A 57,443-nucleotide genomic window follows, 5' to 3' on the forward strand; every position below is an offset into this window, starting at 1 on the left:
GTGCTCCGCCGCGCCGTCGGCAGCCACGCGCGGGAGGCCCGCCGCAGTCCAGTAGCCTGTCCCCGTTGGTCGGCCCAGCAGGGCCTCGTTACAGCGAGGGTTACAGCGATCCTTGCAGCGAGGTTTCCAGTGAGGGTTTCAGCCATGCCCCGCCCTCGTAGCTCAGGGGATAGAGCACCGCTCTCCTAAAGCGGGTGTCGCAGGTTCGAATCCTGCCGGGGGCACCACAGTCGTTTTGTCCGTTTGACGTGCCGCGCCGCTGTCACGCGCCACACTCGTCCCGTGGCATACGACGCTCCCCGCCCAGACGACCCTTCCCTCCAGCCGCCGTCTCCCCCACCGGGCTGGTACCCCGACCCCTCCGGACAGCTGCGCTGGTGGGACGGCTACTCCTGGACCGCCACCACGATGCCCCAAACGATGCCGCAGCCGCGGTCCGACACGACGTGGGCGGTCCTGTCCCACGTGAGCTTCCTCGTCCTGCCGGTCATCGCGCCCCTCGTCATCAGACTGACCGCCGGCAAGGAGGACCCCTTCGTCAAGCACCACGCGACCGAGGCCCTCAACGTCCAGATCCTCTTCACGGTGGTGTGGAACGTCCTCATCGGGAGCCTCATCGTCGCCACGGCGACCGCCAACCCCGACGACGTCAACCCACCCGCGTTGCTCTTCGTCGCCTTCCCGCTCGCCTTCCTCGCCGGCGCCACGGTGCTCGGGATGTCCATCCGGGGCGCGGTGCAGGCCAGTCGCCGGGTGTGGTGGCGCTACCCGCTGTCGATCCGCTTCGTCCGCGGGGCCCGCAGGAGCGAGGCGTAGCGGCGACAGCTCTCCTCCCGACGAGCCCCGCCGCCTGAGGCCCACCTGACGGTGTCATGAAAGGGCCAGCGGGCTGTGAGCGGGCGGCCAACCTGCCGGGCTAGCGTCCGGCCCATGAGTCTGGCCGTCCGCCACCCTCCCCGGGCCGTCCCCGTCCTCGCGAAGATCTCGGCCCGCGAGCGCCGGGTGGCTGTGGCGTGCTCCCTGGCCGTCGCCGCCACCTACGTGCTGATCGCGGGTCTCGACGGCGCCCTCGGGGTGCCCCGCAACGACGACTGGGGCTACTACCGGACCGCGTTCGACGTCCTCCACCAGGGCTGGTTCGCGCCCGACCCGTTCACCCGGACCATGCTCGTCGGGCAGGTCCTGCTCGCGCAGCCGCTCCTGGCCGTCTTCGGCAGCGCGATCGTCCCGCTCCAGATCTTCGGAGCCCTCTTCGCCGCGGTCGGGCTCTGGGCCTCCTACCTCGTCGTGCGGCACTTCCTCCCCGTCGGGTGGGCCGCCTTCAGCGTCGGCTGCCTCGCGCTCGGGCCGATCTACGGGTCGCTCGCGCCGACGTTCATGTCGGACGCGCCGAGCTTCGCCCTGCAGTCCCTCGCCCTGCTGGCCGGGGTCACCGCGCTGTCCGCGACCCGCCGCCCACTGGCGTGGCTCGCGCTCTCGCTGGCCGTGGCGTTCGCGGCCTTCTCCGTCCGGGAGTATGCCGTCGCCGTTCCCGTCGCCGTGCTCGGCTGCTTCGCGCTGTCGCGGGGTCTGCTCGCCCGACACCCCGGCTGGGGACCGGACGCGGCCAGAGTGCGTCGCGAACGGATCGGCGCCGCAGCCCTCGGCCTCGTCTGGCTCATCGGCGCCGGGACGCTCTACGTCTGGCGCGCCCAGCTGAGTGGCCCGGGCAGCGCGCCTGCCCTGCACTGGACCGCGCCCGCCCACAACACCGTTCGTGTCGTCTTCACCTGTGCCCTGCTCATCGCGCCGGCGGTCATGCTCTTCTGGCGGTGGCCGCACACGCCGTGGACGTGGCGCCGGTGGGTCGCGCTGGGCACGGCCCTCGTGCTCGTGCTCCCCCGTGCCCTCAACAGCCCGAACCCGATCCTGACCGGGAACTACGTCAGCCAGGGCGGCGCCTACCCCCAGACGCTGTACGGCGCCCAGCCGGCCGTCATCTCCACTCCCGTCTGGGACGCGATCCTCTTCCTGACGAGCGCCGCCACCCTCACCCTCCTGGCCGCCGTCCTCGAGGCCGTCCTGACCTGGGTCGTATGCCGTGTCGCGACCTGGCACGCCCGCGCGGCCCTCCCGTCGCCAGCCCACCCCCGGCCGGAGACCGAGCCGAACGCCGAGGTGACCGGCGACACCGGCTCGCGCCACACGGCATACGCCCCGTGGCTTCGGGAGCCCGCGCTCGTCCTCGCCCTCGTCTACAGCCTCGCCATGATCCTCACCGTGCTGGCCGTGAGCCTGCTCGTGCCGTGGGTCGGTGACCGCTACCTCTTCCCCGTCGTGCCGTACCTCGCGGCCGCCCTGGTCTGGTGGGCACGCCGGTCCGCACCCGCGCGCCACCCCCGGTCCTCGCGCGTCGTCGGAGCCGTCGGGCTCGTCGGTCTGGCGGTGCTCGGCGCCTTCCAGGTCGACGCCGCCGCGACGGTGGACGGGGCCAAGTGGCGCATCGGCGAGGCCCTGACCCGGGCCGGGCACCCCGCCCAGACCATCGACGCCGGCCTCGAGTGGTTCGGCTTCCACCAGCCGGGCGCGGTCCTCAACCACTTCGACCCGCACCAGGGACAGCCGTTCTGGGTCGGGCTCTTCGACGACGCCCACGTGTGCGTGCGGGTCACGCGGGTCGATCCGTCGAGACCGCGGCACGTCGACACCCCGCCGCTGGCCTCCCTCGCCGCTGACGGCCTGTTCGGCTCCCGGTTCCTGCTCCAGGTCCGAGCCGACTACGTGCGCTGCTGACCCGCCCCGGCGCCCCTGAGGCCCGGGCCGGCCGGCGACCCCGGACCCGGGTGTGGACGAAAGGCTCGTCAGGGCACACTCCGTGCTCCTACAGTCGGAGTCATGGTGGGGCGCGGGCGGCTGGGCTGCTCCCGACGATGACGGCGAGCGTGGGGGCAGCGGACACCTCGGGCCGAGCCGCCCTGCCCGACGCCGGCTCGGCAGGAGCACCCGAGGCGCCCCCGACCACCACCTCGGACTCCGCCCAGCCGGCGAGCGCCGCGGCGGACCGACGCGCCACCACGGGCACTCCGGGCACTCCGGGCCCCTTCGGTGCGCCCGTCACCCTCCCGCGCCGACTCGGCCGGCTCGTCCTCATCGCCCTCGCCTACTACCTCGGGGCCCGTCTCGGCCTGGGCCTGTCCCTCGTCGGCAACGACGTGACGCCGCTCTGGCCACCCACCGGCATCGCCGTCGCCGCCCTCGTCGTCGTCGGCCGCTCCTACTGGCCGGCCGTCGCGGTCGCCGCCCTCGCGGTCAACCTGCCGCTCAGCGCCACCCCGCTGGCCGCGGGCGTCACGGCGATCGGCAACACGCTCGCCCCGGTCGTGGCCGTCACGCTGCTGCGGCGGGTCGGCTTCCGCCGCGAGCTCGACCGGCAGCGCGACGCCATGGCGATCGTCTTCCTCGGCGCGCTGGCGAGCATGCTCGTGAGCGCCACCATCGGCTCGGCGACCCTGCTCGTCTCCGGGTCGATCACGACGGCCCAGGTGCCGGCCGCGTGGGCGGTGTGGTGGACCGGCGACGCCATGGGCGTGCTGACCGTCGCGCCGTTCCTGTTGTGCCTCCCCCTCTTCTGGGAGCAGCGCCGCTGGCCGTGGCGCCAGTGGCTCGAGGGCAGCACGGTGCTCGTCGCAGCGACCGCCGTCATCGCCGCGGCCTCGCTGACCGAGCTGCCGGTGCTCTTCCTCGCGCTGCCCGTCCTCGGGTGGGCGGCCTGGCGGCTCCAGCTGCGGGGCGCCGCACCGGCCGCCCTCATCGCCGCCGTCCTCGCGACGTGGTCCGCCGCGCACATGATCGGGCCGTTCCGGGGCATGACCCTGCTCGAGCAGATGGTGACGCTCCAGTCCTTCAACGCCTGCGTCGCCCTGACCTCCTTCTTCCTCGCGGCCCTCGTCAGCGAGCGCCTGCAGACCGCTGCCGCCCTCGGCGCCGCCACCTCGGAGCTCGAGCGTCGAGTCGAGCGCCGCACGGCGCAGCTCTCGGCGGCCAACACCCGGCTCGTGCAGGAGATCCAGGAGCGGGCCGAGGCGCAGGAGCTGCTGAGCCACGAGGAGGCCCGCGCCCGCCGTGAGCACCAGATCGCCGAGACGCTCCAGCGCAGCCTGCTGCCCGACCGCCTCCCCGACGTGCCGGGCATCGCCCTCGCCGCCCGTTACGTCCCGGCGACGGCCGACGTCCAGGTCGGGGGCGACTGGTACGACGTCGTCCAGCTGCCGGGCGGCCTGCTCGGCCTCGCGATCGGCGACGTCGCCGGCCACGGCCTTCAGGCCGCAGCGACGATGGTCCAGGTCCGCATGGCCCTGCGCGCCTACGCCCTGCAGGACCCGTCACCGCCAGCGGTGATGCGCGGCGTCCACCAGCTCGTCTCGCAGCTGCCGGTCCCCGAGATGGTGACGCTCACCTACCTCCTCTTCGACCCGGCCGCGCGCCGGCTGCGGTGGAGCAACGCCGGCCACCCTCCCGCCCTCACCGTCGTCGACGGCGTCGGCAGCTACCTCACCGGCGCCCTGTCCCCACCCGTCGGGGTCACCGCCGACGGCTCGTTCACGGAGGGCGGGGCCGAGCTGCCCCCGGGAGCGACGCTCCTGCTCTACACCGACGGCCTCATCGAGCGCCGGGGCGTCTCCCTCACCGACGGGCTCGACCGCCTGCGACGTGAGGTCGCGGCCGCGCCACCCGGCGACGGCCTCGAGGCCCTCTGCGACCGGCTTCTCGACACGTTCCTCGACGAGGAGCACATCGAGGACGACGTCGCGATCCTCGTCATGCGCCCCGCCGTGGCGGTCGACGGCGAGCTCGACCTCCGGCTGCCGGCGGAGGCCCGCAACCTCGTGCAGGTGCGCAGTGCCCTGCGCCGGTGGCTGCGTGAGTCCGGGGTCGTCGACGAGGACACCAACGAGGTCCTCGTCGCCTGCGGCGAGGCGTGCGCCAACGTCGTCCAGCACGCCTACAGCGAGCAGGCGTCCAGCGGTGAGCTCGTCGTCGAGGCCCGGCTCGAGGGGGACCACCTCGAGGTCCGGGTCCGCGACCACGGGCACTGGCGCCCCGCGGCCGAGCGGGGAGGCGGTTGGGGGCTGCAGCTCATGCACGCCCTCGTGGACGACGTGTCGGTCGACCATGCCGTGGGCGGCACCGAGGTCCGCCTGCGGCGACACGTCGGGCTGGAGGTCAGGCCGTGAGCGAGCTCGCGCGCGTCGACACGACCCGCACCGGGACCACCCAGCACGTCTCGCTCACGGGAGAGCTCGACCTCTCCAACGCGCGGGCACTGACCGACGCGCTGGCTCACGCGGTCCCCGACGACGTGACCCTCGTGGTCCTCGACCTGACCGGCACCACCTACGTCGACAGCGCCGCGATCGCGTCGCTCTTCCGCCTCTCCCAGCGCCTGCGCGACCGCCGCCAAGACCTGCGCCTCGTCGTGCCGTCGGGCTCACCGATCCGGGCCGTCGTCGAGCTCACCCGGCTGGGTCAGGTGATCCCCGTCGACGAGAGCGCCCCCGGGCTCACCGACGCCCCGACGACGTATGCCGCCTTCCCGCCCCCGGGCGCGGCAAGCCAGCCACCGCCCACTCCCCCGTCGGTCCCCACCGAGCCGACCTCCACGGTGGTCGACGACGACGGCGGTCAGCGCAGCGGGTAGGTCCCCGAGCCCGGCAGTGGCGCACCCGAGGCGTCGGTGAAGAGCGCCGTCAGCACGCCCGTCAGGTCCGGACGGACCCGCGTCACCTCGATGACGATGTCACCGCCGGCGAGGCGACCGTCGTAGACCGACGTCGGCGAGCTCACGTGCTCCCTCTGCCGGCCCCCGCGCAGGTCCCGCACCGACGTGATGAGCCAACCGGTGGGTGCCTCGAGGTGCGCGAAGCACCCCCGGTCGCTGGGGGCGAGGCGCAGGCTCGTGACCGTGCCCACAGGTCCGGGCACGGCAGACGTGGGCGGCGCGGTCGGTGAGGAGGGCACCGAGGTCGACGCGGAGGGGGTCGGGACCGGCCTCGTGGGGCTCGGGTGGACGTTCGAGGCGCCTGTCGACGATCCGGCACGGGTCGTCGGGAGCGCCTGCCGCACCGCGCTGCCCGCATCTCCGGTCACGCCGGAGCCGGAGCTCCGACCGCCCGGGGGCTGTCGGCGCGAGACGCCCTCGGCCGTCGCGACGCCGATGACCGGCCTCGGGGCGACCGCGTCCGGGGTGCCGTCCGGCGGGTACGTCGGCTCCGCTCCTCCGACCGACCCCGTCGACGCGCCGGACCGCGTCGGCCTCCCGGCCGTGACCCCACCGGTCGGCTCGAGCTGGAAGAGGAAGAGAGCCACGGCCGCGACGACGGCGGCTGCAGCGAGCACCGCGGCCGCCGACCGCCCTGGGACCGACAGCACGCGGCCGGCCGGGCCCCACGCCCCGGACTCGGCCGAGCCCACGACCGGGGCGACGCCCACCGCGAGCGGCACCGACGAGTCCTCGGGCGTCAGGCCTGGGGCGGGGCCCTCACCGACAGCGGCACCCGCGCCGGCACCACTGTCGTCTGCCATGGCCTCGGGCGGTGCGAACGCGCCGGGCAGCAGCGCAGGGGCGACCCGCAGCCGGATCGCGGCGTCGACGTCGACGACGTCGGCCAGCGCAGCGCGGCAGCGAGGACACCCGTCCAGGTGGTCCTCAACGCGATGTCGGTTGGCGGGCGTGAGCGAGTCCCGCACGTAGCCACCGAGGTGACGGCGCACCTCGCGGCACACGGGATCGGTCGCGTGGGCGACGACCTCGGTCAGCAACGCCTGCCGCAGTCGCACGCGCGCCTGCCGGCTCTGGGTCGCCACACCGCTCGAGGTGGTGCCGAGCGCCGGCGCGATCTGACGCGGGTGCTCCTCGTGGACGACGAGCCGCCAGAGCAGCGAGCGGGACTCGTCGGTCAGGGAGCGCCAGGCGGCCCAGACAGCATCGCGCGCCTCGACCTCGGCCGCATCGTCACCCGCACCGTCGGGGCGCTCCACACCCTCGAAGCCCGAGGACTCCGCGGACTCCGCGGCGTCCTCGTGCCCGCCGGCGCGCCCGTCGTCCGACCGCCCCACTGTCTCCCACCCCGGTCTGCCGACCTCGTCGGCTGCTCGACGACCTCTGCCCGGTGCGTGGACGACTCCGGGTGCCCGGACCCGTCATTGCGTCCGCCACGCACCCTGACATCCTTCCCCCCACAGGGGGTTTCGGGGCCGAATCACACCGCGACATGCCCACGAAGCAGCCGCCTCGGGAGCCGCTCGACCGGTTTGCCCCATTTGCGACACCCCACCATCACGGACCCGCGGATCGCACTGTGCGACAGAGTCCCCCGTGCGACGATGAACGAGCACGCTTGACGTCAGAGGGAGTTGCCATGGACCCCGCACCATCGACTCACGGCTTCCTCACCGAGCCCGCGCTCTCGCCCGAGATCCAGGCCCTGTTCGACAGCGACATCGCAGACCACGGCTACGTCATGAACCTCACCCGGGTCTGGGCGCAGGCGCCGTCGGCGAAGGTCGGGCTCTTCGCCCTGCTCGCCGACATGGCGCAGCTGGCCGGCCTGACCTTCCGCCAGCGGGGCGTGCTCGTCGCGGCGACCGCCGGGACCATCGGCGACGCGTACTGCTCGCTGGCCTGGGGCACCCGGCTCGCGAGCGCGGCCGGCGACGAGGTGGCCGACGCCGTCCTGCGCGGCGACGACTCGGCCCTCGACGCTGCCGACCTCGCTCTCGCCCGATGGGCGAGGACGGTGGCCCGCGACCCGAACGCGACGACACCAGCAGACCTCGAGCCGCTGCGCGCCGCCGGCTTCGACGACCGTCAGATCTTCGCGATCACGGTGTTCGTCGCGCTGCGGCGCGCGTTCTCCACCGTCAACGACGCGCTCGGGCCCGCGCCCGACCGCCAGCTGCGCGACGACGCCCCCGCAGCCGTCGACGCCGCCGTCTCCTTCGGTCGCACGGCCGCGGACACGCCCTCCTGACCGAGGCGTCGTATGCCGTCCGCCCCGTCGGGCGCCCCACTCTCCGCAGGCGCGGCTCAGACGGTCTGGGTGGCGACGCCCCGGAGGAGGGCGAGGTAGTCCTCGACGGCCGCCACACCCGACACCGCGGCATACCCGTTCGCGATGACGACGGGCGTCGCCGTCACACCCATCGACCGCGCCTGCTGCTCGTCGGCGCGCACGTCGTCGGCGTAGTCGTCGGAGGCCAGCACGGCGGACACCCGACGCTCGTCGAGACCGCACTCGCCGGAGAGCCGCTGGAGCACCTCGTGGTCGTCGATGGCCAGCCCCTCACCGAAGTGCGCCGAGTGGAAGCGCTCGACCGCGGCCGACCTCAGGGCCGGACCGCCCATCTCGCCGGCCAGGGCGCACAGGCGATGGGCGTCGAAGGTGTTGGCACGCACGGCGCGGTCCCAGTCGAAGAGGAGGTCGTCGGCCTCCGCGATCTCGCTGGCCCTGGCGTTCATGAGCCGTCCCGTGCCCGCGTCCCCGCCGTGCCGCACGGAGAGGTGCTCGCTGACGGGCACCGAGCCGCCGACCGGGACGTCGGGGTCGAGCTCGAACGACCGGAGGCGCACCGTGACGTCGTGCGGCCGCTCGAACGCCGCGACGGCGGCCTCGACGCGGCGCTTGGCCACCCACGAGTAGGGGCAGACCAGGTCGCTCCAGAGGTCGAGCTCGATGAGGGTCGTGGACTCGGCAGCAGACTGGTCGGTCATCGACTCAGTCAATCACGCGCGTCGGGGGCGCCGGCACGGCACTGCGCCCCCACCGGATCCGGTGGGGGCGCAGCGACGGTGCGAGACCTGGGCGGCTCAGAAGCGGCCGTAGCCCGAGGGGGTCGTCCAGATGGAGTGGTTGCCGACCGTCGTGCCGGGGCGCTGCGCGTCGATCATGCGGCCGGGGCTGACGTAGATGCCCACGTGGTAGGCCGGCGAGCCGAAGAAGACGAGGTCTCCCGGGCTCGGGTTGCTGACGGGCGTCGCCGCCGACTGCTGCGCCGAGGCGGTGCGGGGGATCGAGATCCCGGCCTGGCGGTAGACGTAGGAGGTGAAGCCCGAGCAGTCGAAGCCCGAGGGGGACGAGCCACCGTAGACGTACGGCACGCCGAAGAAGGACTGCGCGATGCCCACGATGCCGCTGGCGGTCGGAGCCGGCGCGACGTTGAGCGCGACGCGGGCCGCGGAGATGGAGCGCGAGGCGCGCTGCGAGGCGGCCTGGCGGTCGGCGGCGGCCTTCGCGGCAGCAGCCTCGTCGGCGGCGGCCTTCTCGGCGCGGGCCGTCTTGACCGAGATGTCCTCGATGACGACCGGCTTGGCCGCCGACTGCTTGAGCGTCGGGGCAGCGAAGCCGATGGCCGAGAGGGCGTTGCCGGCCTTGAGGGTGCCGACGGCAGGGCCGACGGCGGCGGGGGCGGCGACAGCGCTGCTCGAGCCGTCGGCAGCGTTCGCCGTGCCGGCGAACGAGGCGACGAGGCCACCTGAGGCAGCCACGATCGCGGCACCCTTCACGGCGGGCTGAGCAGACTCCTTGGCGATCGTCTTGAGCTCGGCGATCGCGTTGAATCGACCGGGGGCGCGGTGGCGCCCGGAAACGTTCTGAGCCACAGGTTTGACCTCTCGACGCCTACGAGGTGAGCTGTCGGGTTCGGGCTGGAGGTACTGCCCGGCCTTCGCTCGGACCGAGTTCGGTCCACGGAGGGCTTCACCCCGAGGGCGTCTCGCGACGTCCGCAGAAAGTGGTTCCCCCGCTCCTGCCATGCGGTTCGTGCTGAGCCTCAGGTCGATGGCAGGACTAGGCGGTTCGACCCGGGGCACTCACTCGACGGGGAGAGCAAGTTCGCCAACCGTACCCAAGTCACACTGCCTTGTCACCTCCGAGTTCCCGGAAGTCCAAGAATTTTCCGGGACCCCGACGAACGCTGTCGAAGCATGCCAAAACAGCCCCGCAGACCGGGGCAGACCCTGACGAATACGGCGTGTTCAGGCGGCCTGGCAGAAGACGTGGACGGCCACGTCGTCGGGCAGGGAGACCCCGGTGGACGGCTCGCTCCCCTCGCGGACCGCCACGACGCGGCCCCCGTCACGCACGACCTCGACGCGCGCGCCCGGCACGACACCGGCGCTCGTGAGCAGGGCCAGTGCCTCGGGGTCGACCTGCACCGGCTCGCCGATGCGGCGGATCGTCACGACCGCCGGGGCGTCGCCCACCGCGGCCGTCAGGGTGCTGAGGCCGGTGAGGAAGTCGGCGTCCTGGCGGACTCCCAGCTCGTCGAGGCCCGGGATCGGGTTGCCGTAGGGCGACTCGAGGCCCTCGCCGATGAGCCCGAGGATCTTGCGCTCGACCTTCTCGGACATCACGTGCTCCCACCGGCACGCCTCGTCGTGGGCGTACTCCCACTCGAGGCCGATGACGTCGACGAGCAGCCGCTCGGCGAGGCGGTGCTTGCGCATGACGCGCGTGGCGAGCAGCCGCCCGTGGTCGGACAGCTCGAGGTGCCGGTCGCCCGACACGGCGACGAGACCGTCGCGCTCCATGCGGGCGACGGTCTGGGACACCGTGGGACCCGAGTGGCCGAGACGCTCGGCGATGCGCGCGCGCAGGGGGACGATGCCCTCCTCCTCGAGCTCGAAGATGGTGCGCAGGTACATCTCGGTGGTGTCGATCAGGTCCGTCACGGTCATACCTTCTCAGAGTCGGAGAGCGCTCAGGGACCGCTCGTCGCCGGGTCGCGGTCGCGGACCCGGGTCGGGTCGTGCCGGGGCACCCAGATGCGCAGCCAGCCGGCCCCCACGACCGCGCCGACGCCGAGCACGACGGCGGAGGAGCCGAGGGACATGACGGCGCTCAGCCCTGACAACGCCAGCGGGCCCGCCGCCCTTCCCAGGTCGGCGCAGAGGCGCCAGCCCCCGAGGAACTGCGACCTGCCCTCGGCCGGCGACGCGTCGGCCCCGAGCGTCATGATGAGGCCCGCGCCGAGGCCGTTGCCGATCCCGAGCACCGTCGCCGCGGCCGTCACGGCGACGAGGCTCGTCGCGAGCGGCATCAGGGCCATCCCCAGCCCGAGGACCAGCATGCTGGGCACGGCCGCGGCCACGCGGCCGTAGCGGTCCATGAGCCACCCGGACGGGTAGAAGAGCGCCATGTCGAGGGCGCCCGCGACCCCGAAGACGAGCGAGGTCTGCGCGGGCGAGAAGCCGACCGACTCGGCCCACAGCGGGACGAGCGCCTCACGGATGGCACGGGCCCCGGCCACGCACATCGCACCCGTGCCCAGCGTCAGCAGCACGTGCCGGTGCCGCAGGAGCACCGAGGCGACGCTGAGCGGTTTGCCGTCGCCCTCGATCCGATGGGCGGACCCGGTGATGTCGGGTGCGAGGAGGACGAGCACGAACGCGGCGGCACTCGCGACGCCGCCCACGGCATACGCGGACTCCGTGCCCCACGCGGCGATGACGAGGGAGCCGATGAACGGACCGACGAAGTAGCCGATGCGGTTCACGCCACCGAGCGTCGACAACGCCCGCGCGCGCATCGCGACCGGTACAGCCTCGGTGAGGTAGGCCTGTCGGGCCAGCCCGAAGAGGGAACCGGCGAGGCCGATGACGAGGACCCCGACGAACAGCATGACGAGGCCACCCGCGAGCGCCGCCACGAGCATGCCCACCGCCTCGACGACAGCCGCGACGAGCAGGGCGCGCCGCTCACCGATCCGCGCCGCGAGCGCACCGGACGGCAGGTCGCCGAGCAGCTGGCCGACGCCCATCATCGCGACGAGGAGGGAGGCGACCCCCACCGACGCACCGAGCTCGCGCGCCGACACGGCCACGATCGGCGACACGGCGCCGGCGCCCGTCGAGCCGAGCAGGGTGGGGCCGTAGGCGGACAGCGCGATCGCGCGCAGGCTGCCGCCGCGCCCGTCCACGCCCTCCTGCCGAATCTCGGTCACGCCACAGGACCCTAACGATCGGGTTACTCGGGTGGCCGGGCCGACCGACCGACGAAAGCATTGGCGCGTGAGCGGACCGGAGTCGTCGAGCAGCGCGAGCGCGGGCCTGCGCTCGCGCTCCGTGACCCTCTTCGTGCTCGCCGCCGCAGCCGCGTCGCTCGCGCTCTCGCTCCGGTCGCCCGTCGCGACCGCCGTCATCGGCGTCATCCTCTTCGGGGTCCTGCACAACCTGCTCGAGCTGCGCTACGTCGTGGGGCGGTTCTCGTCGGTGCTCGGGCGACCGTTCCTCGACCTGCTCGTCGCGCTCGTCACCGGCATCGTCGTCTGCCGGCTCCTCGTCGGCATGCTCGGCCGACCGGCGCAGCTGGCGGAGATCGCCCTCGGCTACGCCGTGCTGCTGGGCGCGGCCCACCACGTGCTCGACGGTCGCCGACGCGTCGCGGCGTGGACGGCCATCGGGGTCGCGGCCGCGGTCTCCCTGACCTTCCCCGCCTACCACGTCGTCGTCATGGCGCACCTGCACCACGTCGTCGTGCTCTTCTTCCTCTGGGAGTGGTCGCGGCGCATCACCTCCCGTCGCGGTCGACGCGCCTTCCGGGCCGTGCAGCTGCTCTGGGTCGTCGCCGTGCCCGTGGTCGTGCTCTCCGGGCTGCTCGACGGATCGCTCACGGCCGACCCCGGGATGGTGCGCAGCGTCGTCGGGGACGGTCACACCGTCCTCGCCTCGAGCGCTCTGCCCGGGACCGCCGCGAGCGTCGTCGGGCTGCGGCTGCTCACCGTCCTCGCCTTCCTCCAGACGATGCACTACGTCGTGTGGGTGGCCCTGATGCCGCGCATCGCCCCCGACGCCTCGGCCGCGTTCGAGGCGCGCGTGCCCTGGGTGACCGGCCCGCGGCTGTGGGCCGTCGGCTTCGTCGTGGCCGCCGTCTTCGCCGTGCTCTTCGGTCTCGACTTCACCCGGGGCACGACGGTGTATGCCGCGCTCTCGAGCTACACGGCATACGTCGAGGTCCCGGTCCTGCTCGCGATGCTCTTCGGTGCAGGACGCGTGTCGGCGCCCTCGCCCGCGGCCGGAGGCGGTGGCCGCCCACCGGGCTCGGGCAGCCGGCCGGCCCCGACCACGCCGTCGTGGTCGCTGGCCCCGCCCCCTCCCCTACCGACGGCGAGCGGGGGCTCCTACCCGCTCGGCCTGCAGCCCGAGGTCACGGCCGCCGTGGCACCGGACGCCGATCCCGGGGCCTGACGGCGGGTGCGACGTCCTCGAGGAGGGCTCGATAAAGGCCTTGCCGCGTCCTGTGACCCGACGTACGGTCGTGGCATCGAAACCGAAGGGAGGTGATCCGAGAAGTGATTTCTTCCGGAGCGTGTGAGGTGGCCACGCGATAGCCGCGTCCCCATCCACACCCATGGATGAAGCAGGGCAGTCCGACTCGTCGGGCTGCCCTGTTCCGTGTCCACCCCACGGGTCTCCGCACCGAACACCGTGTCGGGCGAGCCGGCGGGTGGGTCAGGGCTGGAGGCGGAGCCTCGTCCACGAGGCGGCGTCGGCGAGGTCGCCGTCACCGGTGCGGCGGAAGACGATGCGGTCGTGCAGCCGGTTGCGCCGACCGGCCCAGAACTCGACCTCGTCGCAGACGATGCGCCACCCACCCCAGAAGTCCGGCACCGGCACGTCGTGCTCGCCTCCGTGGTCGGGGAAGCGCTCGAGCGCCTCCTGCCACTTGAGCTCGAGCTCGTGCCGGTCGGCCGCCGGGCGCGACTGGTCCGACGCCCAGGCCGACAGCCTCGAGCCGTAGGGCCGCGAGTCGAAGTAGTCCTCGACCTCGTCACGCCCCACGAGCTCGGCGGTGCCCCGGAAGCGGATCGCACGGTAGATGGCCGGCCAGGTCAGGGCCGCCGCGACCCTCGGGTTGGCCTGCAGGTGCTCGCTCTTGGCCGAGCCGAGGTTGGTCACGAAGCCCGGGCCGCGTTCGTCGAAGAAGCGCATGAGGACGGTGCGCACGTCGGGCGTGCCCGAGACGTCGACGGTGGCCACCGAGATGGCCGTCGGCTCGGGCACGTCGTCACGCTCCTTCGACGCCGCCACCGCCGCGTCGACCCAGTCACGAGCCTGCAGGTAGGGCGAGGCGGCGACGTCGGACTCGACGAGGCCGTCACCGGAGTAGTCGACGCGGCGCACCCCGGCGAGGCCGTTCCCGGCCGGCTGGTTGCCTGACTGCGGGCCTGACTCGTGGTCCGCCGCGCGAGGAGAGCTGTCCATGACCCCAGACTAGGGTTGGGACGAGAAGGTCCGCGCGGACGTCAGGCCACGGCGCGCGCGGTCCCGGCGACAGCCCCGGCGGGACCGGGGCGCTGTGAGGAGTCACCACCATGGCAGGCAAGGGCAAGCTCGTCACCCAGGGCGTCAAGCTCGGCATCAAGTACGGCCCCCAGATCTGGGTCGCCACCCAGGCACTGCGCGACCCGGCCAAGGAGGCCGCCAACAAGGCGATCTCGAGCGAACGCGCGCGCCGCCAGGCCATGGCGCACGCGCGGTCGCTCGCCGACGGCAGCATCCTCAAGGTCTACAAGGGCGACGTCGCGCACTGGGTCGTCTTCAGCGGCGACGAGGCCGTCGACGTGCACCCGCACACCGACATGCTGCTCGCGACGCTCGTCGGCCGTGCCGACCTGACGAAGCGCATCCGCCCGGACGACAAGGTCAAGGCCACGGATCGCGCCAAGGACGCCGCCGCCGCGGCCCTGCGCCGGGCCAAGCCCAACCAGATCAACTGACCGCCCCCGCAGGGCGGTCCGAGTCAGGGCGGTCCGGGGCGGGGCGGGCGGTGCGGAGCAGGGCGGTCCGGGTCAGTCGGCGATGCGGATGCCGAGCTCGAGGGCGAACGCGTCGGCGAGGTCGATGACCTGGGACCGGCTCAACGTCGCGCCCTTGAGGCCGGCCAGCCCCACCGGTGAACGCAGCGTCGCCCCCGAGAGGTCGAGGCCGGCATACGTCCCCCGGCCGAAGGTCGGCGAGACCACGGTGCAGCCCTCGAAGGTCAGCCCGTCGACCGTGGCCTCCTGCAGGTCCAGCCCGACGACCACGCAGTCGAGGAACGCGACGTCCTTGAGGCGCGCACCCCGCAGGTTGAGGAAGTCGACCTTGCCGCCGCGCACCGTGACGTCGCGCCACGTCGAGCCCCAGGCCGAGACGGCCGCGAGCCGGCAGCCCTCCATCGTCGTCTCCACGAGGGTCGCCTCGGCCAGCGAGAGCCCGACTCCCCCGACCCGGTCCCACTCGCTCTCGGACCACCGCGACCCCTCGAGATGGGCCTCGTCGAGCGTGCTTCCGAGGAGGGAGCACTCGAGGAAGGAGTGACCCTCCGCATGGGCTCCCGTGAAGTCGGTGCCCTCGAAGCGGACGGCGTCGTGGTGCTGGTCTCGGGTGGTGAACACGGCATCACGAAAGACGGTCTGGTCGGCGGCTGACGGCATACGGTGAGTCTGGCAGTCGCGACCGACGCTCACCCGTCCGCGGCTGACGGCCTCCACACCGCGGTGCTACCGCCTGCACAGCAAGGATCGACATGGCAGACAGCACGCCCGACCCTGACTTCAAGCCCGGCCTCGAGGGCGTCATCGCCTTCGAGTCCACCATCGCCGAGCCGGACAAGGAGGGCGGGGCGCTGCGCTACCGCGGCGTCGACATCAACGACCTCGTGGGCCACGTCGACTTCGCCCACGTCTGGGGGCTGCTCGTCGACAACGAGTTCGACCCGGGGCTGCCGCCCGCCGAGCCCTACCCGCTGCCCGTGCACACCGGGGACGTACGCGTCGACGTCCAGTCCGCGCTGGCCATGCTCGCGCCGGTGTGGGGTTTCAAGCCGACGCTCGACATCGACGCCGACGAGGTGCGCGACAACCTCGCCCGCGCCGCCGTCATGGCCCTGTCGTTCGTCGGGCAGTCCGCCCGCGGGCTCGACAAGCCGATGGTCCCGCAGAGCGAGGTCGACAAGGCCCGCACCATCACCGAGCGGTTCATGATCCGCTGGCGCGGCGAGCCCGACCCGAAGCACGTGGAGGCCGTCGACGCCTACTGGGTCTCCGCCGCCGAGCACGGCATGAACGCCTCGACCTTCACCGCTCGCGTCATCACCTCGACCGGAGCCGACGTCGCGGCCGCCCTCTCCGGGGCCGTCGGTGCGATGTCCGGTCCGCTCCACGGCGGCGCGCCCTCGCGTGTGCTGCACATGCTCGACGGCGTCGAGCAGCAGGGCGACGCGACGGCCTACGTCAAGGGGGTCCTCGACAAGGGCGACCGTCTCATGGGCTTCGGGCACCGCGTCTACCGCGCCGAGGACCCGCGTGCCCGCGTGCTCCGCTCGGCCTGCGAGCGCCTGGGCGCCCCGCGCTACGAGGCCGCCGCCGCGCTCGAGAAGGCCGCGCTGGAGGAGCTCCACGCGCGCCGACCCGATCGCGTGCTCGCCACCAACGTCGAGTTCTGGGCCGCCGTCATCCTCGACTTCGCCGAGGTGCCGCCGTCGATGTTCACGCCGATGTTCACCTGCGCGCGCACGGCCGGCTGGTCGGCGCACATCCTGGAGCAGAAGGAGACGGGACGGCTCATCCGCCCGTCGTCCCGCTACATCGGCGAGGGACCCCGCAAGCCCGAGGACGTCGCCGGCTGGACGCCTGACATCTCCCACTGAGCGACCCCGGCCCAGGTGTGCGCCGTGCGCACATCGGTGCGCAGTGCTCGGAGGGGTGCGCGGTGCAACGCGCACTCCTCCGACGGGAGCACATCATCCGGGCGAGCGCAGCCGCGCGTCACCCCGTCCAGCGCTGGGAGTCGACGACGGCCTGGTGGGCCCGGGCCCGGATGAGGGGCACGTCGTCGAGATCGGCCCAGACGTAGCGCGCGAAGAACCATCCCTTGCGGCGCAGTCCGTCCTCGCGCCGCTTCTCCGCGAAGGCAGCGCCCTTGGTCGAGTACTTCTCCGCGCCGTCGAACTCGACGAGGACGCGGGTGCCCTTGATGCGGAAGTCCGCGAACCGCACTCCGAGGCCGGTCTCGACCGCGAACTGGGGCTCGAGCGCGTACCCGAGCGCCCTGAGGCGGTGGCCGATGATGCTCTCGCCCGGCGACTCGATGCGGTGGTCCGCCTCCTCGAGGATGGCGCGCACGGGGCCGATGCCGCGACACCCGCCGAGCAGCTCGACGGCGGTGGTCAGCTCCGCACGCGTGATCAGCCCGCGGCGCAAGGCGGCATCGGCCGCAACGAGGGCACTCAGCGGCACTCCCTCCAGACCCGACTGGACGATGCCGACCGCGGTGGGCACACGGTCGTCCGACGTCGACCGCAACAGCGAGAGCCCCGTCAGTGCGTGGTGGATCTTCACGTCCCGTCCGTTGCGGGTGGGCCCGGGCCCGTGGCGAGTGAGGGTGGACCGCATCCAGGTCGAGCAGGTAGTCCGGCAGGCCCTGCGCCACGAGCAGGGACTGATGGCTGATGAGGGCGCGGCCGTCGAAGCGACGCCAGCCTGCGATGGTGCGCAGCCAGTGGAGGTCGCGGGCGTCGCGAGCCGGGCGCACGGCATACCACCCGCGGATCAGGGGGGTGAGTGCCCCCAGCCGCACGGCCTGGGTGATGGCGCCCGGGCCGTGCCCGGCCCGACGCAGGCGTGCGGCGCTGACGACATCCCCGTGCGCGAGCTGCTCCAGATCCATCACGCCATCGTCGTGGTGCGAGACGCTTCCGTGCTGAGGGGCTGTGGACAACCGATCGCCGACGCCGCAGACGTACGGGCAAGCCCCATCGGTGCGGGCTGCAGGACGCACCGGTGCAGCGGCCGCGTGCTCTTCGGACGATCGCGCACTCCTGCGATCCTCCGACACGCTGCGACGTCCGCGCATCGAGCAACGGTGTCCAAGGGGTGGGCACCTGAGGTTGAATGGCGGCGGTGACGACGGCGTCATCCGTCGTCAACACGTCCGCCACGGCCCCGCTGCGTGGCCGCACTCGCGAGGTGAACCCTTGACCGAAGCACCAGCCGTGACCCCGCCGATCAGCATCCCGGCCGAGCTCCTGCCCGCCGACGGCCGGTTCGGCTCGGGACCCTCCAAGGTCCGGGCCGAGCAGCTGGACTACCTCGGCTCGCTCGGACGCACCGTGCTCGGCACCTCGCACCGCCAGGCACCGGTCAAGAACCTCGTCGGCGAGGTCCGTCAGGGGCTGCGCGACCTCTTCTCCCTGCCCGAGGGCTACGAGATCATCCTCGGCAACGGCGGCTCGACCGCGTTCTGGGACATCGCCGCCTTCGGTCTCGTGCGCGAGCGTGCGCAGCACCTCGCCTTCGGGGAGTTCTCGAGCAAGTTCGCCGGGGTCACCCGGGCCGCGCCGTTCCTCGGCGACCCCACCGTCATCACGGCCGACCCGGGCACGCTCGCGAGGGCGCACGCCGAGGCCGGCATCGACGCCTACGCCTGGCCGCACAACGAGACCTCGACGGGCGTCATGGCGCCGGTCCAGCGCGTCGAGGGCGCCGACGACGACGCCCTCGTGCTCATCGACGCCACGTCCGGCGCCGGCGGGCTCCCCGTCGACATCACCCAGGCCGACGTCTACTACTTCGCGCCGCAGAAGTGCTTCGCCTCCGACGGCGGGCTGTGGCTGGCCGCCTTCTCGCCGGCCGCGCTCGACCGTGTCGAGCAGATCGCCGCGACGGGCCGGTGGGTCCCCGACTTCTTCAGCCTGCCCACGGCGATCGACAACTCGCTGAAGAACCAGACCTACAACACCCCGTCGCTCAGCACGCTCGCGCTGCTCAACGCCCAGCTCCGGTGGATGAACGGCAACGGCGGCCTCGACTGGGCCACGTCGCGCACGGCGGACTCCTCGAGCCGCCTCTACGACTGGGCCGAGCGGACGGGCTGGACGACCCCCTACGTGGCCGACCCCGCCGCCCGGTCGCAGGTCGTCGGCACCGTCGACCTCGACGACTCGATCGACGCCGCCGCCGTCGCGAGCACGCTGCGCGCCAACGGCATCGTCGACGTCGAGCCCTACCGCAAGCTCGGCCGCAACCAGCTGCGCGTCGCGATGTTCCCCGCCGTCGAGCCCGACGACGTCACGAAGCTGACCCAGGCCGTCGACCACGTGGTCGCCGCCCTGGGCTGAGCCGCGCGGGCGTCCCGCCACCCGTCGCCTCCCCCACGACCCGAGAGGGCCTGCTCCCGTATGCCGGGTGCCGGCCCTCTCGCGCATTCCCGCCGTCGCGCCCGCGTGACCTTCGGGTAGGTCACTCGTTGAACTGACAGACCGCCAACGGAGGCGGCTGACGCATTCGAGGAGTCACCATGGTCCGCATCGTCCGCGCAGGCGCCACGACGCGCCGGATCGCTGCAGCGCTGCCGGTCATCGCCCTGGCCACGGCAGGCATCGCCTTCGCCGCGACCCGCGGCACCGACACCGTGTCGCCGACGGCGGCGATCACGGTGCCCGACCAGGCCATCACCGGCGGCAGCCCGCTCTACCCGCAGGCCGGTCCCGCCCCCGCTCCGATGCAGCTGCCCCCGATCTACCAGACGTTCACGAGCGACTACGCCCGCGTCAACGTGCCGTCCGCGGCACAGGGCGCGATCACGGCCATCGACTCCCTCGCCCCGGTCCGGCTGGACGCCAACGGCATCCCTGCCGCGGCGGTCGCGGCCTACCAGCGGGCCGCCGGCGTCCTCGACGGGATCAAGCCGGGCTGCGGCGTCGACTGGGCGCTCCTCGGCGCGATCGGACGCGTCGAGAGCAACCACGCGCGCTTCGGCGGCAACGTGCTCGATGCCAAGGGCATCGCCCGCCCGGGCATCATCGGCATCCCGCTCGACGGGTCCAACGGCACCGCGCGGATCACCGACACCGACGGCGGCGCCCTCGACCACGACCCCGTCTACGACCGCGCCGTCGGCCCGATGCAGTTCATCCCGACGTCGTGGAAGATCGCCGGCCGTGACGGCGACGGCGACGGGGTCGCCAACCCGCAGAGCCTGACCGACGCCGTGACCGGCGCGGGTGTGCTGCTCTGCTCGGGTGGCACCGACCTGCGAGCGCCGGGTGCGGCCTACCAGGCCGTCCTGCGCTACAACCACTCCGACGCGTACGTCCGCACGGTCCTGTCGATCGCCGACGCCTACCGGCGCGGCGTGACCGTGGTCCCCATGAGCGCGCTGCCCGCCGCGCGCCCGGCCGCCGGGAGCGGCACGGGCACCCCCGACGGCTCAGGCTTCGCGTATGCCGGTTCGCCGGCTCCCCGTTCGACGGCTTCGCCGAGCGCACGCCCCACACCGAGCTCCTCGGCGAAGCCGTCATCCTCTCCGTCCGGGACGCCGAAGCCGGCGCCGTCGCCCAAGCCGTCCGGCCCGGCGAACTCGGCCCCGAAGCCGACGAAGGGCTCCCCCGGCCTGCCGCTGCCCCTGCCGTCCGTGCCGGGCCTGCCGCTCCCGTCGGTCACGGTGCCGCTGCCGCCGGTCACGAAGCTGCCCACGCCGACGCTGTCGCCGGAGATCGTGCGCCTGCTCGCCCTGCCCCACCTGCCGCTGCTGGCCACCGACCCGAAGGACCTCGTCCGGGTGCTCGACCCGCTCAAGGGCAAGGTCGTCTGCGTCCTCGTCGACAAGGTCGTGACCTGTCCCACGAGCGGTCTGCTCGGCTGACCTCTGCGCCCGCACCGCCGGTCCGTGTCCACGGGCCGGCGGTGCTGCGTTGCCGCCTCCGCGGGCCCCCTCAGTGGATGGTCTCGGCAGATGATCTCCGGCCGTCGCCTCCGGCAGCCGGTGCGGGCTCGTCAGCGCCGGTGGTCCACGACCGCGGCGACCACGGCGATGACGATGAAGAGCAGCAGCGCCGCCGCCGTGATCCGGTGGCGGAACCTGAAGTTCACTTCGTGACCTCGGGAGCCGTCGGCACGGCCGAGGCGAGCTGGATGCGAAGGCGCGGTCGACGCTGGGTCTGAATGGTCACCGCGACATTCTGCCGACGGGACACCCAGAGGGCCACCGCCACGAGGCTCAGGCCCACCGCGATGGTGCCGATGGCGATGGTCCACCGCGGGCCCCACACGTCACCGATCCACCCGATGACGGGAGCTCCGATCGGCGTGCCACCCATGAAGATGGCCATGTAGAGCGCCATGACGCGGCCGCGCATCACGGGGTCGACGCTGACCTGGACCATGGCGTTGGCCGTGGTCAGGGCGGTCAGGGCGGCGAGGCCGGTCGGCACGAGGTAGACGGCGAACATGACGTAGTTCGGGGCGGTCGAGAGCAGGGCCGTCGACACGGTGAAGCCGGCGAGGGCGACGAGCAGCACGCGCATGCGGGGGCGGGCCCGGCGCGCCGAGAGCAGGGCGGCCGTCAGGGAGCCGACGGCCATGATCGAGCCGAGCAGGCCGTACTCCCCCGGGCCCTTGTCGAAGACCTTGGTCGCCATGAGGGCCATGGTGAGCTGGAAGTTCATGCCGAACGTCCCGAGCACGAAGACGAGCGCCATGATGAGCACGAGGTCCGGTCGACCCTTGACGTAGCGCAGTCCCTCACGGATCTGGCCCTTGCCGCGCGCACGCGGCGACGGCGTCAGCAGGCTGGTGTTCATCCGGAGCAGCGCCACGAGGACGAAGAGGAAGGTCGCCGCGTTGACGTAGAGCGCCGGCGCGATGCCGAACCAGGCGATGACGAGGCCGGCGACCGCGGGCCCGACGAGCCGGCCCAGGTTGAAGGACGCGCTGTTGAGCGCCACCGCGTTGGGCAGGTGCTCGGTGTCGACCATCTCGGAGACGAACGTCTGGCGGGCCGGGTTGTCGACCGCCGTCGCGATGCCCTGGAGGAACGCGAGGGCGTAGACGTGCCAGAGCTCGACGACACCGGCGGCCGTGAGCACCGCGAGCAGCAGCGCCGTCACGAGCAGGGCCGTCTGGGTGAGGAAGAGGATGCGCCGCTTGGGGAAGCGGTCGACGAGCATGCCGGCGAACGGCGCGAGGATGAGGAAGGGCAGGAACTGCAGGCCCGTGACGATGCCCAGCGCCGTGGACGAGTGGTCGGTCAGGACGGTGAGCACGAGCCAGTCCTGGGCGACGCGTCCCATCCAGGTGCCGACGTTGGAGACGATCGCGCCGGAGGCGTAGATGCGGTAGTTGGGGATCGAGAGCGAGTGGAAGGTGGGGCTCATTCGCTGGCCACCTTGGCGAGCACGGCGGCGGCGCGCTGGAGCAGCTCCCGCTCCTCGTCGGTCAGCTGCTCGAAGCGCGAGAGCATCCACTCGTCGCGGTGCCGGCGGATCCGCTTGAGCGCCTTGCGTCCCTCGGGGGTCAGCGCCAGGATCACCTGCCGGCCGTCGGTGGGGTCGTCGGCGCGGGAGACGTAGCCGCGCTCGACGAGCATGTTCGTCGTGCGCTTCATGCTCGGGGCGGACACGCGCTCGATGTCGGCGAGCTCGCTGTTGGTGCGGGCCGTCGCCTCGAGGCGGCACAGCACCGAGAACTGGTGCGGAGGCAACTCACGGTCGGACTCGAAACGGACCCGCCGCGAGATGCGCATGCAGGCGAGTCGGATGTCGTTGGAGAGCGAGACGAGCTCGGCTCTGGAGAGCTGGGCGATGGGGTTCTTGGCAGTCAAGGGCGGATCCTCGGAAGTACAGTCTGGAGATACTTAGCCTAACTCATTACCTCGGCTAACCATTCCCGACCCTGGACACGCCGGCACCGCCCGGCCCCGGGGGCACGCGTGAAGGCCCCCTCCCGTGTGGAAGGGGGCCTTCACGGCATACGTGCTCGGGCGACGTGACGCCCGCGCCCGGAGGTGCCTCGGGGACGCTCAGGTGAACATCGCCTGCAGCGGCGCCTTGACGAAGTAGATGACGAAGAAGCCCGCCACGATCCACAGCAGCGGGTGGATCTCGCTCGTGCGGCCCCGCGCGATCTTGATGAGCACCCAGGCGATGAAGCCCGCCCCGATGCCGACCGTGATGTTGTACGTGAACGGCATGAGGACGATGGTGAGGAACGCCGGCAGGGCGATCTCCATGTCGTCCCACTCGATGTTCTTGACCTGCGTCATCATGAGGAAGCCGACGATGACGAGCGCCGGGGCCGCGGCCTCGGACGGGACGACGGCGAAGAGCGGTGCGAGGAAGGTCGCGAGCAGGAAGAGCACGCCCGTCACGACCGAGGCGAGACCGGTGCGGGCTCCCTCCTCGACGCCGGACGCCGACTCGATGAAGGACGTGTTGCTGCTGACGCCACCCGCGCCACCGGCGATGGCCGCCACGGAGTCGACGACGAGGATGCGGTCGGTGTGCGGCGGGTTGCCGTCCTCGTCGAGGAGCCTGGCCTCGGTGCCGATCGCGACGACGGTCCCCATCGTGTCGAAGAAGTCCGCGAGCAGCAGCGAGAAGACGAACATCACCGACGTGACGATGCCGATCTTCTCGAACGACCCGAGCAGGCTGAACTGGCCGAGGATGCCGAGGTCGGGGGTGTTGGTGATGGTGTCGGGCAGCTTCGGCACGGTCAGGGCCCAGGCCGACGGGTTGGTCAGGGCGCCGGTCTTGTCGAAGACGCGCGGGCCGATGTGGAAGATCGCCTCGAGCACCATCGCGAGCGCCGTCGCCGCGACGATGCCGATGAGGATGGCGCCCTTGACCTTGCGGATGAGCAGGATCGCGATGAGGAAGACGCCGACGACGAAGACGAGGGTCGGCCAGCCGTCGAGGCTGCCGCCGATGCCGAGCTCGCTCGGGACCGAGCCGGGCGTCGTCGGACGGCGCGCGAAGCCGGCGTCGATGACGCCGATGTAGGCGATGAACAGCCCGATGCCGACGGAGATCGCGACCTTGAGCGGTCCGGGGATCGCCTTGAAGACCGCCTTGCGGAAGCCGGTCAGCACGAGCACGAGGATGATGACGCCCTCGATGACGACGAGGCCCATGAGGTCGGCGAAGGTGATCTTCTCGCTCGCGTGCGTCAGCACCATGCCGGTGATGAGCCCGTTGATGCCGAGGCCGGCGGCGAGCGCGATCGGGAAGTTCGCGACGAGCCCCATGAGGATCGACATGACGCCCGCGACGACGGCCGTGCCGACCGCGACGAGCAGCTTGCTGCGCACCAGGTCGTTGGTGCCGCCGATCATCGAGCCCGAGCCGTCGACGACGCCCGAGAGGATGATGGGGTTGAGAACCACGATGTAGACCATCGTGAAGAAGGTGACGACGCCGCCCCGGATCTCGCGGGCGACGGTGGACCCGCGCTCGGTGATCTTGAAGAAGCCGTCGAGCCCGGTCGGGGCGGGCCGTGTGGTGGTATCCGTCGACATGGCGCACACCCTAGTGGTGGCGCGTTTCGCGCGTGCGACGAGACCCTAGGCTGTCAGCGTGACCGACGAGACGAGCCCCGACGCGGCCCCGGGTGCCCCCGAGCCGACGACGCCCGAGCAGGTCGCGCCCCTTCACGTGCCGATGCTGCGGATCATCGAGGTCGGCCTCGCCGCGTGGGTCGTGGCCCTCGCCATCATCGTCGTCGTCCCCGCCCTCCACACGGGCGAGCGGAGCTGGTGGCCGTGGACGTGCGTGGCCGGTCTCGTGCTCGGCGGGATCGGCTGGGCCTACGTCCGCCGCGGGCGCGGCAACGCGCGCGACGCCGCCTGAGCGGTCTTCCGGAACGCACGAAGCACCCGGGTGTATGCCGGGTGCTTCGTCGTGGGGTCGTGCTCGGTCAGTCGGTGACGGGGTCGTCGGAGCCGTGCTGCTCCTCGGACGGTGCCTCGTCGCGGGCCTCGTCATCGGTCGGCGCCTCGGTCGGCTCCTCGCCCTCGGCCTCGGGGTGGGTCCCGGCGTGGGTCGCCCGCTCGGCCGGCTCGAGGTCGACGGCGAACTCGTCGACGATCGGCTCGCCGACCGGGATCGGCTCGGGGTGGTCCATGTCGGTCTCGGAGTGGGCCCCGCAGCCGTGGTCGAGCGTGACGACGCGGCCGTCGGACGGGCTCCACTCGTTGGCGCACACCCCGAACGTCACGCGCAAGGCGCCCGCCATCGGCAGGAAGTAGCCACACGTCGTGCACTGGGCGGTCGCCTTGACCGCCACCTCGGACTCGGGGCCGTTGTCGCCGGCGTACCAGCGGCTCGCGGCGGCCTCGCGGCCCTCGGCGGAGAGCACGCGCGGACGCCCGAGGCCGAGCTCGAAGAAGGCCATCCGGTCGACGTCCTCCTCGCCCGTGGCCTCGAAGCCGGCCTCGAGGTTGGGGTCGTCCGGGCGGAAGGGCAGCACGTCGCCGGCGCCGAGGTCGCCGGGAGCCAGCCGGTCGGCATACGGCAGCCACTCGGGGGCGAGCACGGCCTCGGCGCCCGGCAGCAGGTTGGTCTCGCAGACCGTGGCCACCTTGGCGCGCGGCACGCGGGCGACGCTGACGCCCCACCGCCACCCGCGGTAGCCCGCCGACGTGCACTCGAACCAGTGCATGCCCAGACGCTCCTCGAGCAGGTCCATGCCGAGGTGTGCCCCGATGGTGCCGGGCTCGGCGACCTCCTCGAGAACGCTGCGGGCGAGGTCGGACGCGGCCAGCAGCACGGCGTCCGTCTTCGTGGCGGTGACGGTCATCAGCTCACTTCTCCAGCTCGTCCGCGAGGCCGCGCAGGGCGCGAGCGACGGTGGAGGCGAGCTTGCGGTCGGGGCGGCGTCCGGCGCGGTAACCCTCGCCGACGCCGTCGAGCAGCTGCACGACGTCCTCGATGATGACGACGAGCTCCTCGGGGGTGCGGCGGTTCTGCGCGGACTTGTTGGCGGCGACGGACTGGACGGGGTCGAGCACCTTGACCGACAGCGCCTGGGCACCCTTGCGGCCCTCGACGATGCCGAACTCGACCCGGACGCCCTTCTTGAGGGTCGTGATGCCCTCGGGGAGGGCGTTCGCGTGCAGGAAGACGTCCGCGCCGGAGTCCTCGGAGATGAATCCGAAGCCCTTCTCCGCGTCGTAGAACCTGACCTTGCCAGTCGGCACAGTCCACCTCGTTCAGATCTCGGTCGGCCGCGTCACGGCACGACTCGATAGCGCTCCTTGCGCTTCGCTCCAGCCTAACGGCTCGGTGCAAGCCGGATTCCTCGGCGCGCAGGGGTGGAGGTCCCCGACGAGGCCGCCGGGCGCCACCGCCGGCAGGCACGAACGCGGCTGGTCGCGCCCCGACGGCGGCTGGTCGCGGCGTCGCTGCGCGGGCGGGTCAGGCCGGTGAGATGCCCCAGGTGCCGGTCCACTGCTCGCCGGGCGCCAGCACGACGAGCCCCTCGCCCGAGTTGAAGGCGTCGGCGGGGCAGCTCATCGGCTCGACGGCGATGCCGACCTCACCCTTGCGGTCCTCGGCGATGGCTGTGAAGACCTGGAGCCACCCGAAGGAGGCGTCGGCCCACAGCGTCGTCGCGCGGTCGGCGGCCGTGACGGTGCACCGCCACAGGCCGTCGTCGTCACGGACGACGTCGGTGTAGGCGGTGTCGAGGCGTGCTTCCCCTACCGCGTGCGGCGAACGGAAGTCGAAGGCGCTGCCCTCGACGGGGTGGGTGGCCGCCGGCAGCAGGCGGTCGTCGACCTCGACCCAGGACGCTGCCGGGATGCGCAGGTCGACGTCGGGCAGCAGGGTGTCGCCGATGGCGAGGTAGGGGTGGGCGCCGTAGCCGAAGGGTGCCTCGGTGGGACCGACGTTGCGGGCCGAGGTCGTCACGACGAGGCCCGAGTCGTCGAGCCGGTAGGTCGTGCGCAGGTCGAGCACGTGGTCCCAGCCCGGCTGCGGGTGCAGGCGCAGGCCGACGGTCAGGCGGTCGTCCCCCAGCTCGACGAGCTCCCAGCCCACCCAGCGGACGAGGCCGTGGCTCGCGTTGCCGCGCGGCACCTCGGTGACCGACAGCTGGTGCTCGGTGCCGCCGAAGGAGTAGCGACCGTCGCGGATGCGGTTGGGCCAGGGCATGAGCTGCTGGCCACGCCCGGACGCGCACGTCTCGTCGGCGGCGTAGCCCGCCACGACGTCGATGCCGTCACGGCTCAGGGTGCGCAGACCGCCACCGACCTCGACGACGGTGGCCGCGAAGGGGCCGTGCCCGATCGTCCACTGCTGACCGGTCGGCAGTGCCGTGGCTGGACCGGCGGGTGACGCCGGTGAGAGCGTGCTCATGGGGGCAACGCTAGCGGGCGTGCCGCCGGAGCGAGTCGAGCCTCTCGCCCTACGAGCAGTAGGTTGGGAGGATGGCCACCCCGAGCCGGAGCCTCGCCGACGACATCCGCGGTCGCAGCGACGCAGAGCTCATCGACCTCGTGCTCGCGCGCCCGGATCTGGCGCGCCCTGCACCGGCCGACCTGACGAGCCTCGCGGCCCGCGCCGGCACCCGGGCGAGCGTGCAGCGCGCGATCGAGGCCCTCGACCGCGGCCACCTCCAGGTGCTCGAGGCGGTCGTCGTCGCGGGCGACGCCGCCGGCCTCGACGACCTGCTCCACCTGCTCGGCACCGACGACCGCACCACGGTCGAGGCGATCGTGGCAGACCTCTGGCGGTCGGCCCTCGTCTGGCGCGGCGCCGACGGGCACCACGTCGTGCGCACGGTCCCCGAGGTGCTCGGCACGTCGATCGCCGGGCTCGGCGCCCCGATGCGCGAGCTGCGACCGTCGTCCCAGCCGGAGCACGCGGACCCCGACCGCATCCGGGCGACCCTGGCCGAGGCGCCCGAGGACTCCCGGGCCATGGTCGAGCGGATGACGTGGGGACCGGCGTTCGGGGTGCTGCCCGCAGCCCAGCCCGGGCGCACGACCGCGCGCTGGCTGCTCGAGAACCACCTGCTCGTGCCGGTCTCGACCGACCGGGTGGCGCTGCCGCGCGAGGTCGGTCTCGTGCTGCGCGAGGGTCGCCTGCACCGGTCCGTCGAGCTGACCCCGCCGGCCATCGAGGCCCGGACCGTCTCGCTCGTCGACGCCGCTGCAGGCGGGGCCGCCAGCGAGTGCCTCACCCACCTCGACGAGCTCGCCGCCGCGTGGGGCGCCGACCCGCCGCGGGTGCTCCGCGCGGGCGGCCTGTCGGTGCGTGACCTCCGCGTCACGCAGCAGACCCTCGACCTCGACCCCGAGCACACCGCCTTCGTCGTCGAGCTGGCGTATGCCGCAGGCCTCGTCGCCGACGACGGCGAGGTCGTGCCGGTGTGGGCTCCGACGTCGGAGATCGACGAGTGGACCTCGAGCGAGGCCGGGCACCGGTGGGCGACGCTGGCCCTGGCCTGGCTCGCGTCGACGCGCGCCCCGCACCTCGTGGGTCGCCGCAGCACCGGGGCCGGCCCGGCCAACGCGCTGGGCCCCGACGTGCAGTGGCCGGCCATCCGCGCGATCCGCCGCGAGGTGCTGCGCGAGCTCGCGTCGCTCGAGCCCGGCTCCGCCCCCGACCACGCGTCGCTGCGCGAGCGGCTCGCCTGGCGCCGGCCCAACCGGGCCGCGGCGGTGCTCGACGAGGCCGTCGAGGCGGTCCTGCGCGAGTCGGAGTGGCTCGGCGTCACCGGACGCGGGGCCCTGTCCGAGGCCGGTCGCGCCCTCGTCGCCCCGTTCGCCCCGCTTTCCGACGCTCCCCCGGTCCGAGGTGTTCGGGCGACCGCTGCGGGTGGGGCGAACACCTCGAACGGCAAGCGCGCCACCCGGGGTCGAGCCGACCGCGACAACGGCGCCGACACCACCTCGAACGAGCAGGGGGCGACGACGCCGGAGGCGCTGACCGAGACCGTCGCCGCCGCGATGTCCGCCCACCTGCCCTCCCCCGTCGACCACATCCTCGTCCAGGCCGACCTCACGGCGGTCGCCCCCGGACCCCTCGTCGGTGGGCTCGGGTCGTTCATGCGCCTCGCCGCCGACGTCGAGTCGCGCGGCGGAGCGACCGTCTACCGGTTCACCCCCGAGTCCGTGCGCCGGGCGCTCGACGCGGGCTGGACGGCGGCCGACTTTACCGACACGGTCCGTCGGTCGAGCCGGACCCCGGTGCCGCAGCCGCTCGAGTACCTCGTCTCCGACGTGGCGCGCAAGCACGGCCAGACCCGGATCGGCGGCGCCGCGGCCTACATCCGCTCCGACGACGAGGCCGTGCTCGACACGATGCTCGCCTCGCGTGACCTCGCACCGCTGCGCCTGCGACGACTGGCCCCGACGGTCCTCGTGTCGTCGGCCGACCCCCGGGTGCTCGTGGACCTGTTGCGCGACAACGGTTTTGCGCCGGTGCACGAGGGACAGGACGGCACGGTCGTGCACGCCGAGACCCCGCGCCGCCGCGCCGGCACGCGGCGCCGAGGTCCGGGGCCCATGGTCTCGCCGGTCGACCGGCCCTACACCCAGACGCTCGTCGACGGGTTGCGCGCCGCCGAGGCCACCGCCGACCAGCGTCGGGCCGAGGACGAGACCCGGCCGGGACCGCGCATCCAGGCCATGGACCCCGTCGTCACGCTGTCGCTGCTGCGCGACGCCGTGGCCGACCGGCACGGCGTCTGGATCGGCTACTCCGACGGTCACGGCGCCACGAGCCGGCACCTCATCCACCCCCAGAAGGTCGAGGGCGGACGCGTCCGCGCGACCGACGAGTCCGGGCACGAGAAGTCCTTCTCGGTGCACCGCATCACCGGCGCCACGACCGAGGGCTGAGCCACCGTGACTGCCGCCGGCGAGGACGGGAGCGAGGACGGGAGCCAGCGCGACCACCCGACGCACCGGCCGGCATACGTGCTCCACGACCACCGCAGGCCGCGCCCGCACTTCGACCTGCGGCTCGAGGAGGGCGGCGCGCTCCGGTCGTGGGCCGTGCCCAAGGGGCTGCCGACGACGAGTCGCCACGACCGGCTCGCCGTCGCGGTCGACGACCACGCGATGGACCACCTGACGTACACCGACGAGGACAAGTCCGTCGCCGACACCGGGTGGTGGGAGGAGGAGTCCCGCGACGACCACCGGATCGTCTTCGTGCTCCACGGCCGCACCTCGTCACGGCGCTACGCGCTGATCCGCACCGACCGGGACTGGCTGCTCCACCTCACCAAGGACCAGCCCTCCGGCTGACGAGTGCCTCAGGCGCCGGCGAGGGCTCGCACGACGTTCGACGGCGACGGTCGCCCGAGCTGCCCCGCCATCCACACCGACGTCTCAACGAGCGCGTCGAGGTCGACCCCGGTCTCGACGCCGGCGCCGTGCAGGGCCCAGACGAGGTCCTCGGTGGCGAGGTTGCCCGTGGCCGACTTGGCGTAGGGGCAACCGCCGAGCCCGCCCGCGGCCGCGTCGACGACCGAGACCCCGTCGCGCAGCGCCGCCATGGTGTTGGCGAGCGCCTGGCCGTAGGTGTCGTGGAAGTGCACGGCCATGCGGTCGGTGCCGATGCCACGGGTCGCGAGCGCCTCGAGGAGCCGGTGCACGTGACCGGTCGTGCCCACGCCGATGGTGTCGCCGAGGCTCAGCTCGTGGCAGCCGAGGTCCATGAGCCGCTCGGCCGTGTCGACGACCTGCGCGACCGGCACCGGGCCCTCCCACGGGTCGCCGAAGCACATCGACACGTAGGCGCGCACCCACATGCCGTTGGCCAGCGCCCGCTCCACGACCGGCTCGAACATCGCGTACTGCTCGGAGACCGACCGGTTGAGGTTCTTCCGGGCGAAGGTCTCGGTGGCCGAGCCGAAGATCGCGATGGCGCCGAGCCCGAGCTCCTCGGCGCGGTCGAGACCGCGCTCGTTGGGCACGAGGGCGGGACGGCGGCGTCCCAGCCCGTCGGCGCCGAGTCCGGCGAGCACCTCCTCCGCGTCACCCATCTGCGGCACCCACCTCGCCGGCACGAACGACGTCGTCTCGATGGTGCCGAGTCCGGCGGCCTCGAGCCGCCGGATGAACTCGACCTTCGTCGCGGCCGGGACGATCGTCTTCTCGTTCTGCAGACCGTCGCGCGGGCCGACCTCGTAGATCGTCACCTTCGCGGGCAGCCCCGTCGCCGCCTCGACCTGTGGGGATCGCATGCACCCATACTGTCAGGCGTGACCTCGCGCCCCGGGAACACCCGCACGCCACGAACGGTTGGACGAGTCGATGAATGACGGACCACTGATCGTGCAGAGCGACAAGACCCTCCTCCTCGAGGTCGACCACCCGAACGCCGAGGCGGCGCGGCGCGCCATCGCGCCCTTCGCGGAGCTCGAGCGTGCCCCCGAGCACGTCCACACCTACCGGATCACGCCCCTCGGCCTGTGGAACGCCCGCGCCGCCGGGCACGACGCCGAGCAGGTCGTCGACGCCCTCATGACGCACAGCCGGTATGCCGTCCCCAACGCGTTGCTCGTCGACGTCGCCGACACGATGGACCGGTACGGCCGCCTCACCCTCGAGAAGGAGGGACTGCCCGACTCCGCCGAGGGCACGCGCCTCGTGCTGCGCACGACCGACCGTCCAGTGCTCGAGGAGGTCCTGCGGCACAAGAAGATCAAGCCGCTGACCGGCGAACGCCTCGACGACCTCGCCGTCGTCGTGCACCCGAGCGAGCGCGGCACCCTCAAGCAGGAGCTGCTCAAGATCGGCTGGCCGGCCGAGGACCTCGCCGGCTACGTCGACGGCGAGGCGCACCCGATCGAGCTGCAGCAGGACGGCTGGCACCTGCGGCCCTACCAGCAGCACGCCGTCGACGGCTTCTGGCACGGTGGCTCGGGCGTCGTCGTGCTCCCCTGCGGCGCGGGCAAGACCCTCGTCGGCGCGGGCGCCATGGCAGCGGCCAAGGCGACGACCCTCATCCTCGTGACGAACACCGTCAGCGCGCGGCAGTGGAAGGACGAGCTGATCAAGCGCACGACCCTCACCGAGGACGAGATCGGCGAGTACTCCGGCGCCCGCAAGGAGATCCGTCCGGTCACCATCGCGACCTACCAGGTGCTGACGACGAAGCGGAAGGGCGCCTACGCCCACCTCGACCTGCTCGACGCCCGCGACTGGGGCCTCGTGGTCTACGACGAGGTGCACCTGCTCCCGGCGCCGATCTTCCGCATGACGGCCGACCTGCAGGCCCGCCGCCGCCTCGGCCTGACCGCGACGCTCGTGCGCGAGGACGGCCGCGAGGCCGACGTCTTCAGCCTCATCGGTCCCAAGCGCTTCGACGCGCCCTGGAAGGACATCGAGGCCCAGGGCTACATCGCCCCCGCCGACTGCGTGGAGGTGCGCGTCAGCCTCCCCGACGGCCAGCGGATGGCGTATGCCGTGAGCGAGCCCGAGGAGCGCTACCGGCTCGCGTCGTGCTCCGACGCGAAGCTGCCCGTCGTCGAGAAGCTCGCCAAGCAGCACGCCGGTGAGCCGACCCTCGTCATCGGGCAGTACCTCGACCAGCTCCACGAGGTGGCCGAGCGGCTCGGGGCCGAGGTCATCACCGGTGAGACGACCGTCAAGGAGCGCCAGCGCCTCTACGACGCCTTCCGCACCGGTGAGATCACGACCCTCGTCGTCAGCAAGGTCGCGAACTTCTCCATCGACCTGCCCGAGGCGAGCGTCGCGATCCAGATCAGCGGCACCTTCGGCTCCCGGCAGGAGGAGGCCCAGCGCCTCGGCCGCGTGCTGCGCCCCAAGGGCGACGGCCGCACCGCGCACTTCTACACGATCGTCAGCCGCGACACGGTCGACGCGGACTTCGCCGCGCACCGCCAGCGCTTCCTCGCCGAGCAGGGCTACGCCTACCGCATCGTCGACGCCGACGACCTCTGAGCCGTCGCTCCCGAAAGGGCCGCTCGCCGCACCCACGCGGCGGGCGGCCCTTTCGCCACCCCGCCCCGCCCGCACGGGCCCGGACGCATGGCGGCGCTATCAGGGCAACCGGAGGATGGATCCGACCAACTCCCAGCCAACTCCCAGCAAACATGCCGACACTGGTCTCGTGGACACCCAGACAGCGCCGGCCGCAGAGGCCCGCCTGCTCGTCGTCGAGGACGAGCCGAACATCCGTGAGCTGCTCGCGACCTCGCTCCGGTTCGCCGGTTTCGAGGTCGAGACGGCCGGCGACGGCACCACCGCCCTCGCCATGGCCGCCGAGTCCGAGCCCGACCTCGTCGTGCTCGACGTCATGCTCCCCGACGTCGACGGTTTCGAGGTCACCCGCCGCCTGCGCGACCGCGGCCGCCAGCAGCCCATCGTCTTCGTCACCGCACGTGACGCGACGGGCGACAAGATCCAGGGCCTCACCGTGGGCGGCGACGACTACGTCACGAAGCCGTTCAGCCTCGAGGAGGTCATCGCGCGCATCCGCGCCGTGCTGCGCCGCACGCGCGGCCAGGTCGACGACGGCGCGACCCTGCGCTTCCACGACCTCGAGCTCAACGAGGACTCGCACGAGGTGCGTCGCGGCGGCCGGATCATCGACCTGTCCCCCACCGAGTTCAAGCTGCTGCGCTACCTGCTCCTCAACCCCAACCGGGTCCTGTCGAAGCTGCAGATCCTCGACCACGTCTGGGACTACGACTTCCGGGGCGAGTCCGGCATCGTCGAGTCCTACATCTCCTACCTGCGGCGCAAGATCGACGCCGACGGGCCCTCGCTCATCCACACGAAGCGCGGCGTGGGTTACGTTCTCCGGGTGCCCCCCGAGCTGACCGCCCCCTGACCGGATGGTCGACGTGACCGCCCAGCCGACCGTCGTCCAGGACGATCGGGATGGCCCGCTGCCCCGGCTGCGGGCCATGCCGCTGCGGTGGCGCCTGCTCGCCGTCACCCTGGGGCTCATCGCGGTCGCCCTGGCCATCACCTCGATCGTCGTCAGCGCCCTGCTGCGCGTCTACCTCGTCAACCAGACGGAGCAGGAGCTCAAGGTCTACGCGGCGAGCCTGAGCTCGATCGACCCTGCCGAGCTGCAGGAGGCCAAGACCCAGCTGCCCACCGGCTTCACGACGAGACTCATCGACCTGCGCACCGGCACGTCCAGCTCACTCGCCGAGGCGGTCACCGAGTCGAACCAGGCCGAGATCCCCACGATGACCGCCAGCGACCCCCGGGTGACGCAGCGGCTCCCCTTCCGCACCGGGTCCACCGACGGTGACGCCCAGTGGCTCGCCATCGCGCAGCTCAACTCGCCACGCGACGAGATCTACGTCCTAGCCCTGCCGCTCAGCCCCCTCGACCGGACCGTCAACCAGTTCCTGCTCTATGCGGCCGCCATCGGTGCGATCACGCTCATCGTCACGGCCGCGCTCGGCTGGTACCTCATCCGGCGGACGTTCCGCCCCCTGACCCGGATCGAGGACACCGCCGCCCAGATCGCGGTGGGTGACCTGACGCAGCGCATCGACGTGCCCGACACCGACGACGAGGTGGCCTCGCTCTCCCGCTCGCTCAACGTCATGCTCGCCCGCATCGAGCAGAGCTTCGCCGTGCGCGAGGCCAACGAGGCGAAGATGCGCCGCTTCATCGCCGACGCCTCGCACGAGCTGCGGACCCCCTTGGCCGCCGTCGGCGGGTACGCCGAGCTCTACCGCCAGGGCGCCCTGCCGACGAGTGACGCCGTGACCGGCGCCATGGGCCGCATCGAGTCCGAGGCACACCGCATGAGCGGCCTCGTCGAGGACCTCCTCACCCTGGCCCGCCTCGACGGCGAACGTCCGCTCCAGCTGCAGACCGTCGACCTCGCCGTCCTGGCCGCCGACGCCGCCCAGGACGCGCGGACCATCGCTCCCGACCGGCACATCGTCGCGACCGGCATCAACGGCCCCATCGAGCCGACCGAGCTGCAGGCCGACGAGCAGCAGCTGCGGCAGGTCGTCACCAACCTCGTGACCAACGCGAGGGTGCACACCCCCGTCGGGTCACCGATCGAGATCCTCGTCGGTCAGGTCGACCCCCAGCGGGTCGCGATCCACGTGCGCGACCACGGACACGGCATACCTGCGGCGGAGCGGGCCGACGTCTTCGAGCGCTTCTACCGTGCAGACCGGTCGCGCAGCCGCGGCAAGGGCGGCGGCAACGGGCTGGGCCTCGCGATCGTCCACGCCATCGTCGACGCCCACGACGGTTCGGTGCGGGTGCAGGAGACGCCCGGTGGGGGCGCGACGTTCGTCGTCGAGCTCCCCGTCGGCAGCCGACGCGTCGAGGGTGAACGCCGCAACCAGCTGGCCTCCCAAGGCACAGCCGATTCCTAGGAATGGCACAACCGGGTCCAAAGCTGGGTAGGTCTGATGGAGAGAACAGACCAGAGCGAGGAGGAGCCATGACCTTGGCACCTGAGGACCACACCCAGCAGATCCCGCAGGGCGACTACTACAGCCAGTCCGCACCCCCGGTGCCGCCGGCCCCGCCGACGCCTCCGCTGGGTGAGGGCAGCCGCCCGGCCCCGAAGCGTGACCACCGCTTCGGCCAGACCGTCGGTGTCGCCCTGCTCGCAGCCGTCCTCGCCAGTGGAGGCACGTACGCCGCCACCCAGCTCGGCGGACAGGGCACCGCCACGGGGACGACGCCCGCCGCCACGGCGACGACGAACCCCAACCAGAACAGCTCGCCCACCGTCGTGCAGGGCAACGCCTCGGCTCCCGACTGGACGGCCGTCGCGGCCGCGGTCTCACCGAGCGTCGTCAGCATCGACGTCACGACCCAGCAGGGTGCGGGCGCCGGCTCGGGCGTCGTCTTCGACAACCAGGGCCACATCCTCACGAACAACCACGTCGTCGAGGGCGCGGCGGGCAACGGCGCCATCACCGTGACCCTGAGCGACGGACGCACCTACGGCGCCACCGTCGTCGGGACCGACCCCTCCACCGACCTCGCCGTCATCAAGCTGACCAACGGACCCTCGGACCTGACGCCCATCACGCTCGGCAACTCCGAGTCGCTCAAGGTCGGCGACCCCGCCATGGCGGTCGGCAACCCGCTGGGCCTGTCGGGCACCGTCACCACGGGCATCATCTCGGCCCTCAACCGCCCCGTCAGCACCGGCACGTCGAGCCAGTCCCCCTTCGGACAGCAGGCCTCCGGTGACGAGGTCGTGACGAACGCCATCCAGACGTCCGCCGCCATCAACCCGGGCAACTCCGGTGGCGCCCTCGTCAACGCCAAGGGCGAGCTCATCGGCATCAACAGCTCGATCGCCTCGCTCGGCCAGAGCTCCAGCGGCAGCCAGAGCGGCAACATCGGCATCGGCTTCGCCATCCCGGTCAAGGAGGCCCGCTCGATCGCCGACCAGCTCATCAAGAGCGGCAAGGCCGAGCACTCCTTCCTCGGCGTCAGCACCCGCGACACGGTCGTCTCCGACGGCTCCGCCAAGCGCGCCGGCGCCCAGGTCGTCTCGGTCAGCCCCAACACCCCGGCCGCCAACGCCGGGCTCAAGAACGGCGACGTCATCATCGCCGTCGGCGGGCAGCGCATCGACTCCGCCACCGCCCTCGTCGCGCAGATCCGCGAGATGACGGTCGGCGACAAGGCGACGCTGACCATCATCCGCGGCGGTGCCCGCCAGGACGTCAGCGTGACGCTCGCCGCCAAGCCGGCCAGCTGAGCTGACCGACCCCCTCCACTTCGCACCGGGACGCGGACAGGGTCCTCGCACCCTGGACGTGACCCGGGCGAAGCCAGCTCCCCGAGGACGTATGCCGTCCGGCCCGCGCTCGTTCCCCGCCACCACGCTCCCGGTGGCGGGGAGCAGGCGCCGGCCGGACGGCATACGTCATCTCGCCCCGCCCCGTGGATTGGGGGGCGGGGCGGGCGCCCGCGTACCCTTGCGCGGTGAGTGAGACCGAGACCCCGCTGGACCCCGCCGCCGTCGTGCACCTCGACCCCGAGGACGTCGCGACCGCCGTGCGGGTGCTCGCGCTGGCACCCTCGCTCGAGATCGACGACCCGGACTTCGAGACCCTCAAGCGGGCCGCGTCGCTGATGTACAAGCGGCTCAAGAAGGACCGGCGCAACGCGAAGACGTGGGCCGAGCGCAAGGCCGACCGCCAGGTCATCGAGGCGACGGCGACCGGTTCACCGATGCGGATCGACGACGAGACCAAGGGAATCCCCTTGGTGTCCAACGCGAGCGGCGCCTTCGCCGGCGAGCTGATCAACCCGCGCGGGTGCTACATCTGCAAGCGGGACTACACGCTCGTCGACGCGTTCTACCACTGGCTGTGCCCCGAGTGCGCGGCCCGCTCGCACGCCAAGCGCGACCAGCGCACCGACCTCACGGGCAAGCGCGCCCTGCTCACCGGGGGCCGCGCCAAGATCGGGATGTACATCGCGCTGCGCCTGCTCCGCGACGGTGCCCACACGACGATCACGACCCGCTTCCCCAAGGACGCGATGCGCCGCTTCTCCGCCATGGAGGACTCGGCCGACTGGATCCACCGGCTCAAGATCATCGGCATCGACCTGCGCGACCCCACCCAGGTCGTCGCGCTGGCCGACGAGGTCGGCGCGGCCGGACCGCTCGACATCCTCGTCAACAACGCCGCGCAGACGGTGCGCCGCTCCCCCGGCGCCTACAGCAACCTCGTCGAGCTCGAGTCGGCGCCGCTGCCCGACGGCGTGGCGCTGCCGGAGATGGTGACCTTCGACCGGATCAGCGAGGCCCACCCCGCCTCGATCGCCGGGGCTCTCGGCAACCACGCCGTCGCCCACCACGACGGCGAGTCGGTCGAGCACGCCGCCGCCGCCCAGACGGCCGCCTCGATGACGGCGCTGGCCCTGTCGGCCGGTCACGCGAGCCTCGAGGCTCACCGGGCCGGTACCGCCGTCGACGCCGGTGGCCTGCTGCCGGACCTGCAGCACAACAACTCGTGGACCCAGAAGGTCGAGGAGGTCGACCCCCTCGAGCTGCTCGAGGTCCAGCTGTGCAACTCGACGGCGCCGTTCATCCTCGTCTCGCGGCTGCGCCCGGCGATGCGGGCCGCGGTCGCCGCCGGCGCGCGACGGGCCTACGTCGTCAACGTCTCGGCGATGGAGGGCCAGTTCTCCCGGCGCTACAAGGGACCCGGTCACCCGCACACCAACATGGCCAAGGCCGCCCTCAACATGATGACCCGCACGAGCGCGGGTGAGATGTTCGAGACCGACCGGATCCTCATGACGGCCGTCGACACCGGCTGGATCACCGACGAGCGACCCCACGACGAGAAGCTGCGCATCGCCGCGGAGGGCTGGCACGCGCCGCTCGACCTCGTCGACGGGGCAGCCCGCGTCTACGACCCCATCGTCCGCGGCGAGGCGGGCGAGGACCTCTACGGCTGCTTCGTCAAGGACTACGAACCCAGCCCCTGGTGACACCCGGGGCCCGGCTCGCATCCGGTCTCGCCGGATGGGCCGAGCGCAGCAGGTCCCAGTCGGACTCGGCCACGACGACGGCGAACCGCGTCCCGGATGGATGGCTGACCCGAGCCACCACGCACAGGTCGCCGTCCCTGCGCAGGACCGTCAGGTCACCCGCAGCGGCGTCCGCGACCAGATTCGCCCAGAACGTCGTCGGGTCACCGAGCACGGGCGGGTGGCTGCGGTTCGAGGTGATGACCTGACCCTCGACCTCGACGGTGAACGATCCCCGGCAGAAGGGCGGGACCTCTGGCACCGGATCGCCTTCGGGGTCCTTGTAGAGCACGGTGACCGTGACGCGGCTCCCGCGGTGGTGGTCGAGGTCGCGCCGCGCCGCGCCCTCGCGGCGCAGGTGCCCGCGCCAGCGGTAGAGCAGTCCGGGTGCCTCCGGCGTCGAAGCCAGCCGAGCAGAGGGCATCGTGACGAACAGCCGCAGGATCTCTCGCGCGCCCGGCCGCGGGCGCCCGGCGATACGAAGCCCGTGCACCTCGAGGAGGACCGCCGTGCCCCGCAGGCCCACAAGCAGGGCGAGCACACCACCGCCGACGGCCGCCGCCGCCGCTGGACCCACGAGCAGATAGGCCCCCCGGACACTCCAGAAGGTCACCGGACCCCACCTCACGAGGGCCGTGAAGGCGCCACGCCACCCGCCGGCCGCCGGCGCCCCTGCTCCCATGAGCGCATCGAACCACAGGTGGGAGCGGGGCGGATGGCTGACGGAGGGGTGTCTCGGCGGCCGACGCCCGAGGCGCTCCGCGCCCACTCGACCGTGAGTCACCCGAGGGGTTTGGCGTACCAGACCTCTGCGTAGAAGGCGTCGGAGAAGGCCGGCACCTCGACCCAGCCGTGTCGCAGGTAGAGCGCCCGGGCCTCCCTGAGGTCCAGGCGGGTGTCGAGGCGCATCGTGGGCACGCCCCAGACCCGGGCGATCTCCTCGGCGCAGGCCAGCAGGGCTCCACCCAGCCCGGCCCGGCGGTGCTCCGGTCGCACGTAGAAGCGGCGCAGCTCGGCCACCCGGCTGCCGGTGTCGTCGCGCAGCAGCCGCACCCCCACGCAGCCGCCGATGACAGCGGCGTCGTCGGCACGCCGCGCCACCACGAACTCCCCCGTCGGAGGGGCCAGGTCGTCGCTGCGCATCTGCGGGAAGCCGGTCTCGATCTCCTCGGGCGTCGAGTCGCGCCCCTCCCGGTGCTGGTACCACCGGTCGCTGACGTCGACGTAGTAGTCGCGCAGCAACGCCTCGCAGAGCGGGTCGCGCACGTCGGCCAGCTCGATGACCCAGGGGCCCTCGCCCTCGACCGTCACGTCGGAGGCCACGTCGCCGGTTCCGGGGTCCCGCTCTGCGGCGGGACGGTCCGCGCGGTGCCGTCGGCGATGACCTGCGTCATCAGCGCGACGAGGTCACGGCGACGACGGCCGGGCTCGGCGGCATACGTCGAGGGGTCGTCCGGGCGCTCGCGCACGCGCAGTCCCTCCTCGATGATCTCGCGATGCTGCGGGTACACCTCCAGCGCCCACCGCCCCGCTCCCGACTTGGACGTCGGACGACCGGTGACGAGCAGGTGCACGAGACGGGACGCCCCGAGGGCTCCCCACTCGGCAGCCTGCGGCAGGGAGGCCTCGCGCGGGTGGTGCTCCATCGCCTCGAGCTGCGAACGCCAGTACGTGTCGAGGTTCTCGAGCGTCGAAGCACGCAGTGCGGCGTCGTCGCTCCAGATCTGCAGGTCGCGAAGATCCTTGCCGCGCAGTGTGATTCCGTGGTCGCGCAGCTCTCGCCACGTGATGTGCTCGAGGTCGGCGTGAGTGCCCACGTCGAACCACTGGTGCAGCACACCGGGCACGTCGGGCACGGCGTCGGGAGACCCTGCCAGGTCGGCCGCGATGACGTAGAAGCCGTCGTATGCCGGCTCGGGCCACCTCTTGTCGAGCTCGGCGTGCACCTGCCGGAGCACGGCCGTGTCGGCCTCGGTGGGTCGCCGGCTCGTCACCGCGACGAAGTCGACGTCGCTGCCGCCGTGGAACTCCCCGTCGAACCCGAGCGACCCGTGCAGGTAGAGCCCGTCGAGCATCCCGGGGAGGCGCTCGTCGAGCAGCGCCAGGTGCGCGGCGCTCACGGCACGGACGACGCCGGGCAGCTCGTCGGGGGCCGGGGTGCCCACGCCGTCAGACGGTCGCGCCGGACGCCGCCCCGGACGCCGCCCCGGACGTCGCCCCGAACCTCGCCCGCGACGCGAGGGCCTCGCGCAGCTCGGCGTCGGCGTCGACGAGGGAGCGGTGCACGGCCGGCGTCAGGTCGTCGCGGGCGATGGCCTCGGCGCTGAGCCGCGCCGTCTCGTCGGTGAAGACGCGCGGGAAGGCGACGAGCACAACGCGCGACAGGGCGTCCTCCCCGACCCACCCCGACATGGCCGGGACGTCGGTGAAGTAGCGCGGCACGTAGTCCTCCACGAGCGCGTCGTCCGGCGCGACCCAGAAGCCCCGGGCCAGGTGGACCATCTCGTAGTTGGAGCGTCCCTGGCGCGTCGTCAGCTGCTCCCAGGCCCACGCCTTGGCGTCGGCGTCGGGCAGGCTGGCGCGGCACATGAGGGCGTTGAGGCCGCCCTGCAGCGTGTCGTCCTTGGCCCGGAACGCGTCGACCTCGCCGGCCCCGATGAGACCGCGCGAGGCGAGGTTGCGCACGACGATCCAGCGAAAGTCGCCGTCGTCCTCCAGACCGGCGGGAAGGCCCTTGCCGTCGGCCCACGCGCGCAGCAGCGTCTCGTCGTCGCTCGTGCCGGCCACGAGGCGGGCTGCCGCGAGGGACTCGGTCGTGCCGGCGGTCGCGCGCTCGAGCAGCCCCAGACCGGCCCGGTTGAGGCGGGCTACCGCGGCGTCCTGCTGGTCGCGCGGAACGAAGTAGGGCACGACGCGGTGCTCGGCGTAGGCGGCGACGCGCGTCAGGATCGAGGAGTTGGTCTCGTGCGGCCACGCGGCGTCGAAGACGTCGAGGAAGCTCTCCGGTGAGGCCGTCGCACCGTGGACGCCGTCGATGAGGGAGGACCACACGACGGCGCGGGCCTGCTCGTCGGGGATCTGGCCGAGCTGCGCCGGGAGCGCGGCGACCGTCGAGTCCGACAGGCGCACGCGCGCCCACGTCAGGTCCGAGGCGTTCGGGACGAGGACCGCGGGCTCGGGCGTGCCCTCGAGCTCCGCGAGCGGCGTCTCGGGGGCCGTGATCGTCGCGCGGACCCGACCGAGCTCGCGGCCGTCGGTCCACCCCGCGACGTCGAAGGCGTGGGGCCGGTCGGCGGGACGCTCGACCGGCGACTCGCGGCGCACGACGGCGGACTCGATGCGGCCGTCCCTGCCCTCGAGCTCGACCGAGATCGTGTCGCGGTCGGCCGTGAGCAGCCAGGCACGCGCCCACGCCTCGAGGTCCTTGCCGCTCGCCGCCTCGATCGCGCCGAGGAAGTCGGCGAGCGTGCCGTTGCCGTAGGACTTGTCGGTCAGGTAGGCGCGGACACCGGCGATGAACCGGTCGTCACCGACGTAGGCGATGAGCTGGCGCAGCGTGGCCGCACCCTTGGCGTACGAGATGCCGTCGAAGTTCTGGAGCGCGCTCTGCGCGTCGAGCGCCTCGACACCGGCGACGGGGTGCGTCGACGGCGAGCGCTCGGCGCCGTAGCCCCACACCTTGCGCACGATCGAGGAGTCGACCCACGCGTCGGTGTAGTCGGTGGCGTCGACGAGGCAGCGGTGGCTCATGTACTCGGCGAAGCTCTCGTTGAGCCAGAGGTCGTCCCACCACTTCATCGTGACGATGTCGCCGAACCACATGTGCGACATCTCGTGGCTGACCGTGTTGGCGCGGGTCAGCAGCTCGTCGCGCGTCGCGGCGCCGCGGTAGAGGTACTGGTCGCGGAAGGTGACGCAGCCGGGGTTCTCCATGGCGCCGGCGTTGAACTCCGGCACGAAGACCTGGTGGTACTCCCCGAACGGGTAGCGGATGCCGAAGAGCCCGTGGAAGTAGTCGAACGACCGCTTCGTCACGTCGAAGAGCTCGGCCGCGTGCCGCTCGAGCGGCTCGCGCAGCGACGCGCGGGCGTGCACGCCGAGGGGTATGCCGTCGTGCTCGTCGTGGACGGAGACGTAGGGTCCGGCGCAGACCGTCATGAAGTACGTCGCGAGCGGCTTCGTCGTGGCGAGGGTCCACGTGCCGGCGCCGGCCGGGGTGGCCGCGCCGTTGCCGATGACGGTCCAGTCGAGCGGCGCGTGGACGGTGACGTCGTAGGGCGCCTTGAGGTCGGGCTGGTCGAAGCAGGCGTAGACGCTCGGCGCGGCGTCGAGGAAGAGGTGGCCGTAGACGTAGTCGAGGTCGTCGGCGGGGTCGGTGGCGCGGTGCAGGCCCTGTCCGTCGTGGCTGTAGGCCATCGTCGCCGCGACGACGAGCTCGTTGTCGGCGGCGAGCCCGGGGAGGGTGAGGCGACCGTCGGCGACGTCGGCGGGGTCGAGAGGCTCGCCGTTGAGCGAGACCGTCTCGACGGACCGGGCCTTGAGGTCGACCCACGTGTCGGCTCCCGGCTCGGCGCACGTGAAGCGGACGACGGTGCGCGAGCCGAAGACCTCCGCGCCCTGGTCGAGGTCGAGCTCGACGGCATACGACGTGACGGTGATCAGCGAGGATCGCTCGCGGGCTTCGGCCAGGGTGAGACTGCGCATAGGGGCGAGCCTGCCAGATCGCCGGGCCGGTCGTCGCCCGGGATGCCGCGCGACCGCCCTCGGGGCCGCAGGGCTCAGCGGTGGAGCGGGCCGCCGGCCATGCTCTCGAGGCGCGCGATGCGCTGGTCCATCGGCGGGTGCGTCGAGAGGAAGCGCGTCACGTCCTGGGCGCGGAACGGGCTCGCGATCATCATGTGGCTCGCGTTGACGATGTCCTGCGAGGGCGCGAGCGGGGCGCGGGCCACACCGGACTCGAGCTTGCGCAACGCGGAGGCGAGGGCGAGGGGGTCGCCGGTCAGCCTGGCGCCGTCCTCGTCGGCGTCGTACTCGCGGGTGCGGCTGATCGCCATCTGGATGAGCATCGCCGCGAGCGGGGCGAGCAGGCTCATGGCGAGCAGGGCGAAGGGGTTGGGGCGGTCGTCCTCGGAGCTCCCGCCACCGAACATGCTCGTGAACATGAGCATCTGGCCGATCGAGGTGATGACGCCGGCGATCGCGGCGGCGACGGAGCTCGTGAGGATGTCGCGGTTGTAGACGTGCATCAGCTCATGGCCGAGGACCCCGCGCAGCTCACGCTCGTCGAGCAGGCCGAGGATGCCCTCGGTGCAGCAGACGGCGGCCTTCTGCGGGTTGCGGCCGGTCGCGAAGGCGTTCGGCGCCTCGGTCGGGCTGATGTAGAGCCGGGGCATCGGCTTGCCGGCGGCCGTGGAGAGCTCGCGGACGATGCGGTACATCGCCGGCGCCTGCGCCTCGGAGACCGGGTAGGCGTGCATGGCCCGGATGGCGAGCTTGTCGCTGTTCCAGTAGCCGTAGAAGGTGGTCGCGACGCCGATGAGCGCGAAGACCCAGATGAAGCGCCCGCCGCCGACGAGGGCCCCGATGCCCAGCAGGAGGGCCCAGATGCCGCCGAAGAGGGCGGCCGTCTTGAGCCCGTTGAAGTGCTTGTGCATGTCGGGTGAACGAGCGGCTGTGAGGTGGTGTTCCCGCTGGGACCCCTCTGGGGACCCGCTGGACGTCCACCCCTGTCGAGCCGTGTGACACACGACTCAGATCGGACTCGTTGAAACGGCAACTCATCTACTACATGCGGTAGTAGTTTGGCGGTGTTGGGGAAACCGACACCCTTCCGATGAAAGAAGCGAACGATGCGCAAGACACTCGACAAGCTGATCTCGTGGACCGGCCTCATCATGGCCGCGGTGCTCGTGGTCGCCGGCGGCCTGCTGATGTACGCGAGCAGCTTCGTCGCGAGCAACGTCCACGACCAGCTGAGCCAGCAGAACATCACGATGCCCGCCGCGGCCGCCCTCGAGACCCAGGCCCAGAAGGACGCCCTGCTCCAGTACGCCGGACAGCAGATGACGACCGGCGACCAGGCCAAGGCCTTCGCCGACAACTACATCCTCGTCCACATGAACGCGGCGTCGAACAACCGCACGTACGACCAGGTATCGGGTGAGTTCCTCACGATGTCGAAGAACCCGAACGCCGACCAGGCCAAGCTCGCCGAGCTGGGCCAGCTGCGCCAGACGCTCTTCATGGGCAACACCCTGCGGGGCCTGCTCCTCAACGCCTACGCCTTCGGCACCATGGGGACCATCGCCTTCTGGGCCGCCATCGCCTCCTTCGTGGGAGCCGCTCTCCTACTGGTCCTCGGACTGCTCGGCCTGCGCCACGCGAAGACCGCCGAGGACGAGGCGACCGTCCAGGCCGGCCACGCGAGGACCATCCCGCAGACCGCCTGACCACCGGTCCTCGGTCGGCACCCTCGCCACACGGCGCCACGACCGGACGGAACGGCCCCGGGACCTCGGTCCCGGGGCCGTTCCGCGTCAGCCGAGGAGACGGAGCAGCAGGTCGGGCTGGACGCTGACGACGACGAGCACGGCGGAGGCGAGGACGAGCCCGACCACCGCGACCGGGCGGGCTCTGGTCGCCGGGAGTGCCGCCGACTCGCCGCCCGACTCACCACCCGGCTGCGTCGGGGCGCCCTCCGGACCGACCCCCGGGCCGAGCTCCGGACCGACCCCCTGACCGACCTCTGCGACCTCGCGCTCGGTGATGACCGCACGCAACCAGCGGAGGTAGACGGCGACACCGATGACGGCGTTGACGGCCGCGACGACCGCCAGCCACACCCAGCCCTCGGCGACGACCGGCCGCAGGGCGGTGACCTTGCCGACGAGGCCGATGACTCCGGGCGGCAGACCGGCGAGGGACGTCAGGGCCAGGACGAGCGCCCCGGCCCGCCACGGGCTGCGCTGCCAGAGGCCCTCGTAGTCGGCGATCGAGCGTCCCCTGCCGGGACGGTCGCGCAGCGTGACCGCGACGACCGCGAAGGCCACGAGCGTCGCGACGACGTAGGTGAGCAGGTAGGTCGCACTGGCGCCGACGCCGAGCGCCGAGATGCTGACGAGCGGCAGGACGACCCAGCCGGCCTGGGCCACCGTCGACCAGGCGAGCAGGCGCACGACGTCGTGCTGGCGCAGGGCCATGACGTTGCCGAGCGTCATGCTCAGCGCGGCCAGCACGGCGATCGCGAGCACGGCGGGCGTGCCGAGCACGGCCACGGCCCGCAGCACGACGAGCAGGGCCGCGAGGGCCGCCACCTTGGACACCGTCGCGAGGAACGTCGCGATGGGCACCGACGAGCCGGCGTATGCCGTGGGCGTCCACGCGTGGAACGGCACGAGCGAGAGCTTGAAGCCGACACCCGCGACGACGAGCACCGTCGCCAGCGCGACGACTCCCCCCGAGACGGACGGCTGCACGACGGCACCGGCCGCCTGGGTGACCGTCACCGACGCCGTGCCCGGCACGCCCGAGAACGCGCCTCCCGACGAGAGCGCCGCGTCCGGGGTGAGGAACGGGCTGCCGGTCCCGGCGAACCACAGGGCGACACCGAGCACGAGCAGCGCGAACGAGACGAGCGAGGTGACGAGCAGCTGGGTGGCCCCGGCGACGGCGGACCGGCGGCCCGACAGGGCGACGAGCGCGATGACGGGCAGCGTCGCGAGCTCGAGGGCGACGAGCCACGTGCCGACGTCCCGGCTCGCGGCGACGACCACGGTGCCGGAGAGCGCGGCGAGCAGCAGCACGGCCTCGACCGGTTCGCGGGTGCTGTCGTCGGGTCGCTGCCGACGGGTGCGCGGCCAGGCCAGGGCGATGCACACGATCGCCGAGACGGCCGCGGCGAGCTGGAGCGTGCCGGCGAGGGCGTCGGCCTGCCAGAGGCACACCTGCGGCAGCCCGTCGACCCCCGGCAGCGATCCCGTCGCACCCGTCGCACTCGCGGCACCGGCTGCCGGGTTGCGACCGGTCAGGCAGAAGGTCTCGCGCGTCGAGCCACCGCCGAGCGCGAGGCCCGGGACGGTCGCGGCGGCCGCGCCGAGGGCGGCGAGGGCGGCGATGGCGTAGGGCACGCGGCGCAGTCGCGGGTTGACGAGGTCGGCCACGAGCACGAGCACGAGTCCGGCGACGGGCACGAGCGCCGGGAGGAGCACGGCGTAGTCGATGGCGAGGCCCTTCACGGCGTGACCCCCAGGCCGGAGAGCAGTCCGGTGGTCGCGGTGTGCGACAGCCCCAGCAGCAGGTGCGGCAGCACCCCGAGCGCGACGATGACGACGACGAGCGTCAGGACCACACCCCAGCGGGCTCCGTGGGCGTCGGCGACCGGCTCGGCCGCGACACCGTGCGCGGTGTCGCTGCCCTCACCGGCCCAGACGATGCGGGCGACCCGCAGCGAGTAGGCGGCCGCGAGCGCGAGACCCACGGCACCGAGCACGACGCAGACCCGCAGGAGGGCGACGGGACGGTCGGGGGCGGGTGACCACGCGGCATACAACGCGAGGAACTCTCCCCAGAAGCTGACGAGACCCGGCAGGCCGAGGGCAGCCGCCAGCCCGACGACGAGGGCCAACCCGAAACGGGGCGCCTTGTCGCGCAGGGCGGCTCGCGCGACGTGGAGGTCGGTGGACCCCCACTGCTCCTTGAGGTCGCCGACGACGAAGAAGAGCAGTGCCGCCACGACGCCGTGCGCGATGTTGCCGTAGAGCGCCGCCTGCAGGCCGGTCTCGCTCCCGGAGGCGATGGCGAGGGCGACGAAGCCCATGTGCGCGACCGAGCTGTAGGCGATGAGGCGTTTGAGGTCGCGCTCGACGAGGCAGGCCAGGCCTCCCCAGAGGATCCCGGCGACGCCGAGCAGGGCGAGGACCGGGCTGAGCTGCGCGACCCCGTACGGCACGGTGGCGACGGCGAGCCGGACGATGCCGTAGGTGCCCATCTTGAGCAGCACCGCGGCGAGCAGCACCGAGCCGGCGGTGGGCGCGATGGTGTGCGCCGAGGGCAGCCACGTGTGCAGCGGCCACAGCGGCACCTTGATCCCGAGCCCGACGAGCAGCAGGGCCGCGATGGAGACCTGCAACGAGTGGGACAGCCCCGCTCCGTGGCGCGCGGCCAGGACCGTGAGGTCGCTCGTGCCCTGGTGGAGCACGAGGAAGAGGATCCCGACGAGCATGAGCGTCGAGCCGAGCACCGTGAAGAGCACGAAGCGTCCGGCGGCGTCGGCGCGCGTCTCGTCGGGCACGTGGTCGTCGCCGAAGCGCCGCACGAGCACCCACATCGGCACGAGCACCACCTCGAAGGCGATGAAGAAGAGGATGGCGTCGCGGGCCATGAAGGTCGCGAGCGCCCCGGTCTCGACGAGCAGGATGCAGCCGAGGAAGGTCGATCCCGTGCCGCCCCGCGGGATCGGGCCGGAGAGGGCGTGGGCGACGACCGCGACGGTGAGCAGCGCCGTGAGCAGCACGAGCGCGGCCGAGATGCCGTCGACCCCGAAGTGCCATCGGACGCCGAGCGAGCGGATCCAGGGCACGTCGACCTCGTGGCGTCCCCACACGACGACGACCGCGAGCAGCGCTGTGACGACGGTGGATCCGAGCGCGATGACCCGCTCGACCCGGGACTCGCCGGGGATGGCGATGCAGGCGATGGCGCCGAGGAGCGGCAGCAGGAGCATGAGGGTCAGCGCCATGCGGTCACCCCCAGGACCGCGACGAGCACGACACCGACGAGCAGGCTGAGCAGCGACAGGGAGGGCACACCGCGGTGGCCGCGCTCCCCCGCGCGCCCGGCCGCCCGGGCCACGACGGCGGTCGCACGCGGGTAGGCGTCGACGACGTCCCTGTCGAGGGCGACGACCACCCGGGCGAGCGCCGTGACCGCCCGCCCGACGCCGACGTATGCCGTGTCGACTCCGAAGCCGCGCACGGCCGGCTCCCTGAGCCGGTCGGGCACGAGGTCGGCCACGTCGACCCGGCCGCGGTCGCTGAGGAACCACACGGCATACGCCCCGCCGGCGACGAGCAGGAGGGACAGCAGGGCGCTGAGGACGCCGACGTGGACCCCGCCGCTCAGGCTCGTGAGGAAGAGCGTGCCGACGACGGTGAGGGCCGCGAGGACCGACACGACGAGGGCCGCGGGCAGGGTGATGGCGGCGTGACCGTGGGCGTGGACGCGCTCGACCTCGGCGTCGTCGGCGCTGTCGGCGGTCGTGACGACGGCGACCTCCTCGGCGGCGACGAGCGCCGGCTCGGAGTCCGGCAGCGCTGACGTCGCGGCCACCGGGGTGTCGAGGAGCAGCCAGGCGCGGGCGCAGTAGGCCGCGGTCAGCACGACGGTGACGAAGAGCGCCACGACGACGAGCCACGCGCGGAACCCGCCACCACCGGTCGCGCCCTCGAGCGCGGCGTCGATGACGGTGTCCTTGCTGAAGAAGCCGACGAGCGGTGGCACCCCGGCGAGCGCGGCGAGCCCGATGCCCATCGACCAGCGCAGCGCGCCGGTCGGGCGGAGCCGGCCGCGCACGGCCGCGATCGCCGTCCCGCCGGCGAGCACCGAGAGCCAGCCGGCGCCGAGGAAGAGCAGGGCCTTGAAGAACGCGTGCCCGAGCAGGTGCGAGATCCCGGCGCCCGGCCCGAGCTCGGCCGGGGCCGCCGCGAGGGCCGAGAGCATGATCGCGATCTGGCTCAGCGTCGAGTAGGCGAGCATCCGCTTGAGGTCGGTCTGGGCCAGGGCGAGCAGGGCGGCGTAGACCATCGTCACGGCCGCCAGCACGGCGAGGAGGGTCCGGGCGGCGTCGTCCTCGGCGTAGAGGGCGAAGAGCCGCGCGACGACGTAGGTGCCGGCGGCCACCATGGTCGCCGCGTGGATGAGGGCCGAGGCCGGGGTGGGACCCTCCATCGCGTCGGGGAGCCAGTCGTGGAACGGCACGAGACCCGACTTGCCGGCGACGCCGACGACGACACCGACGAGGCCCACGGTCAGGAGCGTGCTGCTCCCGGTGGCCGTCAGGACCGCCATGAGGTCGGTGGACCGGGCACGCACCGAGAGCGCGACGATGCCCACGACCATGCCGATGTCGGCGACGCGGGTCACGAGGAACGCCTTGTAGGCGGCGCGCCGCGCTGCGTGGCGCTCGCTGTCGTGGCCGATGAGCAGCCACGAGCACCAGCCCATGATCTCCCAGCCGACGAGCACGGGCACGAGGTCGCCGGCCTGGACGAGCAGCAGCATGCCCGCGGCGAAGAGCGAGACCGTGGCGGCGAACTGTCCGTAGCGGGCGTCGTCCCGGAGGTACCACGCGGTGAAGACCTGGATGCCGAGCACGACGAGGGCCACGACGAACGACACGAGGCCCGAGACCCGGTCGGACAGCAGGTGCAACGGCACCGAGAGGTCGCCGAGCGGGAGGGCGCCGATCGTGTCGATGTCGGCCGAGCGCGACGGGGCGACCCACTGGATGAGAGCGAGCACCGCGACGTAGGACGAGACGGAGATCGCCACCCCGGCCGCGAGCAGTCGCTGGCGTCGGCAGAGCAGCCCGACGAGCGCCGCGAGCGCCGGGAGCACGACGATCATCCGCACGATCCAGCTCACGAGACACCCTCGTCGGCCGGGTCGTCCGTGAGGTCAGGGACGGCGGTGAGGTCGATGTGCCCGGCCTTGCGGAACATGACGAGGATGATGGCGAGGGCCACGGTGATCTCCGCCGCGGCGATGGTGATGACGAAGAGCGTCAGGACCGGTCCGGCCGAGAGCTGGGTGCCGGGGCGTGAGCCGGCCGTGACGAGCAGCAGGTTCGCGGCGTTGAGGACGAGCTCGACCCCGATGAGCACGAGCACGGCGTTGCGGCGCGCGAGGACGCCGTAGACCCCGATGCCGGCGAGCAGGGCGGCCAGCGCCGCCGGGAGCGAGAGGTGGATCATCCGCGGTCCCCGGTGGCGGCTGCGGCGGGGACGGGCGCACGCTCGTCGGCGTCGCGGCGCAGCACGAGGCGCGACACCGCGAAGGCGCCGATGAGCGCCACGAGGAGCAGCACGGAGAGCAGCTCGAAGGGCCAGACCCAGGTGCCGAAGATCGCCTGGGCCACCTGGGGCGTGGTCGTCGTCGGGGTATCGAGGTCGACCGAGACACCGGAGAAGAGCGGCAGGAGCAGCGAGGCGAGGAGCGCGGTCGTCGCGCCGCCGAGCACGGCACCGGCCACCCGCTGCCACCACGGGGTGTCGATCTCGGCGTGCGGGCCGATCGGGGCCCGCGTCAGCATCAGCGCGAAGAGGACGAGCACGACGATGGCGCCGACGTAGACGAGCAGCTGGACGAGACCGACGAGCTCCTGCCCGAGCACGAGGTAGGCGCCCGCGAGCGAGCCGAGCGAGACGAGCAGCCAGAGGGCCGCGTGCACGACGTGCTTCGTCGTCACCGACAGCAGGGCCGAGAGGGCGGTCACGACGCCGACGGCGGCGAAGACGATGTCGCGGGTGGTCACTCGCGATCCTCCTCGTCGGTCGACACCGTCGGCAGCACCTGCGTCGAGTCTCCTTGGGCTGCAGCCTGTTCCGCTACCTGCTCGGCCTCGGCGCCGTCGGCCGGCGGCGGGGCGGACGTCGGGTCGACCACGGGCAGGGCCGCCGTGCGCTCCACCGCGGGCATGACGCGCGTCTGCTCGGCGGCGGGCGTCTCGGGGCGCGCCGGAGCCGCCGAGGTGGCAGCCGGGATCGCAGCCGGGGTGGCAGCCGCGGTGGCAGCCGCGGTGGTCGGGTCGGCGGGCGGGGTGGCCTCCTTGCGCACCCGTGCCGGGCGCGCCGCAGCGCCCGGCCCACGCGCGCCTCCGGGCGCCGTCGCGCCGCGCGGAGGCTTGGCGGCGGCGACGACCTCGGCGGGATCGGCGCTGCCGGGGTCGAGGGCAGGCGGCGCCGGGACGGTCGCCATCCACGCCCCGAGCCGGTCCTTCTCGTGGAGCAGGTCGCGGATGTCGGTCTCGGCGTACTCGAACTCGGGGCTCCAGTGCAGGGCGTCGAACGGGCACACCTCGATGCAGATGCCGCAGTACATGCAGAGCGAGAAGTCGATGGCGAACCGGTCGAGGACGTTGCGCTGGCGGGCGCGCCCGCCCGGCGTCGTCGGCGGCAGCTCCTCCTTGTGCGAGTCGATGTAGATGCACCAGTCGGGGCACTCCCGCGCGCAGAGCATGCACGAGGTGCAGTTCTCCTCGGTGAGCGCGATGACGCCGCGCGACCGCGGCGGCAGGGCCGGCGAGACGTCGGGGTACTCGGCCGTGTGCGTGTGCCGCGTCAGCGACCTCGCCGTCGTCGCGAGCCCCTTGACGAGCCCGGGGAGTATGCCGTCACCCACGTCCGCTCACCCCTTCCTCTCCCTGCTCCCGGCCCACGAGACAGCCCCCGTCACCCTCAACCGTCGAAAGGCCACGGATGGCCCACCCCGCCCCGTCGACGGGCCACGTCGTGCCACCTCCCGCGAGTCGAGCGACATCGGTTCGACGGCCGCACCTGGCCTCTCGACGTGCGCAGAGCGGCAAGGCCCGGCCTCTCGGCGGTGGGAGGAGGGCCGAACGTGGCCTCCCGACGGTGCACGTGGGGATGGTCACGAGGTCATCACCACACCGACGGCGGTGATCGCCAGCTGGAGGAGGGCGATCGGTACGAGCCACACCCACGCGAGCCGCTGGAGCTGGTCCTCGCGCATGCGCGGCCACGAGACGCGCAGCCAGATGACGACGACCGCGACGAGGAAGCCCTTGAGGACCGTCCACAGCCAGCCGAGCCAGTGCTCGAACGGGCCAGCCCAGCCGCCGAGGTAGAGCACCGCGAAGAGCAGGGACATCACGACGATGCCGGCGTACTCGGCGAGCAGGAAGAAGGCGAAGCGCAGCCCGGTGTACTCCGTGAAGGCACCGAAGACGATCTCGGAGTCGGCGAGCGGCATGTCGAACGGCGGCCGCTGGAGCTCGGCGAGGGCCGCGACGAGGAAGACGACGGCTCCCGGGAGCTGCCAGAGCAGCCACCACGGGTGCCAGGCAGCGGCGATGCCGGTGAGCGACAGCGTGCCGGCCGCCAGGGCCACCGAGGCGACGGCGAGCACCATCGGCAGCTCGTAGGAGACGAGCTGGGCGGCCGCGCGCATCGCCCCGAGCAGGGAGTACTTGTTGGCCGAGGCCCAGCCGGCCATGAGGGTGCCGATGATGCCGACGCCGATGACGGCGAGCACGAGCAGGACGCTCGCGTCGACGTCGGCGCCGACGACCGTGGGCGAGAGCGGGATGACGGCGAGCGCCACGAGGTAGGGGATGAGAGCCACGAACGGCGCCAGCCGGAAGACCCACCGGTCGGCCCGCGCGGGGGTGATGTCCTCCTTCTGGACGAACTTCACCCCGTCCGCGACGAGCTGGGCCCACCCGTGGAAGCCACCGGCATACATCGGCCCCAGCCGACCCTGCATGTGGGCCATCACCTTGTGCTCGGTCTGACCGACGAGCAGCGGCAGCACGAGGAAGGCGACGAGCACGGCGGCCGCGCGCAGCACGACCTCGAGCCACGGCGCGAGGTCGCTCATCGCGGACCCCACTCGGGACCGGGCACGCCCGGCGCCTGCACGCGGCGGCGGCCAGGTGCGCGGGCCGAGTCGTGGCCCTCCCCCGGCTCCTTGGCCCCGGGCCACGCCTTGGACGCCCGCGCCGCGAGCACGAACGACTTGCGCAGCGGCGTCCCCTCGAAGCCATCGGGCAGCAGGAGCGGACGCAGGCCGAGCCCGCTGCCGTCGTCGAAGCCCTCGAAGTCGATGCCGAACATCTCGTGGGTCTCGCGCTCGTGCCAGGCAGCACCACGGAAGATCCCCGTCAGCGACGGCACCGGCGCCCCCTCGGGGGCCCGCGTGCGCAGGAGCACCGACCGGAGCCTGCCGGGCTCGCTCGTGTCGAGCAGGTGGCACACGACGTCGAAGCCGGCGTCGCCGGCGTCACGGTCGGTCTCGTCGACCGCCGTCAGCCAGTCGAAGTACGCGTAGCCCTCCTCACGCAGGGAGAGCACCGAGGTCGACCACTCGCCGAAGGGGACGTCGCGCACGTCGGTGACCTTCACGACCCGGACCCCGTGGGCGTCGTGCCGCGGCCCAGCAGCGGACGACGGAGGTCACCCGCACTGGCGACGCGCGAGCCGGCATACCGTCCCTTGAGCTTCTGGGTCGACAGGCGCTCGGCCGCGATCTGCTCCTGGAGACGGATGATGCCGTGCAGCAGGGCCTCGGGGCGGGGCGGGCAGCCGGGGACGTAGACGTCGACGGGGACGATCTGGTCGACACCCTTGGTGACGGAGTAGGAGTCCCAGTAGGGACCGCCGGAGTTGGAGCAGGCGCCGAAGGAGATGACGTACTTCGGCTCGGGCATCTGGTCGTAGAGGCGGCGGATCGCGGGCGCCATCTTGTCGGTGACGGTGCCCGAGACGACCATGAGGTCGGCCTGCCGCGGACCCGGCGCGAAGGGGATGACGCCGAGACGGATGAAGTCGTGCCGCCCCATCGACGCCGCGATGAACTCGATGGCGCAGCAGGCGAGCCCGAAGTTGAAGACCCACAACGAGTAGCGGCGGCCCCAGTTGAGCACGACCTTGATCGGCTTCGGCGCGTGCGCCCCGAGGACGCCCATCGACGCCGGGCCCACGGTCGGCATCGGCAGGCTGACGGGCTGGCTGACGGGCTGACTGGTGGACTGACTGGTGGACTGGCTGACGGGCTGGCCGGCGGCTCGGCTGGGCGGCTGCTCCATCACACCCACCTCAGCAGGCCACGGCGCCCCGCGTGCGCCAGCCCCAGGACGATGACCCCGATGAAGACGCCCATCTCGACGAGGCTCGCGCCGCCCAGACCGGCGTCGCGGATGACCGTCGCCCAGGGGAAGAGGTAGATCGCGTCGACGGCGAAGACGACGTAGAGGAAGGAGAAGACGAAGTAGCGGACCTTGGTCTGGGCCCAGCCCTCCCCGACGGGGTCGACGCCGGACTCATAGGTCGCCAGCTTGGCCGCGTGGGGGGCCCGGGGCGCGAGGAGCCGTCGCGCGACCATCGCCGCCGTGACGAGCAGGACGCCCGCCCCCAGCACCGCTGCGACGGCCACGTACCCGGACATGACGGCCAGCCTATCCATGCCGGTAGACGAGTGGCACGGTGCGGTCGGCCCCATCCGGGCTACCCTGCGGCCATGGTTCACAGGGGAGCGAAGGACCAGGACGACGTCGTGCCCGACGCGGCTCGCGACCGGGTCGTGGACGGTGCGGACATCTCGGGCGAGGACGCGCTCGGCTGGGACGAGCAGGTCGGGCAGCTCGGGCAGGTCGGGCCGTCGCGTCCGGCGCGGGGGCCGGTGCTGCGGCGGTGGCTGCGCGCGCTGCCCGCCTGGGTCCTCGGGGTCGCGCTCGTCACGGCGGCGACGGCCTGGCCCTGGCTGCTCCTCATGGGCTGGCTGCAGCGCGGCGGCCCCTACTTCTGGTGGTTCGTCCTCGGGTGCCTCGCCGTGGTCGCGCTGACCTGGCTGCGCTTCCTCGACGAGCGCGCCCTCCGGGCCGTGCCCGGGATCCGCGGTCCCTCGGTCGAGCGCGAGCGCCAGCTCACCTCGGCCCTCGCGGCCGCGGGAGCCCCGCCCGCGACGGTGTGGATCGGTCGGGTGGGCAGCGACCGGACCCGGTGCCTCGCCACGCCGACCCGGTGCCACGTCGTCGTGCCGCTCGAGCCGTCCGTCGACGACGCGACCCTCGCCGCCGACGCCGCCCGGCGCCTGCGCACCTCCGGCCCGTGGTTGCGCCCGTTGAGCCTCGTGGCGGGCGCCGCGTGGCTCGGCCCGTTCACGCTGGGCGCGCAGCTGGTGATGCGTCGCCTGGGCATCGGCTCGGGCGAGGCGCCTCGGGGCGACGGAGACGGCGGGGACGGCGGCGCGACCAACAGGTCAGAGCAGCTCGAGCCCGCCGACGCCGTCGACCCGATCACGACCGCGGTCGCCTTCCTGTCGGCAGGGCTCACCGGCTTCGCCACGGCCGGTGCGGCCGCAGCGGTCCTCGGCGAGGGTGACCGGCTCTCGCTCAACAGCCGCAACCCGTGGGTCACGGTGTTCTCCGTTCTCTTCTTCGCCGCCCTCACGTGGATGATCGTCGCGGTCTGGCCCAGGACGTGGTTCCCGATCAGCGTCGACGGCGCCCGCTCGCGCGGCACGGCGCCACTGTGGCGCGGGACCAACGACCCGCGAGAGGCTCGACGCAACCGGGCGGTCATCGCCGGCCGCCGCAGCCTCGTCCAGGTCTTCGGGACGTTCGGGTCGTGGCTCGTCGCCACGATGTGGGTGACGTGGGCACCCATCGGCCTGGCCGAGCGCTTCGGCTGGATCGAGCCGGCCACGACGGCCTACCAGCTCGTCTACCTCGTCCTCGTCGCCCCGGCGCTGGCCCTGGGCGTCTACGCCTTCCGCTCGGCCTGGGACCTCCAGCGGGGCAACCCCTTCTTCGTCGTGCTCTGGTCCGTCGTCTACGTGGCGACGACCGGCCTGACACCGCTGCTGGTCTGGTGCCTCGCGGCGGCGGGTGCCGTCGACGAGACCTCGGGGGCGGCCCTGCTCGTGGCCCACGTCGTCGTGGCGGCCGGCCCCGTCGCGACGCTCGGGGCTCTCGGCCGACACCTGATGCGACGCCGCGGGATCCAGGTCGACGCCCGGCCATCCCACCGGCCATCGCACCGGCCATCCCCCGCCCGCTGACGGCCCGCTGACGCACGGGGTCCCGGATCGTGTCGTCCACGTTGTGGCAGGTGCACGATCGGCGGTGGTGTGCGACATAGCATGGAAGTTGTCCGCCGCACAGTGCCCCGGGCCGTGAATCGCAGGGAAGTTCGAGGACGTCGCAGAGCATGAGCGCCAAACTGGTCCAGAAGCTCGATCGCGTGGTCATCCGATTCGCCGGGGACTCCGGCGACGGCATGCAGCTCACCGGAGACAGGTTCACGTCGCAGACGGCGCTGCTCGGCAACGACCTGTCGACACTGCCGAACTTCCCGGCCGAGATCCGCGCTCCCCAAGGCACGCTGCCCGGGGTCTCGAGCTTCCAGCTGCACTTCGCCGACCACAACGTGCTCACGCCGGGCGACGCGCCCGACGTCCTCGTCGCGATGAACCCCGCAGCGCTCAAGGCCAACCTGCGCGACCTGCCGCGCGGAGCGGCGATCATCGTCAACACCGACGAGTTCACCAAGCGCAACCTCTCCAAGGTCGGCTACGCCGAGAGCCCGCTCGACGACGGCTCGCTCGACAGCTACGACGTGCACCCGGTGGCCCTGACGTCCATCGCCGTCGAGGCGCTGGCGTCGTTCACCGACCTGACCCGCAAGGAGAAGGAGCGCGCGAAGAACATGTTCGCGCTCGGCCTGCTCTCGTGGCTCTACACCCGCCCGATGGACGGCACCGAGGCGTTCCTCAAGGCGAAGTTCGCCGACAAGCCCGAGATCCTCGAGGCCAACCTCGCTGCCCTGCGCGCCGGCTTCAACTACGGCGAGACCACCGAGGACTTCGCCGTCGCCTACGAGGTCGCCCCGGCCACGATGCCGGCCGGCACCTACCGCAACGTCACGGGCAACGTCGCGCTGTCGCTCGGCCTCGTCGCCGCGGCCCACCGGGCTCACCTGCCCCTCTTCCTCGGCAGCTACCCGATCACCCCGGCCTCCGACATCCTGCACACGCTGGCCGGCCTCAAGCGCTACGGCGTCGCGACGATGCAGGCCGAGGACGAGATCGCCGGTGTCGGCGCCGCCCTCGGCGCGAGCTTCGGCGGCGCGCTCGGCGTCACGACGACGTCGGGTCCCGGCCTCGCCCTCAAGGCGGAGACGATCGGCCTCGCCGTGTCGCTCGAGCTTCCGCTCATCGTCTGCGACATCCAGCGCGGCGGCCCGTCGACCGGACTGCCGACGAAGACCGAGCAGGCCGACCTGCTCCAGGCGCTCTTCGGACGCAACGGCGAGTCGCCGGTGGCGGTCGTGGCGCCCGCGACCCCGGCCGACTGCTTCGACATCGCCGTCGAGGCGGTGCGCATCGCGACGACCTACCGCACGCCCGTCATCGTCCTCTCGGACGGCTACCTCGCCAA

Annotated in this window: 51 protein-coding genes, 1 tRNA gene and 1 riboswitch (1 of these 53 running past the window's edge); of the genes, 22 read left to right on the plus strand and 30 right to left on the minus strand. The window is 72.7% G+C overall.

Annotation, left to right across the window (positions count from 1 at the left end):
* The first annotated feature begins 151 nt into the window (after window positions 1–151).
* The 5 genes from TAE01_RS14740 to TAE01_RS14760 all read left to right on the plus strand — a co-directional run bounded on the left by TAE01_RS14740 (window position 152) and on the right by TAE01_RS14760 (window position 5,677).
* A tRNA-Arg gene (locus TAE01_RS14740) sits at window positions 152–227 on the plus strand.
* Between the two features lie 55 nt (window positions 228–282).
* On the plus strand, window positions 283–816 hold the full coding sequence (locus TAE01_RS14745) for a magnetosome magnetite crystal formation protein family (protein ID WP_186815225.1): 534 nt from the start codon (window positions 283–285) through the stop codon (window positions 814–816).
* A 114-nt stretch (window positions 817–930) separates the two neighbouring features.
* A complete protein-coding gene (locus TAE01_RS14750) occupies window positions 931–2,772 on the plus strand; it encodes a glycosyltransferase family 39 protein (RefSeq protein ID WP_147067582.1) in 1,842 nt (613 codons plus the stop codon).
* 137 nt (window positions 2,773–2,909) lie between these two features.
* The gene (locus TAE01_RS14755) at window positions 2,910–5,213 is read left to right on the plus strand and encodes a SpoIIE family protein phosphatase (RefSeq protein WP_246111376.1); all 2,304 of its coding nucleotides are present in this window, start codon (window positions 2,910–2,912) and stop codon (window positions 5,211–5,213) included.
* Window positions 5,210–5,677 carry an STAS domain-containing protein gene (locus tag TAE01_RS14760; protein WP_186815226.1) on the plus strand — a complete coding sequence of 156 codons (468 nt, stop codon included), beginning with the start codon at window positions 5,210–5,212 and terminating at the stop codon, window positions 5,675–5,677. The genes TAE01_RS14755 and TAE01_RS14760 overlap by 4 nt, the downstream gene beginning before the upstream one ends.
* Here the strand turns inward: TAE01_RS14760 and TAE01_RS14765 are convergent.
* Window positions 5,662–7,095: a zf-HC2 domain-containing protein gene (locus tag TAE01_RS14765; protein WP_147067584.1), complete on the minus strand. Its 1,434-nt coding sequence runs from the start codon at window positions 7,093–7,095 to the stop codon at window positions 5,662–5,664. The genes TAE01_RS14760 and TAE01_RS14765 overlap by 16 nt on opposite strands.
* A 302-nt stretch (window positions 7,096–7,397) precedes the next feature.
* On the opposite strand from TAE01_RS14765, the gene TAE01_RS14770 reads away from it, so the two are divergent.
* The gene (locus TAE01_RS14770; protein WP_147067585.1) at window positions 7,398–8,009 is read left to right on the plus strand and encodes a carboxymuconolactone decarboxylase family protein; all 612 of its coding nucleotides are present in this window, start codon (window positions 7,398–7,400) and stop codon (window positions 8,007–8,009) included.
* Window positions 8,010–8,065: 56 nt separating this feature from the next.
* Here the strand turns inward: TAE01_RS14770 and TAE01_RS14775 are convergent, their stop codons facing one another.
* From TAE01_RS14775 to TAE01_RS14790, 4 genes are all read right to left on the minus strand, one after another.
* Entirely contained in the window at window positions 8,066–8,749 is a 684-nt protein-coding gene (locus TAE01_RS14775) for a DsbA family oxidoreductase (RefSeq protein WP_147067586.1), read from the minus strand.
* Window positions 8,750–8,845: 96 nt separating this feature from the next.
* Entirely contained in the window at window positions 8,846–9,637 is a 792-nt protein-coding gene (locus TAE01_RS14780) for a C40 family peptidase (RefSeq protein WP_147067587.1), read from the minus strand.
* Between the two features lie 4 nt (window positions 9,638–9,641).
* A riboswitch (cyclic di-AMP (ydaO/yuaA leader) is annotated at window positions 9,642–9,806 on the minus strand.
* Between the two features lie 206 nt (window positions 9,807–10,012).
* Window positions 10,013–10,708 (minus strand): iron-dependent transcriptional repressor DtxR, encoded by a 696-nt coding sequence (locus tag TAE01_RS14785; protein WP_147067588.1) that lies wholly within the window; start codon window positions 10,706–10,708, stop codon window positions 10,013–10,015.
* Between the two features lie 29 nt (window positions 10,709–10,737).
* Window positions 10,738–11,979, minus strand: a complete 1,242-nt coding sequence (locus TAE01_RS14790) for an MFS transporter (protein ID WP_147067589.1) — start codon at window positions 11,977–11,979, stop codon at window positions 10,738–10,740.
* Between the two features lie 67 nt (window positions 11,980–12,046).
* Here TAE01_RS14790 and TAE01_RS14795 point away from each other — a divergent pair, with 67 nt between their 5' ends.
* Complete coding sequence (locus TAE01_RS14795) at window positions 12,047–13,222, plus strand: hypothetical protein (RefSeq protein ID WP_186815227.1); 1,176 nt, start codon at window positions 12,047–12,049, stop codon at window positions 13,220–13,222.
* Between the two features lie 264 nt (window positions 13,223–13,486).
* Here the strand turns inward: TAE01_RS14795 and pdxH are convergent, their stop codons facing one another.
* A complete protein-coding gene (gene pdxH, locus TAE01_RS14800) occupies window positions 13,487–14,239 on the minus strand; it encodes a pyridoxamine 5'-phosphate oxidase (protein ID WP_147067590.1) in 753 nt (250 codons plus the stop codon).
* A 110-nt stretch (window positions 14,240–14,349) separates the two neighbouring features.
* On the opposite strand from pdxH, the gene TAE01_RS14805 reads away from it, so the two are divergent.
* Window positions 14,350–14,754, plus strand: coding sequence for a hypothetical protein (locus TAE01_RS14805; protein WP_147067591.1), 405 nt, complete (start codon window positions 14,350–14,352; stop codon window positions 14,752–14,754).
* A gap of 72 nt (window positions 14,755–14,826) precedes the next feature.
* Here TAE01_RS14805 and TAE01_RS14810 read toward each other — a convergent pair whose 3' ends face one another.
* Window positions 14,827–15,453: a pentapeptide repeat-containing protein gene (locus TAE01_RS14810; protein ID WP_147067592.1), complete on the minus strand. Its 627-nt coding sequence runs from the start codon at window positions 15,451–15,453 to the stop codon at window positions 14,827–14,829.
* A 92-nt stretch (window positions 15,454–15,545) separates the two neighbouring features.
* Between TAE01_RS14810 and TAE01_RS14815 the strand changes: the two genes are divergently transcribed.
* Window positions 15,546–16,667 carry a citrate synthase 2 gene (locus TAE01_RS14815; protein WP_147067593.1) on the plus strand — a complete coding sequence of 374 codons (1,122 nt, stop codon included), beginning with the start codon at window positions 15,546–15,548 and terminating at the stop codon, window positions 16,665–16,667.
* Between the two features lie 118 nt (window positions 16,668–16,785).
* Here TAE01_RS14815 and TAE01_RS14820 read toward each other — a convergent pair whose 3' ends face one another.
* Entirely contained in the window at window positions 16,786–17,358 is a 573-nt protein-coding gene (locus TAE01_RS14820; RefSeq protein ID WP_147067594.1) for a putative endonuclease domain-containing protein, read from the minus strand.
* A 653-nt stretch (window positions 17,359–18,011) separates the two neighbouring features.
* On the opposite strand from TAE01_RS14820, the gene serC reads away from it, so the two are divergent.
* On the plus strand, window positions 18,012–19,136 hold the full coding sequence (gene serC, locus TAE01_RS14825) for a phosphoserine transaminase (protein WP_147067663.1): 1,125 nt from the start codon (window positions 18,012–18,014) through the stop codon (window positions 19,134–19,136).
* A 179-nt stretch (window positions 19,137–19,315) separates the two neighbouring features.
* Window positions 19,316–20,662 carry a lytic transglycosylase domain-containing protein gene (locus tag TAE01_RS14830; RefSeq protein WP_147067595.1) on the plus strand — a complete coding sequence of 449 codons (1,347 nt, stop codon included), beginning with the start codon at window positions 19,316–19,318 and terminating at the stop codon, window positions 20,660–20,662.
* 223 nt (window positions 20,663–20,885) lie between these two features.
* Here the strand turns inward: TAE01_RS14830 and TAE01_RS14835 are convergent, their stop codons facing one another.
* The 3 genes from TAE01_RS14835 to TAE01_RS14845 form a co-directional block, all read right to left on the minus strand.
* Window positions 20,886–22,172, minus strand: coding sequence for an MFS transporter (locus TAE01_RS14835; RefSeq protein ID WP_147067596.1), 1,287 nt, complete (start codon window positions 22,170–22,172; stop codon window positions 20,886–20,888).
* Window positions 22,169–22,618, minus strand: a complete 450-nt coding sequence (locus TAE01_RS14840) for a MarR family winged helix-turn-helix transcriptional regulator (RefSeq protein WP_147067597.1) — start codon at window positions 22,616–22,618, stop codon at window positions 22,169–22,171. Before TAE01_RS14840 ends, TAE01_RS14835 begins: the two co-directional genes overlap by 4 nt.
* 198 nt (window positions 22,619–22,816) lie before the next feature.
* The gene (locus tag TAE01_RS14845; protein ID WP_147067598.1) at window positions 22,817–24,313 is read right to left on the minus strand and encodes an NCS2 family permease; all 1,497 of its coding nucleotides are present in this window, start codon (window positions 24,311–24,313) and stop codon (window positions 22,817–22,819) included.
* Between the two features lie 58 nt (window positions 24,314–24,371).
* Here TAE01_RS14845 and TAE01_RS14850 point away from each other — a divergent pair, with 58 nt between their 5' ends.
* Entirely contained in the window at window positions 24,372–24,644 is a 273-nt protein-coding gene (locus tag TAE01_RS14850) for a DUF2530 domain-containing protein (RefSeq protein WP_246111377.1), read from the plus strand.
* A gap of 67 nt (window positions 24,645–24,711) precedes the next feature.
* On the opposite strand, the gene TAE01_RS14855 is transcribed toward TAE01_RS14850, so the two are convergent.
* From TAE01_RS14855 to TAE01_RS14865, 3 genes are all read right to left on the minus strand, one after another.
* Window positions 24,712–25,593 carry a DUF3027 domain-containing protein gene (locus TAE01_RS14855; RefSeq protein WP_147067599.1) on the minus strand — a complete coding sequence of 294 codons (882 nt, stop codon included), beginning with the start codon at window positions 25,591–25,593 and terminating at the stop codon, window positions 24,712–24,714.
* 4 nt (window positions 25,594–25,597) lie between these two features.
* Complete coding sequence (locus tag TAE01_RS14860) at window positions 25,598–25,993, minus strand: cold-shock protein (protein WP_147067600.1); 396 nt, start codon at window positions 25,991–25,993, stop codon at window positions 25,598–25,600.
* Between the two features lie 217 nt (window positions 25,994–26,210).
* Window positions 26,211–27,152, minus strand: a complete 942-nt coding sequence (locus TAE01_RS14865) for an aldose 1-epimerase family protein (RefSeq protein WP_147067601.1) — start codon at window positions 27,150–27,152, stop codon at window positions 26,211–26,213.
* 71 nt (window positions 27,153–27,223) lie between these two features.
* Between TAE01_RS14865 and TAE01_RS14870 the strand changes: the two genes are divergently transcribed.
* Window positions 27,224–29,641 carry a helicase-associated domain-containing protein gene (locus tag TAE01_RS14870; protein WP_147067602.1) on the plus strand — a complete coding sequence of 806 codons (2,418 nt, stop codon included), beginning with the start codon at window positions 27,224–27,226 and terminating at the stop codon, window positions 29,639–29,641.
* A gap of 6 nt (window positions 29,642–29,647) precedes the next feature.
* A complete protein-coding gene (locus TAE01_RS14875; protein WP_246111378.1) occupies window positions 29,648–30,052 on the plus strand; it encodes a DNA polymerase ligase N-terminal domain-containing protein in 405 nt (134 codons plus the stop codon).
* An 8-nt stretch (window positions 30,053–30,060) separates the two neighbouring features.
* Here TAE01_RS14875 and TAE01_RS14880 read toward each other — a convergent pair whose 3' ends face one another.
* Window positions 30,061–30,993 (minus strand): hydroxymethylglutaryl-CoA lyase, encoded by a 933-nt coding sequence (locus tag TAE01_RS14880; RefSeq protein WP_147067603.1) that lies wholly within the window; start codon window positions 30,991–30,993, stop codon window positions 30,061–30,063.
* A 70-nt stretch (window positions 30,994–31,063) separates the two neighbouring features.
* On the opposite strand from TAE01_RS14880, the gene TAE01_RS14885 reads away from it, so the two are divergent.
* The 5 genes from TAE01_RS14885 to TAE01_RS14905 all read left to right on the plus strand — a co-directional run bounded on the left by TAE01_RS14885 (window position 31,064) and on the right by TAE01_RS14905 (window position 38,233).
* Window positions 31,064–32,716 (plus strand): DNA repair helicase XPB, encoded by a 1,653-nt coding sequence (locus TAE01_RS14885; protein WP_147067604.1) that lies wholly within the window; start codon window positions 31,064–31,066, stop codon window positions 32,714–32,716.
* 169 nt (window positions 32,717–32,885) lie between these two features.
* Window positions 32,886–33,608: a response regulator transcription factor gene (locus tag TAE01_RS14890; protein WP_147067605.1), complete on the plus strand. Its 723-nt coding sequence runs from the start codon at window positions 32,886–32,888 to the stop codon at window positions 33,606–33,608.
* Window positions 33,609–33,612: 4 nt separating this feature from the next.
* Window positions 33,613–35,136 (plus strand): sensor histidine kinase, encoded by a 1,524-nt coding sequence (locus tag TAE01_RS14895; RefSeq protein ID WP_147067606.1) that lies wholly within the window; start codon window positions 33,613–33,615, stop codon window positions 35,134–35,136.
* Between the two features lie 68 nt (window positions 35,137–35,204).
* Entirely contained in the window at window positions 35,205–36,485 is a 1,281-nt protein-coding gene (locus TAE01_RS14900; RefSeq protein ID WP_147067607.1) for a S1C family serine protease, read from the plus strand.
* Window positions 36,486–36,712: 227 nt separating this feature from the next.
* Complete coding sequence (locus tag TAE01_RS14905) at window positions 36,713–38,233, plus strand: SDR family NAD(P)-dependent oxidoreductase (RefSeq protein ID WP_147067608.1); 1,521 nt, start codon at window positions 36,713–36,715, stop codon at window positions 38,231–38,233.
* Here the strand turns inward: TAE01_RS14905 and TAE01_RS14910 are convergent.
* The 5 genes from TAE01_RS14910 to htpX form a co-directional block, all read right to left on the minus strand.
* The gene (locus tag TAE01_RS14910; protein WP_147067609.1) at window positions 38,205–38,885 is read right to left on the minus strand and encodes a hypothetical protein; all 681 of its coding nucleotides are present in this window, start codon (window positions 38,883–38,885) and stop codon (window positions 38,205–38,207) included. The genes TAE01_RS14905 and TAE01_RS14910 overlap by 29 nt on opposite strands.
* Window positions 38,886–39,052: 167 nt before the next feature.
* Window positions 39,053–39,595, minus strand: a complete 543-nt coding sequence (locus TAE01_RS14915) for a GNAT family N-acetyltransferase (protein WP_246111379.1) — start codon at window positions 39,593–39,595, stop codon at window positions 39,053–39,055.
* Window positions 39,580–40,437 (minus strand): hypothetical protein, encoded by an 858-nt coding sequence (locus tag TAE01_RS14920; protein WP_147067610.1) that lies wholly within the window; start codon window positions 40,435–40,437, stop codon window positions 39,580–39,582. The genes TAE01_RS14915 and TAE01_RS14920 overlap by 16 nt, the downstream gene beginning before the upstream one ends.
* 4 nt (window positions 40,438–40,441) lie before the next feature.
* Window positions 40,442–42,976: an aminopeptidase N gene (pepN, locus tag TAE01_RS14925; protein WP_147067611.1), complete on the minus strand. Its 2,535-nt coding sequence runs from the start codon at window positions 42,974–42,976 to the stop codon at window positions 40,442–40,444.
* A 74-nt stretch (window positions 42,977–43,050) separates the two neighbouring features.
* Window positions 43,051–43,926: a zinc metalloprotease HtpX gene (gene htpX, locus TAE01_RS14930; RefSeq protein ID WP_147067612.1), complete on the minus strand. Its 876-nt coding sequence runs from the start codon at window positions 43,924–43,926 to the stop codon at window positions 43,051–43,053.
* A 195-nt stretch (window positions 43,927–44,121) separates the two neighbouring features.
* Here htpX and TAE01_RS14935 point away from each other — a divergent pair, with 195 nt between their 5' ends.
* The gene (locus TAE01_RS14935; protein ID WP_147067613.1) at window positions 44,122–44,721 is read left to right on the plus strand and encodes a hypothetical protein; all 600 of its coding nucleotides are present in this window, start codon (window positions 44,122–44,124) and stop codon (window positions 44,719–44,721) included.
* A gap of 87 nt (window positions 44,722–44,808) precedes the next feature.
* Here TAE01_RS14935 and TAE01_RS14940 read toward each other — a convergent pair whose 3' ends face one another.
* From TAE01_RS14940 to TAE01_RS14985, 10 genes are all read right to left on the minus strand, one after another.
* Entirely contained in the window at window positions 44,809–46,506 is a 1,698-nt protein-coding gene (locus TAE01_RS14940; RefSeq protein WP_147067614.1) for an NADH-quinone oxidoreductase subunit N, read from the minus strand.
* Window positions 46,503–48,008, minus strand: coding sequence for a complex I subunit 4 family protein (locus TAE01_RS14945; RefSeq protein WP_147067615.1), 1,506 nt, complete (start codon window positions 48,006–48,008; stop codon window positions 46,503–46,505). The genes TAE01_RS14940 and TAE01_RS14945 overlap by 4 nt, the downstream gene beginning before the upstream one ends.
* Window positions 47,999–49,912, minus strand: coding sequence for an NADH-quinone oxidoreductase subunit 5 family protein (locus tag TAE01_RS14950; RefSeq protein ID WP_147067616.1), 1,914 nt, complete (start codon window positions 49,910–49,912; stop codon window positions 47,999–48,001). The genes TAE01_RS14945 and TAE01_RS14950 overlap by 10 nt, the downstream gene beginning before the upstream one ends.
* Window positions 49,909–50,241, minus strand: coding sequence for an NADH-quinone oxidoreductase subunit NuoK (gene nuoK, locus TAE01_RS14955; RefSeq protein ID WP_186815228.1), 333 nt, complete (start codon window positions 50,239–50,241; stop codon window positions 49,909–49,911). The genes TAE01_RS14950 and nuoK overlap by 4 nt, the downstream gene beginning before the upstream one ends.
* A complete protein-coding gene (locus TAE01_RS14960) occupies window positions 50,238–50,801 on the minus strand; it encodes an NADH-quinone oxidoreductase subunit J family protein (RefSeq protein ID WP_147067617.1) in 564 nt (187 codons plus the stop codon). The genes nuoK and TAE01_RS14960 overlap by 4 nt, the downstream gene beginning before the upstream one ends.
* A complete protein-coding gene (locus TAE01_RS14965; RefSeq protein WP_147067618.1) occupies window positions 50,798–51,667 on the minus strand; it encodes a NuoI/complex I 23 kDa subunit family protein in 870 nt (289 codons plus the stop codon). The genes TAE01_RS14960 and TAE01_RS14965 overlap by 4 nt, the downstream gene beginning before the upstream one ends.
* A 249-nt stretch (window positions 51,668–51,916) precedes the next feature.
* Entirely contained in the window at window positions 51,917–52,885 is a 969-nt protein-coding gene (nuoH, locus tag TAE01_RS14970) for an NADH-quinone oxidoreductase subunit NuoH (RefSeq protein ID WP_147067619.1), read from the minus strand.
* Entirely contained in the window at window positions 52,882–53,409 is a 528-nt protein-coding gene (locus TAE01_RS14975) for an NADH-quinone oxidoreductase subunit C (protein ID WP_147067620.1), read from the minus strand. The genes nuoH and TAE01_RS14975 overlap by 4 nt, the downstream gene beginning before the upstream one ends.
* Window positions 53,406–53,996, minus strand: a complete 591-nt coding sequence (locus TAE01_RS14980; protein WP_147067668.1) for an NADH-quinone oxidoreductase subunit B — start codon at window positions 53,994–53,996, stop codon at window positions 53,406–53,408. The genes TAE01_RS14975 and TAE01_RS14980 overlap by 4 nt, the downstream gene beginning before the upstream one ends.
* Before the next feature lie 95 nt (window positions 53,997–54,091).
* Window positions 54,092–54,451 (minus strand): NADH-quinone oxidoreductase subunit A, encoded by a 360-nt coding sequence (locus tag TAE01_RS14985; RefSeq protein WP_147067621.1) that lies wholly within the window; start codon window positions 54,449–54,451, stop codon window positions 54,092–54,094.
* A 72-nt stretch (window positions 54,452–54,523) separates the two neighbouring features.
* Here TAE01_RS14985 and TAE01_RS14990 point away from each other — a divergent pair, with 72 nt between their 5' ends.
* Together TAE01_RS14990 and TAE01_RS14995 are read left to right on the plus strand one after the other, a co-directional pair.
* On the plus strand, window positions 54,524–56,065 hold the full coding sequence (locus tag TAE01_RS14990) for a hypothetical protein (protein WP_147067622.1): 1,542 nt from the start codon (window positions 54,524–54,526) through the stop codon (window positions 56,063–56,065).
* 149 nt (window positions 56,066–56,214) lie between these two features.
* Window positions 56,215–57,443, plus strand: partial view of a 2-oxoacid:acceptor oxidoreductase subunit alpha gene (locus TAE01_RS14995; RefSeq protein WP_147067623.1) — the 5' portion only. It continues 670 nt past the right edge of the window; the window shows 1,229 of its 1,899 coding nt (coding positions 1–1,229); it begins with the start codon at window positions 56,215–56,217; its stop codon lies off the right edge, out of view.

Origin of the sequence: Terrabacter aerolatus (assembly GCF_007991735.1) — a bacterium.
GTDB classification, from domain to species: Bacteria; Actinomycetota; Actinomycetes; order Actinomycetales; family Dermatophilaceae; genus Terrabacter; species Terrabacter aerolatus.

Excerpts from the sequence above, each read along its gene's own strand:
- TAE01_RS14750 (WP_147067582.1), top strand. The coding sequence starts at position 931 with ATGAGTCTGGCCGTCCGCCACCCTCCCCGGGCCGTCCCCGTCCTCGCG.
- TAE01_RS14755 (WP_246111376.1), top strand. The coding sequence starts at position 2,910 with ATGACGGCGAGCGTGGGGGCAGCGGACACCTCGGGCCGAGCCGCCCTG.
- TAE01_RS14770 (WP_147067585.1), top strand. The coding sequence starts at position 7,398 with ATGGACCCCGCACCATCGACTCACGGCTTCCTCACCGAGCCCGCGCTC.
- TAE01_RS14775 (WP_147067586.1), bottom strand. The coding sequence starts at position 8,749 with ATGACCGACCAGTCTGCTGCCGAGTCCACGACCCTCATCGAGCTCGAC.
- pdxH (WP_147067590.1), bottom strand. The coding sequence starts at position 14,239 with ATGGACAGCTCTCCTCGCGCGGCGGACCACGAGTCAGGCCCGCAGTCA.
- TAE01_RS14805 (WP_147067591.1), top strand. The coding sequence starts at position 14,350 with ATGGCAGGCAAGGGCAAGCTCGTCACCCAGGGCGTCAAGCTCGGCATC.
- TAE01_RS14810 (WP_147067592.1), bottom strand. The coding sequence starts at position 15,453 with ATGCCGTCAGCCGCCGACCAGACCGTCTTTCGTGATGCCGTGTTCACC.
- TAE01_RS14815 (WP_147067593.1), top strand. The coding sequence starts at position 15,546 with ATGGCAGACAGCACGCCCGACCCTGACTTCAAGCCCGGCCTCGAGGGC.
- TAE01_RS14830 (WP_147067595.1), top strand. The coding sequence starts at position 19,316 with ATGGTCCGCATCGTCCGCGCAGGCGCCACGACGCGCCGGATCGCTGCA.
- TAE01_RS14835 (WP_147067596.1), bottom strand. The coding sequence starts at position 22,172 with ATGAGCCCCACCTTCCACTCGCTCTCGATCCCCAACTACCGCATCTAC.
- TAE01_RS14845 (WP_147067598.1), bottom strand. The coding sequence starts at position 24,313 with ATGTCGACGGATACCACCACACGGCCCGCCCCGACCGGGCTCGACGGC.
- TAE01_RS14855 (WP_147067599.1), bottom strand. The coding sequence starts at position 25,593 with ATGACCGTCACCGCCACGAAGACGGACGCCGTGCTGCTGGCCGCGTCC.
- TAE01_RS14865 (WP_147067601.1), bottom strand. The coding sequence starts at position 27,152 with ATGAGCACGCTCTCACCGGCGTCACCCGCCGGTCCAGCCACGGCACTG.
- TAE01_RS14870 (WP_147067602.1), top strand. The coding sequence starts at position 27,224 with ATGGCCACCCCGAGCCGGAGCCTCGCCGACGACATCCGCGGTCGCAGC.
- TAE01_RS14880 (WP_147067603.1), bottom strand. The coding sequence starts at position 30,993 with ATGCGATCCCCACAGGTCGAGGCGGCGACGGGGCTGCCCGCGAAGGTG.
- TAE01_RS14885 (WP_147067604.1), top strand. The coding sequence starts at position 31,064 with ATGAATGACGGACCACTGATCGTGCAGAGCGACAAGACCCTCCTCCTC.
- TAE01_RS14895 (WP_147067606.1), top strand. The coding sequence starts at position 33,613 with ATGGTCGACGTGACCGCCCAGCCGACCGTCGTCCAGGACGATCGGGAT.
- TAE01_RS14900 (WP_147067607.1), top strand. The coding sequence starts at position 35,205 with ATGACCTTGGCACCTGAGGACCACACCCAGCAGATCCCGCAGGGCGAC.
- pepN (WP_147067611.1), bottom strand. The coding sequence starts at position 42,976 with ATGCGCAGTCTCACCCTGGCCGAAGCCCGCGAGCGATCCTCGCTGATC.
- htpX (WP_147067612.1), bottom strand. The coding sequence starts at position 43,926 with ATGCACAAGCACTTCAACGGGCTCAAGACGGCCGCCCTCTTCGGCGGC.
- TAE01_RS14935 (WP_147067613.1), top strand. The coding sequence starts at position 44,122 with ATGCGCAAGACACTCGACAAGCTGATCTCGTGGACCGGCCTCATCATG.
- TAE01_RS14945 (WP_147067615.1), bottom strand. The coding sequence starts at position 48,008 with ATGGCGCTGACCCTCATGCTCCTGCTGCCGCTCCTCGGCGCCATCGCC.
- nuoK (WP_186815228.1), bottom strand. The coding sequence starts at position 50,241 with ATGATCCACCTCTCGCTCCCGGCGGCGCTGGCCGCCCTGCTCGCCGGC.
- nuoH (WP_147067619.1), bottom strand. The coding sequence starts at position 52,885 with ATGAGCGACCTCGCGCCGTGGCTCGAGGTCGTGCTGCGCGCGGCCGCC.
- TAE01_RS14980 (WP_147067668.1), bottom strand. The coding sequence starts at position 53,996 with ATGCCGACCGTGGGCCCGGCGTCGATGGGCGTCCTCGGGGCGCACGCG.
- TAE01_RS14985 (WP_147067621.1), bottom strand. The coding sequence starts at position 54,451 with ATGTCCGGGTACGTGGCCGTCGCAGCGGTGCTGGGGGCGGGCGTCCTG.
- TAE01_RS14990 (WP_147067622.1), top strand. The coding sequence starts at position 54,524 with ATGGTTCACAGGGGAGCGAAGGACCAGGACGACGTCGTGCCCGACGCG.